General features: G+C 59.2%; 47 protein-coding genes and 2 tRNA genes (1 of these 49 cut by a window edge). 13 read left to right on the top strand and 36 right to left on the bottom strand.

All coding sequences use genetic code 11. The features are described from left to right. Positions 1-194 precede the first annotated feature (194 nt). A complete protein-coding gene (locus tag ACZ48V_RS06040; protein WP_464542562.1) occupies positions 195-1,877 on the bottom strand; it encodes a DEDD exonuclease domain-containing protein in 1,683 nt (560 codons plus the stop codon). A 249-nt stretch (positions 1,878-2,126) separates the two neighbouring features. On the opposite strand from ACZ48V_RS06040, the gene mdh reads away from it, so the two are divergent. Further along, positions 2,127-3,071 (top strand): malate dehydrogenase, encoded by a 945-nt coding sequence (mdh, locus tag ACZ48V_RS06035; RefSeq protein ID WP_464542560.1) that lies wholly within the window; start codon positions 2,127-2,129, stop codon positions 3,069-3,071. Between the two features lie 134 nt (positions 3,072-3,205). On the opposite strand, the gene ACZ48V_RS06030 is transcribed toward mdh, so the two are convergent. The 11 genes from ACZ48V_RS06030 to ACZ48V_RS05980 all read right to left on the bottom strand — a co-directional run bounded on the left by ACZ48V_RS06030 (position 3,206) and on the right by ACZ48V_RS05980 (position 14,506). Then, positions 3,206-4,198 (bottom strand): NAD(P)H-quinone oxidoreductase, encoded by a 993-nt coding sequence (locus ACZ48V_RS06030; protein ID WP_464542558.1) that lies wholly within the window; start codon positions 4,196-4,198, stop codon positions 3,206-3,208. A 40-nt stretch (positions 4,199-4,238) separates the two neighbouring features. Continuing rightward, the gene (locus ACZ48V_RS06025) at positions 4,239-5,051 is read right to left on the bottom strand and encodes an NRDE family protein (protein ID WP_464542557.1); all 813 of its coding nucleotides are present in this window, start codon (positions 5,049-5,051) and stop codon (positions 4,239-4,241) included. Between the two features lie 42 nt (positions 5,052-5,093). After that, a complete protein-coding gene (gene mnmM / locus ACZ48V_RS06020) occupies positions 5,094-5,666 on the bottom strand; it encodes a tRNA 5-(aminomethyl)-2-thiouridylate-methyltransferase MnmM (protein ID WP_464542555.1) in 573 nt (190 codons plus the stop codon). A gap of 210 nt (positions 5,667-5,876) precedes the next feature. Then, positions 5,877-6,185: a hypothetical protein gene (locus ACZ48V_RS06015; protein ID WP_464542553.1), complete on the bottom strand. Its 309-nt coding sequence runs from the start codon at positions 6,183-6,185 to the stop codon at positions 5,877-5,879. 196 nt (positions 6,186-6,381) lie between these two features. Next, positions 6,382-7,644, bottom strand: a complete 1,263-nt coding sequence (gene rodA, locus ACZ48V_RS06010) for a rod shape-determining protein RodA (protein WP_464542551.1) — start codon at positions 7,642-7,644, stop codon at positions 6,382-6,384. Between the two features lie 43 nt (positions 7,645-7,687). Then, the gene (mrdA, locus tag ACZ48V_RS06005; protein WP_464542549.1) at positions 7,688-9,586 is read right to left on the bottom strand and encodes a penicillin-binding protein 2; all 1,899 of its coding nucleotides are present in this window, start codon (positions 9,584-9,586) and stop codon (positions 7,688-7,690) included. Positions 9,587-9,946: 360 nt separating this feature from the next. Next, positions 9,947-10,861: a hypothetical protein gene (locus tag ACZ48V_RS06000; protein ID WP_464542547.1), complete on the bottom strand. Its 915-nt coding sequence runs from the start codon at positions 10,859-10,861 to the stop codon at positions 9,947-9,949. A 71-nt stretch (positions 10,862-10,932) separates the two neighbouring features. Next, positions 10,933-12,090: a glycogen-binding domain-containing protein gene (locus ACZ48V_RS05995; RefSeq protein ID WP_464542545.1), complete on the bottom strand. Its 1,158-nt coding sequence runs from the start codon at positions 12,088-12,090 to the stop codon at positions 10,933-10,935. A 275-nt stretch (positions 12,091-12,365) separates the two neighbouring features. Beyond that, positions 12,366-13,133 carry an isoamylase early set domain-containing protein gene (locus tag ACZ48V_RS05990; RefSeq protein WP_464542543.1) on the bottom strand — a complete coding sequence of 256 codons (768 nt, stop codon included), beginning with the start codon at positions 13,131-13,133 and terminating at the stop codon, positions 12,366-12,368. Further along, positions 13,111-13,677 (bottom strand): RNA polymerase sigma factor, encoded by a 567-nt coding sequence (locus ACZ48V_RS05985; protein WP_464542542.1) that lies wholly within the window; start codon positions 13,675-13,677, stop codon positions 13,111-13,113. The genes ACZ48V_RS05990 and ACZ48V_RS05985 overlap by 23 nt, the downstream gene beginning before the upstream one ends. 154 nt (positions 13,678-13,831) lie before the next feature. Further along, positions 13,832-14,506 (bottom strand): DUF4382 domain-containing protein, encoded by a 675-nt coding sequence (locus ACZ48V_RS05980; RefSeq protein WP_464542540.1) that lies wholly within the window; start codon positions 14,504-14,506, stop codon positions 13,832-13,834. Positions 14,507-15,207: 701 nt separating this feature from the next. Here ACZ48V_RS05980 and ACZ48V_RS05975 point away from each other — a divergent pair. Then, entirely contained in the window at positions 15,208-18,552 is a 3,345-nt protein-coding gene (locus tag ACZ48V_RS05975; RefSeq protein ID WP_464542538.1) for a peptidase S9, read from the top strand. Here the strand turns inward: ACZ48V_RS05975 and ACZ48V_RS05970 are convergent. Then, the gene (locus ACZ48V_RS05970) at positions 18,509-19,369 is read right to left on the bottom strand and encodes a PhzF family phenazine biosynthesis protein (RefSeq protein ID WP_464542536.1); all 861 of its coding nucleotides are present in this window, start codon (positions 19,367-19,369) and stop codon (positions 18,509-18,511) included. The genes ACZ48V_RS05975 and ACZ48V_RS05970 overlap by 44 nt on opposite strands. A gap of 75 nt (positions 19,370-19,444) precedes the next feature. Here ACZ48V_RS05970 and ACZ48V_RS05965 point away from each other — a divergent pair, with 75 nt between their 5' ends. The 4 genes from ACZ48V_RS05965 to ACZ48V_RS05950 all read left to right on the top strand — a co-directional run bounded on the left by ACZ48V_RS05965 (position 19,445) and on the right by ACZ48V_RS05950 (position 24,213). Next, positions 19,445-20,563 carry a quinone-dependent dihydroorotate dehydrogenase gene (locus ACZ48V_RS05965; RefSeq protein ID WP_464542534.1) on the top strand — a complete coding sequence of 373 codons (1,119 nt, stop codon included), beginning with the start codon at positions 19,445-19,447 and terminating at the stop codon, positions 20,561-20,563. A gap of 363 nt (positions 20,564-20,926) precedes the next feature. Continuing rightward, positions 20,927-22,825, top strand: a complete 1,899-nt coding sequence (locus ACZ48V_RS05960; protein ID WP_464542532.1) for an AMP-dependent synthetase/ligase — start codon at positions 20,927-20,929, stop codon at positions 22,823-22,825. Positions 22,826-22,956: 131 nt separating this feature from the next. Further along, a tRNA-Pro gene (locus ACZ48V_RS05955) sits at positions 22,957-23,030 on the top strand. Positions 23,031-23,448: 418 nt separating this feature from the next. Continuing rightward, positions 23,449-24,213: a class I SAM-dependent methyltransferase gene (locus ACZ48V_RS05950; RefSeq protein WP_464542531.1), complete on the top strand. Its 765-nt coding sequence runs from the start codon at positions 23,449-23,451 to the stop codon at positions 24,211-24,213. A 40-nt stretch (positions 24,214-24,253) separates the two neighbouring features. On the opposite strand, the gene ACZ48V_RS05945 is transcribed toward ACZ48V_RS05950, so the two are convergent. Further along, a complete protein-coding gene (locus ACZ48V_RS05945) occupies positions 24,254-24,751 on the bottom strand; it encodes a dihydrofolate reductase (protein ID WP_464542529.1) in 498 nt (165 codons plus the stop codon). Between the two features lie 487 nt (positions 24,752-25,238). On the opposite strand from ACZ48V_RS05945, the gene ACZ48V_RS05940 reads away from it, so the two are divergent. Further along, the gene (locus ACZ48V_RS05940) at positions 25,239-26,522 is read left to right on the top strand and encodes a putative sugar nucleotidyl transferase (RefSeq protein ID WP_464542527.1); all 1,284 of its coding nucleotides are present in this window, start codon (positions 25,239-25,241) and stop codon (positions 26,520-26,522) included. On the opposite strand, the gene ACZ48V_RS05935 is transcribed toward ACZ48V_RS05940, so the two are convergent. Next, positions 26,464-26,994, bottom strand: a complete 531-nt coding sequence (locus ACZ48V_RS05935) for a metallophosphoesterase family protein (RefSeq protein ID WP_464542525.1) — start codon at positions 26,992-26,994, stop codon at positions 26,464-26,466. The genes ACZ48V_RS05940 and ACZ48V_RS05935 overlap by 59 nt on opposite strands. Before the next feature lie 194 nt (positions 26,995-27,188). Further along, on the bottom strand, positions 27,189-27,872 hold the full coding sequence (locus ACZ48V_RS05930) for a metal-dependent hydrolase (RefSeq protein ID WP_464542523.1): 684 nt from the start codon (positions 27,870-27,872) through the stop codon (positions 27,189-27,191). Positions 27,873-28,155: 283 nt separating this feature from the next. Between ACZ48V_RS05930 and ACZ48V_RS05925 the strand changes: the two genes are divergently transcribed. After that, on the top strand, positions 28,156-31,119 hold the full coding sequence (locus ACZ48V_RS05925; RefSeq protein WP_464542521.1) for an FAD-binding and (Fe-S)-binding domain-containing protein: 2,964 nt from the start codon (positions 28,156-28,158) through the stop codon (positions 31,117-31,119). 142 nt (positions 31,120-31,261) lie between these two features. Here ACZ48V_RS05925 and ACZ48V_RS05920 read toward each other — a convergent pair whose 3' ends face one another. From ACZ48V_RS05920 to ACZ48V_RS05890, 7 genes are all read right to left on the bottom strand, one after another. Then, positions 31,262-33,310 carry a S9 family peptidase gene (locus tag ACZ48V_RS05920; protein ID WP_464542519.1) on the bottom strand — a complete coding sequence of 683 codons (2,049 nt, stop codon included), beginning with the start codon at positions 33,308-33,310 and terminating at the stop codon, positions 31,262-31,264. 161 nt (positions 33,311-33,471) lie between these two features. Beyond that, on the bottom strand, positions 33,472-33,681 hold the full coding sequence (locus tag ACZ48V_RS05915) for a hypothetical protein (protein WP_464542518.1): 210 nt from the start codon (positions 33,679-33,681) through the stop codon (positions 33,472-33,474). Positions 33,682-33,787: 106 nt separating this feature from the next. Beyond that, positions 33,788-34,846 carry a dual-specificity RNA methyltransferase RlmN gene (rlmN, locus tag ACZ48V_RS05910; protein ID WP_464542516.1) on the bottom strand — a complete coding sequence of 353 codons (1,059 nt, stop codon included), beginning with the start codon at positions 34,844-34,846 and terminating at the stop codon, positions 33,788-33,790. A gap of 164 nt (positions 34,847-35,010) precedes the next feature. Then, entirely contained in the window at positions 35,011-35,796 is a 786-nt protein-coding gene (locus ACZ48V_RS05905; protein WP_464542515.1) for an ABC transporter permease, read from the bottom strand. Between the two features lie 20 nt (positions 35,797-35,816). Further along, on the bottom strand, positions 35,817-36,776 hold the full coding sequence (locus ACZ48V_RS05900) for an ABC transporter ATP-binding protein (protein ID WP_464542514.1): 960 nt from the start codon (positions 36,774-36,776) through the stop codon (positions 35,817-35,819). 18 nt (positions 36,777-36,794) lie between these two features. After that, positions 36,795-37,751, bottom strand: a complete 957-nt coding sequence (cyoE, locus tag ACZ48V_RS05895) for a heme o synthase (protein ID WP_464542512.1) — start codon at positions 37,749-37,751, stop codon at positions 36,795-36,797. 62 nt (positions 37,752-37,813) lie between these two features. Next, positions 37,814-38,851, bottom strand: coding sequence for a COX15/CtaA family protein (locus ACZ48V_RS05890; RefSeq protein ID WP_464542510.1), 1,038 nt, complete (start codon positions 38,849-38,851; stop codon positions 37,814-37,816). A 235-nt stretch (positions 38,852-39,086) separates the two neighbouring features. Between ACZ48V_RS05890 and glmM the strand changes: the two genes are divergently transcribed. Beyond that, positions 39,087-40,475 (top strand): phosphoglucosamine mutase, encoded by a 1,389-nt coding sequence (glmM, locus tag ACZ48V_RS05885; protein ID WP_464542508.1) that lies wholly within the window; start codon positions 39,087-39,089, stop codon positions 40,473-40,475. A 211-nt stretch (positions 40,476-40,686) separates the two neighbouring features. Here glmM and ACZ48V_RS05880 read toward each other — a convergent pair whose 3' ends face one another. The 8 genes from ACZ48V_RS05880 to ACZ48V_RS05845 all read right to left on the bottom strand — a co-directional run bounded on the left by ACZ48V_RS05880 (position 40,687) and on the right by ACZ48V_RS05845 (position 49,199). Further along, entirely contained in the window at positions 40,687-42,303 is a 1,617-nt protein-coding gene (locus tag ACZ48V_RS05880) for an alpha-amylase family glycosyl hydrolase (protein WP_464542506.1), read from the bottom strand. Between the two features lie 62 nt (positions 42,304-42,365). After that, positions 42,366-43,895, bottom strand: a complete 1,530-nt coding sequence (locus tag ACZ48V_RS05875) for a hypothetical protein (protein WP_464542504.1) — start codon at positions 43,893-43,895, stop codon at positions 42,366-42,368. 359 nt (positions 43,896-44,254) lie between these two features. Further along, positions 44,255-44,983 carry a type 1 glutamine amidotransferase gene (locus ACZ48V_RS05870; RefSeq protein ID WP_464542502.1) on the bottom strand — a complete coding sequence of 243 codons (729 nt, stop codon included), beginning with the start codon at positions 44,981-44,983 and terminating at the stop codon, positions 44,255-44,257. Between the two features lie 48 nt (positions 44,984-45,031). Further along, positions 45,032-45,604 (bottom strand): Uma2 family endonuclease, encoded by a 573-nt coding sequence (locus ACZ48V_RS05865; protein ID WP_464542500.1) that lies wholly within the window; start codon positions 45,602-45,604, stop codon positions 45,032-45,034. Positions 45,605-45,753: 149 nt separating this feature from the next. Beyond that, positions 45,754-46,953 (bottom strand): bifunctional diaminohydroxyphosphoribosylaminopyrimidine deaminase/5-amino-6-(5-phosphoribosylamino)uracil reductase RibD, encoded by a 1,200-nt coding sequence (ribD, locus tag ACZ48V_RS05860; protein ID WP_464542498.1) that lies wholly within the window; start codon positions 46,951-46,953, stop codon positions 45,754-45,756. Next, entirely contained in the window at positions 46,905-47,603 is a 699-nt protein-coding gene (locus ACZ48V_RS05855; RefSeq protein WP_464542496.1) for a hypothetical protein, read from the bottom strand. Before ACZ48V_RS05855 ends, ribD begins: the two co-directional genes overlap by 49 nt. Positions 47,604-47,658: 55 nt before the next feature. Continuing rightward, positions 47,659-48,783, bottom strand: coding sequence for a hypothetical protein (locus ACZ48V_RS05850; protein ID WP_464542495.1), 1,125 nt, complete (start codon positions 48,781-48,783; stop codon positions 47,659-47,661). Positions 48,784-48,821: 38 nt separating this feature from the next. Then, positions 48,822-49,199, bottom strand: coding sequence for a DoxX family protein (locus tag ACZ48V_RS05845; RefSeq protein ID WP_464542493.1), 378 nt, complete (start codon positions 49,197-49,199; stop codon positions 48,822-48,824). Positions 49,200-49,841: 642 nt separating this feature from the next. On the opposite strand from ACZ48V_RS05845, the gene ACZ48V_RS05840 reads away from it, so the two are divergent. Genes ACZ48V_RS05840 through ACZ48V_RS05825 form a run of 4 tightly spaced genes read left to right on the top strand, consistent with a single transcriptional unit; the run spans position 49,842 to position 51,784 of the window. Further along, entirely contained in the window at positions 49,842-50,624 is a 783-nt protein-coding gene (locus ACZ48V_RS05840; RefSeq protein WP_464542491.1) for a lysophospholipid acyltransferase family protein, read from the top strand. 27 nt (positions 50,625-50,651) lie between these two features. Then, entirely contained in the window at positions 50,652-51,077 is a 426-nt protein-coding gene (locus ACZ48V_RS05835) for a BamA/TamA family outer membrane protein (RefSeq protein ID WP_464543103.1), read from the top strand. Next, positions 50,971-51,378, top strand: coding sequence for a hypothetical protein (locus tag ACZ48V_RS05830; RefSeq protein WP_464542490.1), 408 nt, complete (start codon positions 50,971-50,973; stop codon positions 51,376-51,378). The genes ACZ48V_RS05835 and ACZ48V_RS05830 overlap by 107 nt, the downstream gene beginning before the upstream one ends. Beyond that, positions 51,347-51,784, top strand: coding sequence for a hypothetical protein (locus ACZ48V_RS05825; RefSeq protein ID WP_464542488.1), 438 nt, complete (start codon positions 51,347-51,349; stop codon positions 51,782-51,784). The genes ACZ48V_RS05830 and ACZ48V_RS05825 overlap by 32 nt, the downstream gene beginning before the upstream one ends. Before the next feature lie 230 nt (positions 51,785-52,014). Here the strand turns inward: ACZ48V_RS05825 and ACZ48V_RS05820 are convergent, their stop codons facing one another. From ACZ48V_RS05820 to atpA, 5 genes are all read right to left on the bottom strand, one after another. Continuing rightward, positions 52,015-53,262, bottom strand: coding sequence for an ATP-dependent DNA helicase (locus ACZ48V_RS05820; RefSeq protein WP_464542487.1), 1,248 nt, complete (start codon positions 53,260-53,262; stop codon positions 52,015-52,017). A gap of 19 nt (positions 53,263-53,281) precedes the next feature. After that, positions 53,282-54,763, bottom strand: coding sequence for an NAD(P)H-binding protein (locus ACZ48V_RS05815; RefSeq protein ID WP_464542485.1), 1,482 nt, complete (start codon positions 54,761-54,763; stop codon positions 53,282-53,284). Positions 54,764-54,832: 69 nt separating this feature from the next. Beyond that, positions 54,833-54,922, bottom strand: a tRNA-Ser gene (locus ACZ48V_RS05810). Positions 54,923-55,101: 179 nt separating this feature from the next. Beyond that, entirely contained in the window at positions 55,102-56,013 is a 912-nt protein-coding gene (gene atpG / locus ACZ48V_RS05805; RefSeq protein ID WP_464542483.1) for an ATP synthase F1 subunit gamma, read from the bottom strand. Between the two features lie 115 nt (positions 56,014-56,128). Further along, positions 56,129-57,671, bottom strand: partial view of a F0F1 ATP synthase subunit alpha gene (gene atpA / locus ACZ48V_RS05800; RefSeq protein WP_464542481.1) — the 3' portion only. 89 nt of this gene lie beyond the right edge of the window; 1,543 of the gene's 1,632 nt are visible here — the last part of the coding sequence; its start codon lies off the right edge, out of view — the gene reads right to left on this strand; the stop codon is at positions 56,129-56,131.

Genomic DNA, 57,671 nt, shown 5'->3' with positions numbered 1-57,671 from the left:
AAAACCGTTGCCGAGTCCGGCAGGGCTCGACGCAATGTGGAAGGTCAGGGCAGGACTCCCCGACCATTTAACCAAGCGCACTACGCCTGCCCAACCGGACACGCAGTCCAGAAAAGTTTTTTCAGCCCCCATAGAGCACCGGATATATGGATATATCCAGCCTGAGGGCGCCACAAGTTACCATCTCAGTCAGTCTACAGCGCCGTCCAGGCGCGTTGCACACGCCTGTAGAACCTGTCTCTATCGCCATCCCACGTTACAACCTGAACGCGATCGCGCTTTCGGTAGAGCCAGTGCATGCACAGCCGGATCTCGTCGATGGCCCGCTTCGAAAATACGTCGCCGTTTGCCGATGTAGCCAGCCACTTTGATATCGGCTCGTCCAGGTCGAGACGTGTTTCCTGGTCTCGGTGGGATGCAACCGTATCCGCCTCGTAGGTTGTAGTGCCACGCAGACGCCCATGATGCACCCAGAGCCCGTGCACGCGGCCCGACACGTCGTCGACATACCAGATGACGCCCTGACGCTCGCGGATAGGCGCCTGCCAGAGACGCTGCCGGCGCACGAACCGCTCGACCGCTTCGTGGCCATCGCGAAACTGAGCCGCCCGCTCAAAATCAAGTCGCTCCGAGGCCTCTTGCATCCGCGTGTGCAGATAGTCGAGCAGCTCGGTAGAGCGCCCCTGCAGGAACGTTTCGAGCGCGTCGACCGACTCGGTGTAGGCCGTATCTACATCGTCTTCGCAGGGCGCCAGGCAGCGATCCATGTCAGCATAGAGGCAGCGCTGCCCGAGGCGGAGCGTGTCGTCGTCGCACTCGCGTAGCGGATACAGCCGCGCAGCCATATCGATGATAAGCTCGGCCTGGTCGGCGTTACGCACCGGTCCGTAGTAGGCTGCCTCCGGCTCCTGCATCCGGTACGACCAGCCCAGTTGCGGGTAGTCGTCGGTGCGGTTGAGCATGAGAAAGGGGCGGCGACGGTAGCGCCGCTGTGCCCGGTTGTACGTAGGCTTCTCCTCTTTTATAAGACGTGACTCCAACAGGAGCGCCTCCAGTTCAGTGTCGGTCGTCTGCCACGTGATCGTACGCGCTTTCTTGACCAGCTTGCGCGTGCGCGCCGGCTTCGATTCGATTCCGGTAAAGTAGTTGCGCACCCGGTTCGACAGCTGCTTGGCTTTGCCGATGTACAGCGTGGTGCCGTTGCTCGCCTTAAAGAAGTAGACCCCGGGCGCGTCGGGAATATCGGGCAGCACCTCGTTGCGCAGCCGCTCCACATGTGCCGGTGGCTTGCGGACGTTACGGTATGAGCGCCCTTGAAAGCGCATAAGCTCGTCGAGCGTGTCGATGCCATGCTCAAAGGCGCATTGGTTCAGGAAGCGCAGCAAGATACGTCCGGTAGCCTCCGCATCCCCCAGGGCCCGGTGGCGCCCGTTTACACGCACGTTGTAAAAGGTCGAGAGTGCCGAGAGCCCGCGCGACTTGAGCCCGGGTAGCAGGCGACGGGCCAGGCGCAGCGAGCAAAGCGTCTGGTTACCAATCGATTTACGCCCGAGCCGGCCCAGTTCAGCATTCAGAAAACGCTCATCAAACGACAGGTTGTGCGCGACCAGCACGCCCTCCCCCAGAAAGTCGAGGTAGGCAGGCATCACATCAGCCATAGGAGGCGCATCCATCACCATCGCGGTGCTGATGCCTGTGAGCCGCTGAATGTTTTTGGGCACGGTGCGGTCGGGGTTGACCAGCGACTGAAAGCGCTCGACGACCTCGCCGTGCTGTACCTTCACCGCACCAATCTCGATAACCCGATCCCGCTCTTTTTTAGGGCCGGTCGTCTCGGTATCGGTGACGATAAAGCAGGTCTGGTCGAGGGTGGACATGGCGGTGCGCTAACAGCAAACAACAACGGCGGCGGTTGGGGGGGCTGGCATTGAGCCTCGGGAGAGGCATAACGCTTCCAGAACATCGAGAAGGTAACATACCAAATGCTTACAGGGTCTACAACCGACAGGCGGCTGCGCGTTGCCATATTGCTCCTTCTTTTTGCGAAATATTGGCTACAATAGCAAGATAGCCCTGCTATACTTAAGCGTCTGTATCCCCTTTCTTTTCAGAGACTCCCCAGTGTTATGAAAGTCACAGTTATTGGCGCTGGCAACGTAGGCGCAACCGTCGCCGAATGCGTTGCTCGCAAAGACATGGTCCAAGAAGTAGTTACGGTAGACATCAAAGACGGCGTGCCGCAGGGCAAAGCGCTCGACATGGTCGAGTCGTCTCCCATCCACGGCTTTGATACGTACATCACGGGTACGACCGACTACGAAGACACCGCCGATTCCGAGGTCTGCATCATCACCGCTGGCCTGCCACGTAAGCCGGGCATGAGCCGCGACGACCTGCTGGCCAAAAACGCAAACATTGTAAAGAGCGTAACGGAGCAGTTCGTAGCACATAGCCCCGATGCCACGATCATTGTGGTGTCGAACCCGCTCGACGTAATGACCTACGTCGCGTATGAAGCCAGTGGATTCCCCGCAGAGCGCGTTATGGGTATGGCCGGTGTGCTCGACACCGCGCGCTACCGCGCATTCATTGCCAACGAGCTTGGCGTATCGGTGCGTGACATTCAAGCGCTTCTCATGGGCGGCCACGGCGATACGATGGTGCCCCTGCCCCGGTATACCACGATTGGCGGCATCCCTCTTCCCCAGTGGCTCGACGACGAAACCATCGATGCCATTGTGGAACGCACCAAAGGCGGCGGTGGCGAGATCGTTGACCTTATGGGAACGTCTGCCTGGTACGCACCCGGCGCAGCCGCTGCGGAAATGACCGAGGCTATCATCAAAGACAATGGCCGCGTGCTGCCCGCCGCCGCGTACGTAGACGGCGAGTACGACCTGGAAGGGTTCTTCATCGGCGTGCCCATCGTGCTGGGAGCCGGGGGCGTTGAGGAGATCATCGAAGTCGAGCTCAACGACGACGAGCGCGCCCTGCTCGACACCTCGGCCGAGCATGTGCAGGCTAACCTCGACACGCTACAGCGCCTCATCGACGAGGGCGAGGTCAAGTAACGAAGTAGCGTAGCCTGTCCTCTATGCGATCCGGCTGGCTACTGAGCTGCACGCCCCCGCATCTGTCTGCTTCTACTGCAGGAGGATGCGGGGGCGTTTCTGTTAGACGGCGAGCTGTCACGGGGCTCCGAGCGCTACGCATCCACCTGAAGCACGATCTTACCCGCGTTGGCATTCTCTTCCATACGGCGGTGTGCCTCTACGACATCGGCCCAATCCATGACCGAGTCGATGACCGGCGCCACCGTGCCGCCGCTCCAGTGCGGGTAGACGTCGGCCATAAAGTCGCGGATGAGTTGGGCTTTGTACGCATCAGACCGGCGGCGCAGAGTCGAGGCGTAAACGTGAACGCGCTTGGCCATGAGCGCCCGTAGCGACATTTCTTTGACCGTACTACCGCCCATAGTCGCCAGTTGCACGAGGCGCCCATCGGTCGCCATCACGTCGATGTTGCGGTTGAAGTACGGCGCGCCCACGAAGTCGATCACGACGTTGACCCCTTGCTGCTGCGTGATAGCGGGCACCCGCTCAACAAAGTCGTCTTCGGTGTAATCGATGGCATGGTCTGCGCCCACCCCGTGGCAGGTTGGATGTTTCGCCCTCGAAGCGGTAACGATGATGGTGGCATCCTGCAGCCGTGCCAGCTGTGTAGCTGCAGTACCTACGCCGCTGGCCCCTGCGTGAATGAGTACGGTTTCGCCTTGCTGCAGGTCGGCCAGCCAGTGGAGCGCCTGGTAGGCAGTCAGGAACACCTCAGGCATTGCAGCGGCCTGGGTCATGTCGACCGCATCGGGCACCGGGATGAGGTGATCGGCCCGCACGACTGCGTACTCGGCATATCCGCCTCCTGCAAGCAGCGCACACACCCGGTCGCCCGGTACCCAGTCGGCAACAGCCTCGCCGACGGCATCGACAACGCCTGCCGCCTCCAGCCCGAGCGTGTCGGGCGCTCCTTCTGGCGGTGGGTAGTGCCCACGCCGCTGGTAGGTGTCGGCCCGGTTCAGCGCAGTCGCCTGCACACGAATGCGCACCTCATGAGGCCCCGGTTCTGGACGCTCAACAGAGCCGATAGTCATCTCGTCGGGATCGCCAGGGGTTTCGACAACAACAGCACGCATGGTAGCCATAGGTCATGTAGCACGTTGTGAGAGGATCGCGATACCATTGCTACGCAGGCTGAAGTATGTCGTTTGGTGCGCTTCGGGCTGTCTCGGCAGGCTCCGACGCAGACGGATCGCACGTAAAGGTGCGTGTGGTGGCTTCTCGCCCGTACACGTAGAGCCGCTCCGCAAACAGGAAACGTCCGCTCCGATGCTGCAGCATGACGGTGGAGGCGCGGGTGCCGTACGCCTCCCCTGAAATAAACATCGACGAGACCTGGCGCTCCTTTTCGGGAGGAAGTCCGGTGTCGGGGAGGAGCGAGTCTGGAGCCGGCACATGGTCATAGAGCGCATCGAGCAGGTGCTCAGGATGTACGGTGTCGCCGAGCGCGTCGATGATACGCTGCTTGCCCCGGTTAACCTTGTGCCACGGCGTATCGAGATGGGCATTGCTTAGCCCGTGCCAGCCGGGCTCTACAACCTGCGGGGCACGATCGGGGTGAGCCATGTAGTAGGCCGTACTTCCGCGCCCGAAAAGCAGGTTGAACGGGGCACGTGGTGTAAGCTGGCGCAAGGCCGACAGGTAGTGCTCGGGCGCCGTGTCGTCGCGCAGGTAATCTGTGACAACCGTGCCACGCGTAGGGCCGTCTGGAAACGTGCGGTGCAGGTCGCGGATGTTAGTCAGCGCGGCCCACCGCCCGTCGCATGTGAGCCCGCACCAGGTACCGCCTGCTTTCAGGTCGCGCCCGGCACAGATGTGAGGCGCACTTGGCCACCACTGGGCCGGACGGGTCGGTCGCGCATAGAACTCATCGCGGTTACTCGCCATGATGAGCGGATAATCGGGATGGGCTTCCAGACCCAGAATGATCAGGCACATAGGCAGATTTTTACTCGCTACGCGGGTTACGGAAGTGAGGAACTAACGGTCTGAGGCGGGAGGAACGGAAATGCCCCATAGCAGCGGAGCATCTGGGCCTGCGCTGTACATACGGCTCTGCAGAATGCGGAGGGAATCGCGCCGTGCATCAAGCCAGGTACGTACACGCTCGGCCTCTTCTGGCCCGCCGTCGTGGCCCCGGTATGCGACTACGGTGATAAGCCCGCCCTCTGTCATGAGCGCCTGTGCTGCATCGAGCGCGGCATAGGTCGTATCGGGGCGTGTGATGCGGGTGTGGTCATGCCCTGGCAGGTATCCCAGGTTAAACATGATGGCATGTACGGGGCCTGAGACGTGTGCCCGCATGGTTTCGTGCCCGGCCTGCACGATTGTTACGCGGTCGGATACCTTTTCCTGTGCGCATCGCCGCCGGGTGGAGGCGCACGCAGCCTCTTGCACGTCAAAAGCAGTTACGTGTCCGGAGTCCCCAACGTGCTTCGCCAGAAACACCGTGTCGTGTCCGTTGCCGGCTGTTGCGTCAACGGCGAGGTGGCCAGGTTTGAGATGGGTGGCCATCCACTGGTGGGCGATGGTAGTGAGTGCGGGAAGAGCCATGCATAGAGCGCCTCGTGCAGCGCTTGCGATTAGGGGAAAAGCTGTCACATAGCGTTCGCCTCTCTGGCTGTGCATGTTCCGGTTAGACAGCTTACGTGAGGCTGCAGTGCTTCATCCCCGTCCAGAATTGCCCTTCATGCCTCCCCCCTGTGGCCATCCGACGTGCCTTGCGATATGGCCTGTACGGTACGGCAGGCCACGTTCAGTCACTTACTGTGCCGGCTCCACTTCCACGATTTGTCCGTTGGGAAGGATACGCTCATTGGGACCGGGACGCACGGTGGGGAAGTCGCTCAGGCGCATGTCAGGATTCCGGTCTTTGGGTACGTAGTGTACATGGTCGCCATGCGGCACTTCCAGATAGGGTTGATCGGGGAAGGGATCGATCATCTCATACACCACAAACGCGAAGAAAAGAGCCGCGAAACCGATTACAATCCAGCGGCGCACCGACCAGCCCGAGGTGCTTTTCTTGTTGGCTTGCGTCGAATCTTTTGCCGAGGGAGAGGATGCAGCCATAGCGTTACGTTACCGCGATTGCCAGACAGGTTGAGTGTGTATTACATGCGTAGTTACGATACCGGGGGGTCTTCGTTTCTGGATGATATGCAGATATTGCGTTTGTTCTTCCGAAAACGGGTTTATGGTCTTGCAGGGTGGTATCGGGTCGTCTTGCGGTTTGTATCCATATTTGCCTCCGTATTCGCATCCATAGTTAATAGCCATAGATAGACAGCGAATCACGTCGCATATGGATGCTCACCACGATTGCCAAGAGCAGCGTATATGACACAAGTGCTGAGCCTCCGTACGAAAGAAACGGAAGCGGGAGGCCCACAACGGGCATCAGGCCCATGACCATCCCAAGGTTGATAACCGTATGGATGAGGTACACCCCAACGGCTCCTGCTGCCACGAGGCTTCCGAACGGATGCTTTGAATCGGCCCCCAGCTTAATGAGACGCAGCAGGAAAAAGCCCATCACGATTAAGACCAGTCCGCCCCCGACCAGACCAAACTCCTCGGCGATTACGCTAAACACGAAGTCAGTCGACTGCTCCGGGATATAGGCCCCCTGCGTCTGCGTGCCTTCCATGAAGCCCTTGCCCCAGATCCCTCCGGATCCAATTGCTGCCTTTGATTGCACGAGATGGAAGCCGACGCCCTGTCTGAATTCCTCTGCCTCGGGGTTCGTAAACGATATGATGCGAGCCACCTGGTGAGGGCGCAGCACGTGTACCAGTGCGAACGAAGCAATTGCTCCTGCAGCAGCGGTTAGCCCCCCTGCGAGAAGGGTCAGCATGCGATGGTGCGTACCGATCCACATTCCGGTTGTAAAGATCACGACGACGGCCACGGCGGCCCATACGCTGAGCAGGCCCGCGTACAGGGCAAGTCCGGGCACGATCATCAGCAGAATCAGCGAGATGGGAAGCCCTCCCCAGAAGAGCACAATCGGGATGAGTCCGATAAACACCAGCGCGGTGCCGGTATCGTTCTGAAGCAGCACGAGCACTGCAGGCACGGCTACCAGCGCAGCGGCGCGGAGCACGTATCCGAGATGCTGAGCCGATACAGCACGCCGATCGGAGAGCAGCCGGGCTACGGCCAGGACCGTACCGACCTTAGCAAGCTCTGAGGCCTGCAACCGAATCGGGCCGAGGGCAAGCCAGCGCGTGCCGCCTCCCACCTCACGCCCCATGAAGATGGTCGCAATCAGAAGAACCAGCGTGAGTCCATACAGAGGGTAGGCTCCCAGCATGAGCGTGCGCGGTGTAAGCAGCATAATCCCGGCAAGCACCCCGGCTGCTACGACGAGCCAGGCAAGCTGCCGGTAGAAATTCTGCTGCACCGACGCATGCAGATGCTCGGATCCGGGTCCGTGCGTGCTGCTGTAAATGGCAACCAGCCCCATCCCGACCAGCACAAGCCAGGACAGTACAGTTAGCCAGTCAATGTTGCGGTACCAGGCGTTCATGTGTTAGCGGGGTGACGTAGAAATATGGGGTACAGCGGAGGGGTTACGGATGAGACACCGGCACAGCCCCGGGTGCACCTTCGGGCTGTCGACCTTCCGGGCTGGTTTCGTCGGGCACCTCAGGCTGCTCAAGCGGTTCACTGCGCTCTTCATTGATCACGCGGTCCATCCAGTAGCGCCGCTCCCACGTATCGGCAATGGTGCCCGTCAGGTACTGCTCGGCCATAAAGCTTGCGATAGGGCCTGCGACCGATCCGCCATACCCAGCATTTTCCACAGCAACAGCAATAGCAATCTCAGGATCGTCGTACGGCGCAAACATGATAAACACCGAATGATTTTCGCCGTGTGGGTTCTGCGAGGTTCCTGTTTTTCCTGCGCTTTCGATACCTGGTATGTTGAGCCACTGCCCGGTTCCGCTCTCCATCACACGTCGCATCCCTTCGCGCACCCGATCCATGTACGCCGGTGAGACGCCAATCGAGGAAGACGAGGGCGGCTCAGCCATAATTCGCTCGCCTGTGGATGGATGCTCCGCGTATCGCACAAAGTGCGGCGAGGGCAAGGAACCGCCGTTCGCCAGCGCAGCAGTGTACCGCGCCATCTGAAGCGGCGTTACGCTCATATCTCCCTGTCCGATACCCAGGTTCACCGTATATCCGGCGGTCCATCGCCCGTACGTGCGGTTGAAGTACGAGGAATCTGGGATCAGGCCTGGCAGTTGGTTGCCGATGTCGAAGGGAGCATGCTCTCCAAACCCAAACTTGCGGGCCCAGTCGGCCCACGTATTCACATCGAGTTTCATCATCACGTCGTAATACAACGTGTTACACGACACCTCTATCGCCTTTTCGAGTGAGATGCGTCCGTGGTTCTTGCTCTGGTGATTCCGAAAGACACGATTCCCGACGCGGTATCCGGCTGGACAGTTTACGAGCTGATTTTCGGGGATGATGCCTTCTTCGAGTCCGACAAGCGTCATGAACGGCTTCCAGGTAGACCCTGGCGGGAATCCGCTCATCGTAGCCCGGTTGTAGAGCGGGTCTTCGGGAGCAGACCGCAGGCTATCCCATACAGCTCCAGACACTGCACTGGCAAACATGCTCAGGTCATAGTCGGGATGACTCACAAACGAGATAATCTCTCCCGATGAGGGGTCGAGCGCTACGGCGGCCCCGCGCTTATTTACGAAGAGCGACTCGGCCAGCGTCTGTACTTCGTGGTCAATGGTAAGATGCAGGTCGTAGCCGCTCTGAGGGGTGCGGTCTTCCTCTCCGCCCCGGTATGACTGCACCTCCATCCCTCGCACATCAACCACGACAAACTCGCTTCCATAACGGCCGCGCAGCTCCGATTCAAAGGCCGCTTCTATGCCTGTGATTCCGATGCGGTCGCCCGGACGGTAGCCATCGGGGCGCAGTTGGGCCAGGCGCGTCTGGTCGATCTCACGCACGTACCCCAGCGCATGGGTTGCTTTCATCGGGGTATGGTAGCGGCGCCGAGCGCCAACGTCAAAAGACACTCCAGGAAGCCGATACAGGTTTTCCTGGATGCGGCTATATGTCTCAAAGTCCAGGTCCGAGAAGACACGACTCGGGCGAAGCGACGACCAGTCGCGTGCCTCCTCCAATCGCGCCGTAACGACAGAGTCCGGAACGCCGAGTAGCTCAGCCAGCTCCGGGAGTGTCTGCTCGTCCACATAGCGCGGCGTTAGCATCAGGGTATAGTTGGGGGCATTGTCGACCAGCAGCGTGCCGCCCCGGTCATATAGCGCCCCACGGGCCGGCATCACTGGACGTTCACGTACTGCGTTGCTTTGGGAGGTACCCCAGTAGGTTTCGCTATCGAAGACCTGCAGATAGACGAGCCGCCCTGCAAGAACGAAGAAGACGGTAAGCACAGCTATCGCAAAAAGCCGGACACGAAGGCGATATGATTCCATTACGTCGGGGTGGGGGAGACGTGTTGAACGAAAAGATAGGCATTGGAGACACGTGTCGTACGTTCATGCACTAAACAGTTCCCTTTTCAGGGCTTCTGTAGAGGCTTCTGTACACCGGAAAGTCTCCTTCAAAAGAACCCGCTGTGTCTCTACTATACCTCCACATGTACATCCACAACCTGTCGCTTTTCCTCTATGCGGCCTGGCGTACATCAGGAGATCTATTCTCATTACCTCCAAAACTATGCCATCAGCAATACACGTCGTCCAAAAACGGATGTAGTGGGGTGTCTCCTTTGGGGGATGCTTTACGCAATGCCTTACCCGATACATGGAACAGCAACATTGATCCACATCGGTTTAGGATCCGTTGCCGCCGGGGGGAGGATCGGGACGTTCGGGCGGGCTTCCAGGCGAATTCCCGGGGGGATCGTTAGGTAGCGCATCGGGTGGTCCTCTTCGCGGATCGTCGGGAGGCCCTGCATGCTCAGGGGGATCTCCTCCGGGAATCTCACCACGAAAAAGCGTTCCGAGGACATCGGGGGCAGGCTGGCCTCTGCCGATGGCACCCGTTGCATGATGAGCGAGCGTACGCATCGGCTGTTCGTTTTGCCGGCGCGCCTGCTCAAGAGCATGGGGCAGTTGGCGGATAGCAGAGGGGGCGTACTCCGCCTCTACTGCTGCATATGCGAGGCGGTGCCCAGCGCTTGCAGGCTGATCGGCATCGGGGAGTTGAGGGAGCACCCGAATGGCGGACTCAATCTGCGGTACGGCGACGGGACGTGCCGACACGGCCTCTGGAAGCGCCGTCAACCATGCTTCGGCAACATCAAGCGAGAGATTTTGCTGACGCGCAGCGGTTACGCCTCGAATGAGCGCGGTGCGGTCTTCGGAACCCCGACGCGATGCAGACGAACCCAGCACATCGGCCGCTCCCTCACTGGCCAGCCAAGTATCTACTACGCGCCCGGCCTCTTCGGTGTGCGTACGAAACGTTTGCAGCACGGGCCGCATGCGAGCAAGCGGTACATTTTTCGCAATCCCCTCTAATGTTTTCGTGAGCAGCGGTGCTCCCGGAAGATCGTTCTCGGCAAGCTCAATCGCAGGGGTTATCACACCACGAATCGCATCTTCCGATAGCCCGCGCCGTTCGCCACGCTCAACAACCGACTCAAGCAAACCAGCGCTGAGCCCTGCAGCTCTTCCCCGGTCAACAAGCGCATCCAGGTCAGATGCTTGCCCTGCAGCGGCCGACGGCCCTATCGCACACGCCATCAGCAATACGCATAGCATCGTCTGCAGCGCTCGTCTTACATGTCTGCCACAAAGTATATCTGACATTATGCTCACGGATCTATCGTAATTATCCCATTGGTGCCCCCAAACGAATCGTCTTCCGTTTCTGCATAGCCGGGCAGTTCAACCCACTCCGGCGTATCTTCTACCGGATCGAAGTGGTCTTCGACAGCATGGACACGGAACGCGTAGCGTCCGGGTGTTAGGTAGAGTACAGCCTCATAGTGCCCGTCTCTTGTTGGGGTGAGCGGAATACCCGGAAGCGCCCACGCGTTGAAATCGCCGATGAGATAGAGAGAAGCTGCGTCTGGTGGGGCTGGGATGGATACACGAACGGCGCCTCCCTCAACATGCCATAGCTGCTGGCGCGTTGCTGACGGAGTGGCTCGCTGTGATAGAACGGCTGACGTGCGCATCCGTAGGCCCGCTCCTATGTGTAAGGTAGATGCGCCCGCATCCTGCCCAGCATAGGTCGCATGTGCATGTGTGAATATGTCGAGCGAGCGCGTGGGCTGCCACGTCGCTTCAATCCCGGAGCGGCCACGGCGCGTTGTCTGCGCCGTGGTGCTTTGCTGGCTTGTAGGTGCTGTGCGGTTTTCTGTAAGCACGTAGCGGCTTTGCTCACCTGCTACGTTGGCCGTGATTGACCATGCCGGGTGCGGCCACCAGGTAGCTGCCACGCGTGCCCCTGCGCCGTCGCTCTGCCCGATCGCCTCCGCAGACATGCTTTGGCTTCTGTATCCTGCTGTGGTTACTCGCAGATTGTCTTGAACCCACCAGTGTATGGCAGCCTGCCCAACAAGAGTTGCTCGCCAGTCGCCAAACTGAGCTGTGCCACTTGTATCGCCTCGCTTGATTCGGCGCGTAGACCCACCTGCGAGCACATCGAGGTGCACCCGTTCGGTAAGTTGCCCCCGAACAGTAGGAAGGGCCCACAGTCCTTGCTGCTCAGTCTGCAGTTGATAGCGGCGCATTCCTGTGGTCAGCCCGACCTCGATACGCTCTGAGATGTCATATAGCGTGCGCACATCGGCCTGTACAAGAGGCCATTCTACCGACTCTGCGCGTTCCGGATCGCCCCCTCGCAGGTCGCTGCGCATGCGGATCTGTGCATATGCCTGAAACTGCGTGTCTGTCCACGACAGGGCCGCCGTAGGCGAGACTCCAAGAAACACGGGCTGAATGTTAGGGTCCCAGATACGAAGCATTGGGTCGCTATATGGGTTCGTTTGATATCCGGCCGTTACCGCTACCTGGGCTGCTCCATGCAGCGTCTGAGCAGTTACCGAAAGCGGGAATGCCCAGCATGCAAACAACAGAGCCCATCCTGCTATACGCGCCACATACTTTGTGGTGCGTTCCGGTCCACCGACGAACGACTCAGATATATTCAACAGGCTGCATGCAATTCGGTTAGCAGTGCTTCGCATCAGTAGCTACATTCGCCAGCTACTGGGGGGTACTTCCAACCGAATAAATGCACCTATAGGTTCAGCACAGCATTCTGAGCTCCGAATCCGTCGTCTCGCTGCTCTACCGCGTATGGATCCGTTACCCACTCTTCGTCATCGATGAGATACATGTACTCATGTTCACCACGATCCATCGAAACCAGACCTGTCCATACCATGCGGCCGTCTGCGAGTGTGCGCGGCACGAGTGGCTGGGGCTCCCAGTCGTTGAAGTCACCAGCTACGGCGACGGAGGTGGCCTGTTCGTCTGAGTAAACGAACCGCGTCCAAACCTGTGGTGCACCTTGCTGTGTTGCACCAACCGGATGCGTCGCTGCTTCTGTGGATGCATACGTCGGCGCCTCGTCTCCGGTAGCCATCCACGTGCTGTGGCTGTACAGGCCAGCTACGAAGGTAGCTGCACACAGCAGCAGCACTGCGAGTCCACGAGCCCGTTGAGCGCTCGGCAGTCGCGATCCTGTAAGCCACTCGTTGATCCATACGCCGACTGACCGGCGGAGCGATTTGGCTTTCGCTGGCTGCGCTTCGTGGTGCTCCTGTGTTTGTAGCGCCTCTGTTTGTAGCGCCTCTATAGTGCGCTCTGCAAACGCCTCTGGGATAGCAGGTGCTTGCATCTGGTCGAGGGCATTTCGCATCCGATGTTCGCGCACGAGCAGGCGGCGCGCCTCCGGTGCATCAGCAATGCAGTGCAGCGCATCAGCAGCCTCGTCTTCACGCAAGTCGCCATCAATAAGACGCTGCACCAAACGGTCGGGGTCATTCGTCATCGGTTCTTCCAAGGTGCGTTTGAAGCTTTTTACGGGCGCGGTGTACACGTACTTTCAGTGCGCTAACAGACACATCCATGCGTTCAGACATGGCCTGGTACGTGAGTCCATCGCGGTATTTGAGAAGGAATGGGACTGCATAGGTTGGCGAGAGCGCTTGAATCGCTTTCCACATGCGTTCGGACTCTTCCGATTGCATCAGCGCGGTGTCGCTCTCTGTCTGATTTCGGGCTGGCAGGCGACCGGCCTCCGTTTCTTGGTCAGTGAACGCGTACGTGTCGCGGCGGCGGTTCTTTGCGTAATCGCGACACCGGTTCAGGGCAATGCCGTATAGCCAGGAAGCAAATCGACCGGGCGTGTCAATGCGATTAATGTGCTGAAACGCCCGCAGAAATACGTCTTGTGCCAGATCGTCGGCATCGCTCGAAACCGCTGCGTACTGGGTTGTCAGCTCAAAGACCATGCGCTGATAGCGCTTAATCAGCCGCTCGAACGCCTCACGGTCTCCAGCCTGTACCTGGTCCACTAAGGTAGCATCAGAACGCGAATCTGGCATGTACGGTATCATTTGATATGCCGGCGCGCCCCCTGGCCGATATACGACCAGGGGGCCTCTGCGCACGGCACTGACAGGGAGAGGAGATTATAGCAGAATCAAGCAGCCGGTCCCAGCAGTCTGTTAAGACTCCGCCTGCTTGGTGTGTGTACTGCTATGAGTCCTCCCCGTTGTCAGAATCGGTATCGTCATCATTGTCTTCGTCATTTCCATCTCCATCAAGATCTTCTTCCTCACCATTAAGAACCATGGCCTCGGCCTTGACGACAGGCTTGAAGATGAACGACCCGCTTTCCCCTGCTTTGACGAACGACTCTTCAATATCGAAGTCGAGCGTCAACTCAATGCGGTCGCGTTCGCTCTCAACCGTAAACGGCGGGAAGTTAACTTTTACACCTGTTTCAGCTGCACTGGGGAGCCGTAGGTTGGCTTCCTGCGCATTGCCTTCTTCATCTTCATAAAGCACATCGGCCTCGCGCGCTGTTACCAGTCGGATCTGACTGTATGTACCTTCTGGCAGGGTAGTCGACGCCATGAGCGTATCCACGCCATCTTGCAACTCTGTGAGGTCGACCGTGAACGCATCGACATCCAGTACTGAGATCCCTCCCTCGCGGGCCTCCCCCTCAGCAGCCTCATCCGCCGGAACGACCGCCACCTTCTCAATCGTAACGAAAGCCTCAATGATGTCGCCTGGTGCATCCGTCAGGTAGATATCTATCTGTCCTCCCTCATCTGCATCTGACCCAAACAGGTCGCACCCGGTGTAAGCAACCAGTCCGGCAGCCAGAATTAAGACCAAACCCAATTGCGAGATAAATCGACGCATAGTATACAAGTCTTCTTGTGTGTAGAGAAAAAATGTACGCGATTGTCTCCCTGCCTCAGCAAAATCCGTCAACAGCACTTGACCAGAGTGGCTGGTTCGCTCTGACGCAACTGCTTTCGGAATGCTGCTACTGAAACCTTTCGACAATGCGCACAATGGAAGAGCAGGCAGCCCCATGGTTACAAGATATAATGTAACGAAAAAGCAACACCCGGAAGGTCAATGTGTGCGTAGCAGCGGTGCATGCCGGCCCAAAAGAGGCAACAGCGCTATCTTAACAGCACCATCCGTGCTCTTTCGTCAGCTGGCTCTATGTTCATGTTGTGCCGATATGTGATGTGGCAATAGCACGTAGTTGGGACAATAACTGCACCTTCCAAAACGATCTGTCATACCCGTGTTGTGTAGCGCGGTGTATGTCTGCTGTATTTCAATTCGGTGCCAGCATTAGCAGGCATGGCATCAATAGAACCAGCACGTGATAGGCTGCCAGGCACCTAACGCTTTATTCCCACCTGCTTACCGCAGTGTGAAGTTAGCCCGGCCTGAGGAATCTACAACTGGATTCCGCACGAACTCTGTAACCGTCTACCGCAGCAGGCTACAACATAGTCAAGAGCTACAACCGTGAAGGAAGAATCAAGCGACCGATGAGGTCGTTGTAGTATCAGCTTAGTTTTCAACTTGTACCCTGCACCCCCATGTTGCGCTCATTTCGCACAGTCGGCATCCTTGTACTGCTGGCCCTTTTTGTAGCCGTTGAGCCCGTTGTAGCTCAGTACTTTGGGCGCAATAAGGTGCAGTATGACACGTTTGACTTTCGACAGTTCGACACCGAACACTTCCAGATTTTCTTCTACCCTGAGAAGCGCGAGGCCGCCATTGACGCGTCGCGCATGGCCGAACGCTGGTATCGGCGGCACTCGCGGAGCTTCCTGCGCGAGTTCGACGACCGCAAGCCGCTGATCTTCTATGCAAATGATACTGATTTTCAGCAGACCAATGTTATCGGAGGCAACATTGGCCAGGGGACCGGCGGCGTTACGGAAGCGCTGAAGGAACGCGTCATCATGCCCCTGACTGGCTCGTACCAGGAAACAGACCACGTGCTTGGTCATGAACTGGTTCATTCTTTTCAGTTCGATATCGCCCTCCGGGGGGATACGCAGGGCTTTGCCATTCAGCGCCTTCCCCTCTGGCTCGTAGAGGGGATGGCCGAGTATCTCTCGCTTGGCCGCGAGCATCCGCATACGACCATGTGGCTGCGCGACGCAGCGCTGAATGACGACCTGCCAACGGTCGATCAGATGACGCGCGATATGTTTTCGTACTTCCCGTATCGCTTCGGGCAGGCGTACATGGCATACATCGGCGGCAAATACGGCGACTCGGCCGTGACGAATCTCTTCAAACTGAGCGGACGCGTCGGCGTCGAAACAGCTTTCACCTATGCGCTGGGGACGACAACCGACTCGCTCTCTACAGAGTGGCAGCAGGCTGTCAAAGATGCCTATATGCCGCTTATGGAAGGACGTACAGACCCTGCCGATGTTGGCGAACCGGTCCTCGGCGAAATTGGAGCCGAAAACCAGTTTTTCGTGTCTCCCTCTATCAGCCCTGATGGACGGTACGTGGCGTACATCTCGCGGCGCAATCTCTTCACGACCAATCTTTTCGTTGCCGATGCCCGCACAGGCGAAGTCGTGCAGCAACTGCGCAGTACCCGGTCGAACCCCCACTTCGACGCCCTTCGATTTATCAACTCGGCGGGCTCCTGGTCGCCTGATGGACGCAGGTTTGCGTTCGTGACATTCACGCAAGGACGCAACGAAATTAACATCTTAGATGTCGAATCCGGACAGATTGATCGACGCATTCGAGTCGGTGAGGTGGGCGCGATCCAGAACCTTGCGTGGGCGCCCCGAGGCGATGAAGTTGCCTTTACCGGTATCGAAGGAGGGCTGAGCAACCTTTATACCGTAGATATCAATACGAATGAGGCTCGCCAGCTCACCAACGACCGGTTTGCCTATCTTCAGCCCACCTGGTCGCCCGATGGACAGACCCTTGCGTTTACCACCGATCGTGGCGTAGACGGCACCAACTTTGAAACGCTGCAGTTCGGAGACTACCGCATCGGGTTTATCGATATCGAAACGCGCGAAATTAGCAGCCTACGCCCCTTCCAGCGCGGCATGCACCACAACCCGCAGTATGCCCCTGATGGACGCAGTATATACTTCGTTTCTGACCAGGACGGCTTCAAGGATATTTACCGCTATGCCCTTGATGAGGAGGAGGTCTACCGTGTAACGGATGTCAAAACAGGCGTGAGCGGCATTACCGCGCTGTCTCCCTCAATGTCGGTCGCGCAGCAGAGCGGACGCATGGTGTTTTCGGTCTTTGCCAACGGAGGGTACTCGATTGTGGGCCTCGATGGCGATGACCTGGTTGGAACGCCGATGGGCACCACGCCTGTGGCTGCCCAGGGCATGCTGCCTACGTTCGACGGCATGACCGTGGAGCGCCTCGACGTAGCTCCACCGCTCATCGAGGATCCTGCTCCAGCTCCCCCAGCCCCGCTGTTTGGCGTGATGCCTGAAGCGCTCCGTGCAGCCATTCATGGGAGCGCGGCTGATACCACGCTGGCAGACACAGCTGTTACGCCCTCGGCTGTTGCGCCCTCGGCCGATACCACCGAAGCCCCCATGCGCCCGGCTCAACCGCTGGCCTCATCCTCGGCTGTACCAGCTCCAGCCCGTATCTTGCCCCCTTCTGCAGCGCTCAACGACGGACTCGTTGCCGGCTACCTCGACGACCCGCTTACAGGACTCCCTGAACCCGGACCGATTGATGAACAGAGCTATAGCCGCCGCCTCCAGCTCGATTACATTGCGCCCCCTCAGGTGGGCGCTCAGGTGGGGGGGCGCTTCGGATCCCAGTTTGTTGGCGGTGTCGGGTTCTTCTTCAGCGACATGCTCGGCGACCAGTCAATGAGCGTGTTCGTGCAAGCCAATGGCACGTTCAAAGATATTGGCGGTGGTCTCTTCTACCAGAACCAGCGCACGCGGCTCAACTATGGCGGCGGAATCTCGCATACGCCATCGCTGTTCGGCCAGGTAGCTTTCGACCAGCAGACGGGCGAGTTTATTCAGATTCTGCAGCGCATCTTTCGCACGCAGGCATTCGGGCAACTGACCTATCCGGTTTCGCAGACGCGGCGATTTGAGCTCATTGGAGGAGCCACCCGTTTCGGATTCGACATTGAAGCACTGGGTATCAACCAGTTTGGCCAGGTGCGCGAACGCGACCTGAGCGGACAGGAGCCTGACACTATCTATCTTGCCCAGATTGGACTCGCATACGTCGGCGACTTCTCGAACTTTGGCTTTACCTCGCCACTCGACGGCGGACGCTATCGTTTTCAGGTAACGCCCCAGGGCGGGTCGCGCAACTTTGTTTCTCTCCTCGCCGACTACCGGCGCTACCACTTTGTGGAGCCGGTCACGTTTGCCGGACGCATTCTGCACCAGGGTAACTACGGGGCCCGGTCGCGCCTTACCGGACAGATCGAAGATGGCTTCATTCGTGAAACGCTTGGCGATCCGTACCAGCTTGGCTTCGTGCGCGGGTACGCCTTCAGCTCTATCTTCAGCGATGACATCTGCCGTATCAACCCGAACCGCGAGGGGTGCAATATCGACCGCCTTATCGGCACACGCGTGGGACTGGCCAGCGCTGAGATTCGCCTTCCATTCCTTGGAACCGACCAGCTGGGCTTGATCAACTTTCCGTATCTGCCTACCGAGTTGGTGGCGTTTGGCGATGCCGGCATTACCTGGACCAACGAAGACCTGACGAGCTTCGAGTTCTCAACTACGACCGCAACCCCTGAAGGCACCACTCCAGCACGCCCGGTGTTCAGCACCGGTGTGTCGGCCCGTGTTAACCTCCTGGGAGCTCTCATTTTCGAGATGTTCTACGCCCGCACGTACCAACGCGCTACCGACTGGAACTTTGGGGTGGTGTTGCGCCCTGGGTGGTAGGCCCTGCAGCCCATTGCCCGCGCACGATCGTGGCGCACGCACCGGTAAGCATCACGCGTTCGCCATCGGGCCCTTCCGGTAGGTGGATGCGCACGGTACCGCCCCGTGCTGAAATCTGGTGTCCAACCAGTTGTGTCGTGCTCAACTCCCGGCCCCAGTACGGACCCAGTGCACAATGGGCAGACCCGGTCACCGGATCTTCGGGTACGCCAACGCGCGGCGCAAAGAATCGCGACACGAAGTCGTGCGTGCCGTTGCCCGCGGCCTGTGCCGTTAGGATGACGCCACGTGCTTCGGCCCGCGCCAGCACCTCCATGTCCGGGTGAGCTGCCTGCACATCGCCAGGTGTGTCAAGCCGGATCAGCCAGTCGCGCGCTGACCGTCCGGTATAGGTCGGAGCAGGTACGCCACATGCCTCGACCAGTCCATCCGGGAGCGGTGTTTCAGTAGGAGGGTCTGCCGGAAAGTTGAGCGTGATGCGACCTGCTGCCGTGTAGCCTGCCGTTAGCGTTCCGCTTGCCGTGCTGAACGAAACTGACTGGCGCGCATCCGACTGGGCGTGTTCGCGGAGCGCGTGCGCTGCAGCGAGCGTAGCATGCCCGCATAGATCGACTTCGTCGGTGGGCGTGAACCAGCGTAGACGGGGCTGCTCGGCCTCGCATCCAATAACAAAAGCGGTTTCGGAAGCCCCCACCTCGTGGGCCACCTTCTGCATCCACGATGCCGGAGCGGGGGCGTCCAGCAAGCAGACGCCCGCCGGATTGCCCGCAAAAGGTTGATCGGTGAATGCATCTATGAGGAAGAAAGAAATTGACATACGGTCGGGGTTGGGAACCAATAGGACGGTGCGTTAGATTGCATACTGACCTTCCTCTTTAGTTGTCCCGGTTTCATGTATCGACTTATCCGACCGCTACTTTTTCGGCTCGATGCCGAACGCGCCCATACGTGGAGCCTACGTGCCGCTCGCCTGCTGCAGCACGCCGACCAGTCGCTGCTGGCTCCGCTGTACGGCTACGAGCATGAGCGCCTGCGACAGACGCTGTGGGGACTGGACTGGAAGAATCCGGTCGGTCTTGCGGCGGGTGCCGACAAAAACGGGGTGGCGATGCGCTATTGGCATAGCATCGGACTCGGACACGTTGAGGTAGGTTCGGTGAGTGCCCAGCCCTGTTCGGGCAATGCGCGTCCGCGTGCCTTTCGGGTGCCTGAAGACGAGGCGCTCATCAACCGCATGGGCCTCAACAACGACGGTGCTGATGCAGTGGCCGAGCGCTTGCAGGCATACAACGACCCGCAGGGGATTATCGGCGTAAACCTTGCGAAAACCCACGATCCGGATATTATGGAAGATGCGGCACGCGACGATTTCTGCACCAGCTTTCGCGCGCTCGCTCCGCATGTCGATTACGTAACCCTGAACGTTTCGTGCCCGAACACCCGATCTGGGAAAACCTTCGAGGCGCCCGATGCGCTTGATGCCCTGCTTACCGACGTGCTCAGCGTACGCGGCGAGCTTGGCCTGGCCGTACCCGTGCTTGTGAAGCTGAGTCCGCCCGTGAGCGACCGGGTTGTTTACGACTCGGCGCTGGAACGCGTTATCCGCGTCGCCCAGGCGCATGGCGTGGATGGCTACATTGCGACGAACACAGCCCCGGATCGGAGGGGCATGCGTGCATCGGACGAGCAGTTGGAGGCCATCGGAGGCGGCGGGCTCAGCGGCCAGCCCCTTGCCGCGCGGAGCACCCAACTGGTGCGCTACCTCTACCAGGCAACAGGCGGCTCGGTACCTATTGTTGGCGTGGGCGGAATCGCCTCGGCCGAAGACGCCTTTGCTAAGATTTGCGCTGGAGCCTCACTTGTTCAACTCTATACCGGCCTCGTCTACCACGGACCGGCACTCATCAAATCGATCAACCAGGGTCTTGTGCGCCTGTTGGATGCGCATGACCTGCCCACTATCGGGGATGCCGTCGGCACCGACATCGAACGGTTGTCTTCAAGCATCTGACACCAGGGCGCAGCACCTGGCGCTTGAGACATGATGGTTTGCTATGCACCACCAGCCTACAGGCCATCCGGGCGAAACAGTACAGAGCAGCCAATAGTTGTCCAATGTTACCGTTTTGTATCAGGCTTTGTGCGTCTATCTGTACAGAGTCTGGTACGGCACATTACGTCTTTACTGTGTCTTTTCAGGCAGGCAAGCGCCCATAAGGTACCCACCGGGTCATCGATCGCTATCCGCCAATACTGGTTGTTTTCTGTCTGTCTGATACGTACGGCTCTGCCCTCTATCTTGAGTGGCTTCGTGCCGGTCGTTTGCGCCCCTACGTGCTAAAATCGTATATCTGTAAGTAGTCCCCACTTTTATATGCCTGCCCAGGTCGAATTCGAAACGATCCCCCAGCTATTCACCCGTCTGGTAGACCACTACCGCGGTGACGAGCGCACGGTGCTTCGGCACAAGCCTGATGGCACCTGGCTCGACATTTCGTGGGAGGAACTGGAGAAGCGCGTACAATCCATGGCAGGATTTCTGCATAAGCAGGGTATACGCCCCGGCGATCGGGTAGCAATCCTTTCCGAGAACCGTCCGGAATGGGCCATTACCGACCTGGCTACTCAGATTCTTGGCGGCATCAACGTGTCGATCTACAACACGCTACCCGCATCCAAGGTGGCCTATATCCTGAACGACTCCGGGGCAAAGTGGGTGATCGTGTCGGTTCCTGTGCAGCGCAAGAAGGTCGAAGCGGTTCTTGATGAGTGCCCCGCCCTGGAGGGGATCGTTGTAATGAGCCCCCTTCCCGACGATCCGCCCGATGCGATGGTGCACTGGGAAGAGGCATTGCAGGCCGGCCACTCGTACTGGAAGAGCCATACAGAAACGCTTCAGAAACTGGGCCGCGACGTACGCCCATCCGATACCAGCGCCCTGATCTACACGAGTGGTACCACCGGCGACCCGAAGGGCGTGATGCTCTCACACCGCAACTTCTGCGTGAATGCCAAGGGAGCGCTTGACCGCGTTTCGTTCCACAGCACCGATCACCACCTATCGTTTCTTCCGCTGTGTCATGCGTTTGAGCGCACAGCCGGGTATACTGCAGTGCTTGCTGCAGGTGCAAAGATAAGTTACGCGGAGAGCATAGAAGCGCTTACACAAAACCTAACCGAGGTGAAGCCCACGGTACTGATCTCAGTACCGCGCGTCTTTGAGAAGGTTTACAGCCGTGTTCGTGAGAAGGCCGAGCAAGGATCTGCAATCAAACAAGGCGTCTTCAACTGGGCGGTAGGCGTGGGCGAGCGCTATGCCGAAGCCGAGCAGGGCGGCGGCGCCGGACCGTTGCTTTACATGCAGCAGAAGCTGGCCCACAAGCTCGTGTTTTCAGAACTGCATAAGAAGCTCGGTGGCAACCTCCGGTTTGCAGCGTCGGGAGGCGCTGCACTCCCTAAGGAGATCGGACGTTTTTTCCAGGCTGCGGGTATTGTTATTGCGGAAGGATACGGCCTGACAGAAACGGCGCCGGTGCTCTCCGTCAATCCGCTGGAGGCCCCTCGGTTTGGAACGGTTGGCCATATCGTGCCTGACGTTACGGTCGCGATCAAAGACCTGAGCGACGACAGCCCCATTGGCACGCTGAGCGGAAACGACTATCCGTCATCGCTCACCACCGAGGAAGGCGAGATTGTTGTAAAAGGCCCAAATGTGATGGAAGCCTACTGGCAACGTCCAGAGGAAACGCGGGGTGCGTTCGACACCGATGGCTGGTACCATACTGGCGATGTGGGCCGCTTTGTGGACGGCTACCTGCAGGTTACCGATCGCATCAAGCACATGCTGGTGTCGCAGGGAGGCAAGAACATCTACCCCGGACCAGTTGAAGAGCACTTTAAGACCAAGGCGCCGTTCGACCAGGTGGTTGTGCTTGGAGATGACCGCCCGTTTCTCACGGCCCTCATCGTGCCGGACTTCGACGCGGTGCGGCTGCAGGCGCGCGACTCGGGCGAGCCGGAGCGTCGAGATGACAACGAGGCCCTCGTTGCAGAACGCTGGGTCGATCGGCTCTTCAGCAAGCATATTAGTGCGTACAACAAGCAAGCGCCTGCACACGAGAAAATTCGGGCCTTCCACCTCGTTGCTGAACCGTTCACGGTAGAGAACGGCATGCTTACCCCAACGCTTAAGAACAAGCGCCGTATCATTGAAGACGAGTACGCCGAAGAGATCGACGCGATGTATGAGCGCTTTGCCCGGCGCAGTTCGTAGCATGCTCCCCTCACAAAGCCACCAATATGGATTCACATTGAAAGTACCCCCATTTTGTGGATTGACCCACGATTCGGAGTGTCGCTTGCGGATCCATGTTATAGTCGTCTGGTATGCAGTGTATAGTTACTCGGGGCGTGGCGCAGCCAGGTAGCGCGCTTCGTTCGGGACGAAGAGGTCCCCGGTTCAAATCCGGGCGCCCCGACATTGCAGTACATTGCAAGACAAACTTATGAGAGCACCACGGCTTGAGCGCCCTGTTCTTCAGTGAACAGGGCGCTTTTTTGTTGCATGCGTGCCTTTTATTTTTTGTTACGCATACCAGAATCGTACTGCCTGAAAGCCTGCATTGTGGGTATATTTTCCTATAACTTATAGGTTAATGTTTTATACTGTAATATATCCTTAGGCATATCGCATCTCATCCAAAAGCACATGTTGCCGTGACCACCAAAAGTCACATTATATGCGTGCAGCGAAGCTTTGGTACAATCCAACACAAAGCAGGCTCAGTGTCTGGTCTACTTTTGACTCCAAGTCTCTGTTTTGGACCTCGCTTCCTCGCATCGTCCCCATCTTCCCTCCTATAGCTTCTTCTATCATACATTTTGCACAGATAAAACATGCCTACTAAATCAGATATTTCTTCTGTAGACACGCAGGTCGTTGCTTTCTGGGATGATCTATTTTCGCAAGGTGAAGCATGCGATTACACTCGGGTCGAAATTCCCGACACGCAGGATCCCAAGCTTCTCCGTGCCAGAGAACACTTCGGTTCTCTAAAGGGCAAAACCGTTCTCGATATTGGATGCGGAAGCGGTGCCACGTCACTTTTTTTCGCGCACTGCGGAGCACAGGTCATTAGCATTGACATCAGTGCTATTGCTATTGATAACCTGAGGCGCTACTGTGCCGAGCACCACATCTCCAACATTACAGCTATCCAGATGCCTGCTCAGGCTATCGATGAACTGGCGCCGGTCGACTTCGTGTTTGGCGCGATGATTCTCCACCACATTGAGCCGTTTGACGCCTTCGTCACAACGCTCCGCAACGCACTCAAACCGGGCGGAAAAGCCTTCTTTTGGGAGAACAGCGCTGGTAGCCCACTCATGATGTGGTGCCGTAAGCATATCACCGGACGGTTTGGCGTCCCGAAGCATGGCGACCCCGAGGAGCAGCCGCTCACTCCTCACGAAATCGACCTTCTATCTGAAGAGATGAAGGTAGAAGTCGAATATCCTGAACTACTCTACTTTCGAATGTGCTCCACCTACCTCTTCCGTGGTTACCTGGAAGCACCGTTCAAGGCACTCGACGACTTCTTCTATCGTTATCCGTCCTTCCGCAAGCGAAGCTACCGGCAGTATCTGCTTTGCACGCGGTAGTTACGCTGCGGGGTGCAGCCCCAACGTCGCCAGATTTGGATTACACGCTCATGCGCTCGTACGTCACAAACGCAAACCCGTCGCGTTCGTCACGCTGCACCTCGGCAAAGGTATCCCCAACCAGATGCTTGTATGGCGGGAAGAACGTGTCGCCCTCGTAGTCACCCTCGACCTCGGTAAGTTCGAGCCGGTCGGCGCGCGAAAGAAACTGCTCGTAGATCTGTTGTCCGCCCCCCACGTAGAGCGTAGCGTCGTCGGCGACCGCACTGAGCGCATCTGGAATTGACGAATACGACTCAACATCGTCGTATTCGTCAAACGTCCTGGTCCTCGTCAGAATCAACTGGCGGCGGTCCGGGAGCGGTCCGCCAAACGTTTCAGCAATGGATTCGAAGGTGCGCCGCCCCATGAGCAGCGGGTGCCCTGTTGTCAGACGCTTAAAGCGCTTCAGGTCATCGGGGAGGTGCCAGGGCAGGTCGCCGTCTTTGCCGATCACACGATTTTCGCACGCTACGGCAGCAATGAGTACGATAGTCACGAGACACAGAAGTCCTTATTTGTGGAGTGGTTATTTAGCTTCTGTACGTACGCCACGACGCCCTCGCTCCGTGAAGAACGAAGATGCTAAATTCCGCTGTACACAACTCTTAATGGACGTTGATTCAGCCTATCCTGGCGTCGTTCGTGTCAACTCCTTCTATTGAACGCCCAGTCATTGTCGGTAGCGTTCGTAACACAGGAAACTTGACTCCGGCAGATCTACACCGTTCCTTGAGACCGTTCCTTGAGACTGCCTTAGAGCCTGTTTGGGTTTTGGTTTGCAGGCGAGAGCGAGCGCCGCTAAGGCGAAAATTGGACCACGATGGAGGTTCGTAGCCGGGGCTACGGGGCGACATCGGGGGCAATTTGCACCAGGGGCATGACCTTCGGCCCCAGTCCAGCGCCGCCGCTCGGAGCCCAAATTAAGAAATCAAAACAGGCTCTTACGCCGATGCCTTCCCCACACGAATCGACGTCCCGTTTGCATGACGCTCTGCCTCTTCGAAGATAAGACAGCCGCTCACCTCGCTCCACTCACTCACACCCGGGCCGTGCACGAACTCCGCTGCGGGATGCACACGCTGGGGGCCACGCTGCAACAGACCTTTCCGCACGCGTCTCTCGCGCTGCATACGCGCCAGCACCTTGAAGCAGTCGTGGCCGCGCGTGCGCCTCATGATGCCACCGTTAACCGACTGCCTGCTAACGAAGGCGTCCTGTTTGTCCATGGCGGCGCGCTGCCCGCATCTGGCTGGGTCGACGTGGTAACGGCCTCTGTGAACGAAGCGACCCCGCGCGTCTTTACATCAGGCTCAGCGCTCATCGCAGCCTGGTGGCCCGATCCACACGCGCTACCGGCCGACCTGCTTTCGAACGACGCGTTGCGCGCAGAAGCCTTCAGTGCTGCCCCCGTAACTGAGCTCGGCGCTGTGCCCCGCATCACTCGCACCTGGCACCTTATGGATGCGCTGCGCGACCGCCTCCATCAAGAGCTTGGGGCAGCACTCAACGCGTCGCCGTCTGACGCGCCTTTACACGGGGTCCATGCGTCGGCGGTCGTTGATGCGCCCGAGCAGGTCTACCTTGCTCCCGGCGCCTCTGTAGGGGCCGGTGCCATTCTGAACGCCGAAAATGGACCGATCTATATCGACTCGGAGGCAGCCGTACTGGAGCAGGCCGTCGTGCGCGGCCCCATCTACATCGGCCCCCAATCTCAGATCAAGCGAGGCGCAGATGTCGAGGGCTCCTCATTCGGTACGTACAGCAAGATAGGCGGCGAGGTGCATAACTGCATTGTGCAAGGCTATTCCAATAAAGGCCATGCAGGCTTTTTAGGGCATAGCATCCTGGGGGAGTGGTGCAATCTTGGCGCTGACACCAACACCTCGAATCTCAAGAACGACTATGGCACCGTAAGTATCTACGATGCTGCCGCTGCCGGCTTTGTCGACACCGGACGTCAGTTCATGGGGCTGGTCATGGGTGATCACTCAAAATGCGGCATCAACACGATGTTTAACACCGGCACGGTTGTAGGCACCGGATGCAACGTGTACGACAGCGGGTTTCCCCCTCGTCATCTGCCCAGCTTTTCGTGGGGCAGCCCGCACAGCGGGTTTGTCGACTACCGGTTGACCAAAGCGCTCAGTGTCGCCGCTCGCGTTATGGCCCGGCGCGACAAGACGTTAACAGCTGCTCAGGAACGGCTCCTTACGCATCTGTTTGAGAAGACGGCTCCGCAGCGCGCGGCGATGCGTCAAGATGGATAACATCGACGTTCGAGGCCTTCCCATCTTTTACTTTCAGGCGCAAGCAGGTTTTCTTCTGATGAAACCCCTGTCGCCCGGCAGCTCCCGGATTCACGAACAGCATGTTGTCCAGTTCGGCAACACGCTCGATGCGCAGAATGTGGCTATGTCCGCAGATGAATATGTCGGGCGGGTCTTCGGCAAGCCGCTTGTCCATGTTGGCCTGCCAGCGCCCCGGCCGCCCGGCGATGTGCTCGATCCACACCGAGAGTCCGCCAAACGTGAAGCGCTCCCGCTCCGGCAGGCGCCGCCGCGTATCCGCATCATCGACGTTACCATACACTGCGTGTACCGGCGCCAGCGTGGCCAGTCCATCAAGAATTGTGAGATCACCAACATCACCGGCATGCACGATGGCATCCACCCCCTCTAACACGTCGACCAGGTCGGGGTGAAAGTATCCGTGCGTATCCGATAAAATACCGAGTTCCATAGACAAAAGGTATCAGCAAAGAATCGCGAAGGTTCGCTGCACCGTGCCGCCACCAGCGTGCGCAGTGGGTGGGTGCAGTGGGTGGGTGCAGTGGGTGGGTGCAGTGGGTGGGTGCAGAGCAAAAACGCACACAGCAGTAGAGGCGGCTCGCTGTGAGCCGCCCCTATGCACCGATGCGCACCAAACACGTTTCGCTACAGTTCAACGGTCTCATCAAAGTCGAGGATGAGCGGCTCAAACCCGGCTTCTTCAGCGGCCGCCTCGAAGTCGGACAGGTCTACCTCGATGAACGGGAACGTGTCGTAGTGTAGCGGCACGATCGTGTCGGCATCCACCATCGTAGCGGTATGGATCGTGCCGGGAATGCCCATCGTGACCACGTCGCCAATCGGGGCCAGCAGCACATCGATGTCGTACTGCTCTCCAATCCACTCCATCTCAACGAAGGGCGCCGTGTCGCCGGTGTAGTAGACCGTCAGGTCGCCGAAGTCAAGCACAAACCCGATAGGCACGCCGCCGTAGCTCCCATCCGGAAAGGATGCGGTGTGGCGCGCATGAACGGCCTCTACATGCCCCCACGGAAAATCAAGCGAACCGCCTTCGTTCAGCGGATGCACCGACTCGTGCCCGAACTCTTGCTGCACGTGCGTAATCACCTCGAACGTTCCGATTACAAGCGGGTCGCCCTGCTTCGTGAGCGCCTCCGTATCGACAAAATGGTCGGCATGCGGGTGCGAAACAAAAATTACGTCTGGATCCACATCGGATGGCGTTGTCTTTGTGTGCGGGTTGTTATCCGCCAGGAATGGATCGAAGAGAAACGTGTTTGTGTCCGACTCCAGCTGAAAAGTAGCGTGCCCGAAATACGTTAAATCCATAATAGACCGTTCGTTGGATGCAAGCGTCTTGCGAATAACTGTACATCGGATACAACGGCACAAAAGCGACATGCGGTTCACACATATTGCAGTACCGTATGCCATAATAATGTAACGGGCCCCGTAGCATTCTGCTTGGCTTTTGGGATGCGGGCGCCGTGCACATCGCGCATTTGTTACGCGACCCGTACTATTGTGCCCCACATCATATTGAATCCATATAAGCTGGGCCCCGTCCAATACAATGTCCATCGCTGATTCATTTGCGCTTCCCCGCCCTCACATGGCTACTCCGTCTGTCAGCACGCTTCCATCGTCTACCTCTGCGACCAAACGTCCAATTACCGACCACCTGCGAGCCACGCTCGCCGACCGCCTGCGTCCGCGTCTGCAGGGAGAGCTACGCGTCGACGCGATGACCCGCGCGCTCTATGCGACCGATGCGAGCATGTACCAGATGGAACCGGTTGCGCTCTGCATCCCCAAAACCCCAGAAGACGTACAGGCAACTATCGAGGAGGCGAATGCGCTCGAAATACCGGTACTGCCCCGTGGCGGCGGATCCTCGCTTGCCGGGCAGGGCGTCAACACGGCCGTAGTCATCGACTTTACGCGCCATCTCGACGCCATCCTTGACATTGACGTGGCGGCGCAGCAGGTTACCGTGCAGCCCGGCATCACGCTTGATGCTCTGAACGAGGCGCTTGCCCCACACGGACTCATGGTAGGCCCCGACCCGGCCAGTAGCAGCCGGGCTACGCTGGGCGGCATGGTTGCCAACAACTCGACTGGCACCCACTCCATCCGGTACGGCAACATGATCCACCATGTGCACGCCGTACAGGGCGTTCTCCCCGATGGCACCCCTGTCCGTTTTGGACCGCTCTCGCATCGGGGATGGCAGCAGAAGATGCGTGGCGACGGACGCGAAGGCGTGATCTACCGGAGTCTCGATGCGCTGCTCAGCGCCCACCGCGACGTCATCGAGCGCGACACCACCGACCATTGGCGACGCAACAACGGCTACCGGCTGGAACATCTGTTGGAAGCGGGCAACCGCAACCTCGCGCAGCTCATGGCTGGCAGCGAGGGCACACTCGCCGTTCTCACGGAGATGACGATCGATCTGGTCAAGAAGCCCGCGACGACGGTGCTTGGCATTGCCGCCTACGACACCCGCGACGAGGCACTCGAAGCAGTAACCACCCTTCTCGACACCGATCCCGACGCTGTCGAGCTTTTCGACGGCGTGGCCATCGAGCGCATCCGTAACACGCCGGGCTATGCCGAGCGGCTCACGTTCATCGACGGCACGCCCGGCGGCGTGCTTATCGTCGAGTACGCCGGCAACTCAAAAGAGGCACTCAGTGCAAAGCTGGATGCGCTCGACGGCGTGCTGCCCGGCACCGATGCCCGCGGTCCGGCACGGCGCGTTGTTGACGATGCCGCTATCAAAAACGTATGGGGCATCCGCAAAGAGGGACTCGGCCTGGTGATGGGCGTGGAGGGCGACTACAAGCCGTGGGCGGTCATCGAAGATGCCTCGGTTCCCGTCGAGCACTTGCCCGACTATATCGATGAACTGAGCACGCTAATCGACTCGATGGGGGTGCGGGCTGCCTACTACGCCCACGCCTCAGCCGGCTGCTTACACGTTCGCCCCTTCGTGAACACAAAAACGCAGGAGGGCGTCGAGCAGCTCGATGCCATTGCCAGAGGCTCTCTGAAGCTCGTAAAGCGCTACGGGGGTGCTATCTCCTCGGAGCACGGCGACGGGATTGTGCGCGGCGCGCTCAACCGCGAGATGCTTGGCGACGAACTCTATGCCGTCAATAAAAAAACCAAGGCAATCTTTGACCCCGACAACCTGCTGAATCCGGGCAAGATCGTGGACGTGCCCCCGCTGACCGAGAACCTGCGCATGGGTCCCAACTACGACACGCGTCCGCTTGCCACGTCGATGAGCTTCGATGCCGAGGGGGGCTTTGCACATCTCCTCGAAAAGTGCAATGGCAACGGCGCCTGCCGCAAGCGCGACACAGGCACCATGTGCCCCAGCTTCATGGCTACACGCGACGAGGAAGACTCTACACGTGGCCGGGCCAACGCGCTGCGTTCTGCTCTCGCTGGCGACCTGCCCGAAGATGCGTTTACCAGCGATCGCATGTACGAGGTGATGGATCTCTGCATCCAGTGCAAGGCCTGTAAGACGGAGTGTCCTTCAAACGTTGACATGGCCAAGATCAAAACGGAGTGGCTGCACCAGTACTGGCAGGAGCACCGCATGCCGTGGCGCACCTGGCTGTTTGCCCATCAGCCCCAGTTTGTTCGCAAGCTGGCGGGTACGCCCCTTGCTTCGCTGGTCAACTGGTCGTCGCGCCAGGGCTGGATGCGCCGCATCGGAGAGTGGATGATGGGCGTTAGCGCCGAGCGCGACCTGCCGCCCTTTGCGCGCGAAACGGCATTCCAGATGGACCTGGAGGCCGCAAACCCTTCGGATGGGCCAGAAGTCGTGTTCTTCGCCGATACGTTCAACGCATACCACACACCCGAGGTGGTGCGTGCAGCCGTGCAGTTCTTGCAGCGTACCGGCCATCGCGTTACGCTGGCCCCTGAGGGCCTCTGTTGCGGACGCACGTTTCTCTCGAAGGGACTTGTCACGAAGGCGCAGCATACGGCACTGCGTACGCTTGAGGGGCTCTATCCGTATGTAAAGAAAGGGCTTCCGATTGTGGGCCTTGAGCCAAGCTGTATTCATGCGCTCGACGATGAGTTTCTGTCGCTGCTTCCGGGGGAGCTGCGTGCTCAGGAGCTGGCCGAGCAGGTGCACGGATTTGAGGAGTTCGTAGCGCAACGCCTTGCAGAAGGCGCTCTTGACACCGCCGAATGGGCGTCGTCGATGTCAACCAACGGATCGAAGAATGAGCTTCTCTTGCATGGGCACTGCCACCAGAAGGCGCTTGTTGGCACAGAGGCTACAGAGCGCATCTTGCAGGCAGCAGGCTACGACGTAACTTCCCTGGATGCCGGCTGCTGCGGAATGGCTGGCGCGTTTGGCTACGAAGCTGAGCACGTCGACATCTCCAAGCAGATGGCCGAGCTCCGCCTTGCTCCAGCCGTGCGCCAGACCCCGGAGCAGACAACCGTTTCTGCACCCGGCTTCTCGTGCCGCTCGCAGATCAAGGACGTAACAACACGCACCGCTCAACACCCTGCGGTGCTTCTCAACGAAGCGCTGCGGGGCTGATCTGCGCGGGATGCCCCCCTGTCCTCGCCACCAATTACAAAACCCGCCGGGCCCTTGCGGCACCCGGCGGGTTTTTTGTATGGCCGTAAGATAGCGCGCTTTCACGCTATGCGTTGCCGTAGCTTCGCATTAGCGGGGAGCGCTACTCTGCACCCTCAAGTGAAACAGCACCCTGAGGAACCGGAGCGTCCGCATCGCCATGCAGGTACGTGTTGAACCAGCGCATCATGCGCAGGGTGTAGTCCATGCGCGCAGCAGAGCGACCGTAGCCGTGTCCTTCCTCCGGATACAGCGCCAGGCGCAACGGTACGTCAGGGCGACGCACCTTGATGTGGCGGTACAGCTCCAGCGACTGGCCCGGATGGACGCGGGTATCTTCCTCGCCATGGGCAATCAGCAGCGGCGTGTTAGCCTGCTCCACATAGTAGATGGGGCTTCGCTTCAGCATGTCCATCCACGAGTTCCACAGACGTGTGCGCGAGTGCACCAGGTACAGCTCTTCGGGGATATCGCTGGTGCCCCACTTCGAGATATTGTTGCTGATGCCTACATTCATCACGCCGGCAGCAAAGCGCTCGGAGTAGTACGTGCTCATCCAGGCTGTTGCGTAGCCACCGTACGAGCCGCCGGTTACCCCGACGCGGTCCGGATCCGCAATGCCTTCGTCGATCAAGAAGTCGACGCCGTCTACAACGTCGTCAAACTCGCGTCCGGCCAGATCGCCCTGGCTGCTATAGACGAAGTCGATGCCGCGTCCGGTACTGCCCCGGTAGTTCGGATAGAAAACAGCAAAATCCTGTGCCGCCCCCATCTGTCCGGGATCGGAGTAGCGGGTCAGCCATCCGTTATCGTAGTGCGCTTCGGGGCCGCCATGCACAACCGTAATCAGCGGCACGCGGGTGCCTTCCTGATAGTCGACCGGCAGGATCAGCAGCCCGTCGATCTCGAACTGGCCGTCGCGCGCCGTGTAGCTGACGACACGCTGCTCTCCCATCGTCACGTCATCAAGATCAGGATTGGAGTTGGTCATCCGCTCAGGCTGGTCGTTGCCATCGGCAAGCCAGTACACCTCAGGAGGATGCGCCGGCGTGTGCGCTGTAAACGCAATTTCGCCCTGTGCTGTCGGCGAGAAGCCCGTCATGATTGGCCCGTCGAGATCAACAACGCGTGTAAACTGCGTACCGTCGGGACGAATCGTACCGAAGGAGCGCTCTACGCTCTCGCTGGCGATGAAGTGAATGGTCTCGTCACCCGTCCAGGCAATCTGTTCGAACTTGCCTTCAAACTCGGGGAAGATGTTCTCGGGGGTGGCATTGTCAGCCGCATCCACTACCATAATGCGCCCGTCGATAGGGTCGTGAATGTCGTGGCCCGCACGCAGCGCCAACTGCTCCTCGTTCGGACTCCACTCGATCTGAGCGATCTTGCCTTCGTTGTTGATGTCGGCGGTTACATTGCCCGACGAGGGATCTACGATGACCACACTCTGAAACATGTAGAAGTCGTCGACCTCGGGCGAGGGCGCCACGGTCAGCGCCAGCTGCTCACCGCTCGGGCTCCAGGTCATGATGTATGCCGTTCCATCGATTTCCAGAGGCTCCGCAGCAGCATCGCTCGTTACATCAACCGTGTAAGCGAGGCGGTTCGGGCGATTTTCTTCGAAGAGGTTCGGCTCGTAAGGAAGCTCCGCTTCGGGCACGTCCAGCTCCTCGCTGGCGGTGAACACGATGCGGTTTCCATCAGGCGCCCACTCGTAGGTAGCAATCGAGCGCTCGAACGCATAGATGCGCTCCATGTCTCCCGTCGCCGGGTCCATTTCGTAGAGAGCACGGCCGTTTTCATCGTCGTCGCGCGCTGTCAGAAAGGTGAGCGTTCCATGCTCCGGACGAAACGTCATTCCTCCTATCGCGCTCTCGCTGTAGAGAGCCTCTTCTTCACCTGTTTCGGTATCAATCACGAACAGGTGGCGCGCTGCAGGAGCGTTCTCCTCGCGCGGGTCCGCAGGCTGTGAGCGCATGAACGCAATAAAGTTGCCGTCGGCGTCAACGGTGGTTCCGCTTACCGACTGCAGCATCGCTTCTTGCATGGGCGTAAGCCCCTGCGCGGTGCTTACAGTGGGCAGGCTAAGGAGCCCCATCACAACCAGCGCCAGCATCAGGCGCATGGGCGTGCGCAAGTTCTTCAGTATCATAGTGACGTATGTAACGTGAGAAAAGGAATGCGGTACAAGCATCGCATCGTATCTGCAAAGCGCTTATTTGCGAAGCGCTTACACGATGCCGTGTTGGTTCGTATCAGCGGCTTACGCCCCCGTTCCCCCTGCTGTGTGCGTTTGAGTCCAATCTGTGCCTGTTACGACTCCGACGATGTGGCGGACTTCGAGGCAGACGTACGCTGTCCGCGCAGCCAGATCGTGAGGGTATTGATCAGAATATCGGTAAGCAGCAGTGGCACCAGACGCTTGATCCAGGTGCCTAAGCGGCGCGGCATCCACCGCGTGAAGAGCCATAGCCCAAGTGCGCTCAGCACAACCTGTATCAGACGCTGTATCCAAGAAGTCATAATCTTATAGGCAGTCGGTTAAGAGGGATGCGAAGCGAAAGGATGCTGCTTGCAGTGTTCTAAGGCGGGCTTGCCGGCGCGCAGCTTCGGTGAGACGTGCGTTCGCTCAGGCGTTGGCCAGCTGCCCGCATGCGGCGTCGATGTCTTGCCCGCGGCTGCGGCGCACTGTAACCGTTACGCCTTCCTGCACGAGCGCCTGCACGAACCGGTTGAGTTGTGCCTCAGAGGTGCGCTCGAATGAGAGCGTAGGCACCGGGTTATACATCAGGATATTGACTTTCGAGGGGGCCCAGCGTGTAATCTTGGCAAGGTTCTTTGCATCCTGCACCGAGTCGTTCACGTCTTTAAACAGGCAATACTCGTACGTAATCGGGCGTCCGGTCGTATCTGCATAGTACCGAATTGCCTGTTCGAGCGCGTCGAGGCTGGTTTTTTCGGACTGGTTGACGGGCATGATGGCGCTGCGCTGCTCATCGGTGGGTGCATGCAGCGATACGGCCAGGTTGGTGCGCGGATCGTCGTCGGCGAGGTCGCGAATGCGGCGGGCCAGCCCCACCGTCGAAATGGTGATGCGCCGCGGCGACATGTTGAGCGTGTCTTCGTCGGTAAGCAGCGCGACGCTCTGCAGCACCGCATCGTAGTTCAGAAGCGGTTCGCCCATCCCCATAAACACGACGTTCGACACAGCCCGCCCGTAGTGTTCTTGGGCAGCTTCGTTCATGAACCAGACCTGGTCGTAGATGGCCCCGGGCGTCAGGTTTTCCTTGAAGCCCATCAGCCCCGTGGCACAGAACGCACAGCCCATGGCGCAGCCGACCTGGCTCGACACGCACACTGTAAGGCGTTGGGCATCGCCCAGGGCGTCGAAGCTCGGGATGAGCACCGTTTCGGCTTCGCGCCCCGAGGGAAGCGCAAACAGCCCTTTGAGGGTGCCATCTTCGCTTCTCTGAACGCGCTGCATGTCGATGCTTGAAACGGTGGCCTCCTCGTTGAGGCGGGCACGAAACGCCTTCGGGAGGCTCGTCATCGCCGCAAAGTCTGTCTCGCCACGCGCATAGATCCAGTTGTAAAGCTGGCGACCGCGGTAGGCTGGCTCGCCCAGTGTGTCGACGAACGCTTCGAGGTTATCGCGTCCCATCGTTTTGAGATCGACGGTATCGGCCATGTAGGGGCAGGGTCACAGGAAAGAAGTATGTGCACAGGAGATACAAACGGGGCCGCATGCACATGCGTTTCCCTCCGGCTCCATCAGCGCCTGTCGGCTCTTTCGGCCTTTCTCGTGTGTTTCCGCACTACGGCCCCTGGCTGAAGAAATCTCTTACTTCGATGTTAAGCCGTCTGGAAGAGCGGGCGATGCACGCTCCATACGGCAGCGCCTACCATGAGTGCGGCGAAGCCCCAGGTTACTGCCAGACAGGTGATCGGATCGGCCAGCACCGCAGGGGCTTCAACATAGAGCCCATGGCGAAGGCCGCTCACCGCATAAGAGACAGGGTTTACCAGCATCAGTTCGCGCAGCCCGGTGGCGGCGCTGTCAAGCGGAAACATGGCGCTCGACAGAAACCAGAGGGGCAGCAAGAAAAGGTTCATGATCGCGTGGAATCCGCGCGTGGTATCGGTACGCCAGGCAATCGCACAGCCCAGCGCCGTAAACCCGATGCCCATACCCAGGCAGATCGCCGTGATGTACGCCACCCCGCCGATGGTGAGCCCCGGCCCGACCCAGGGCCACACGACAACGAACAGGAGCGCCTGTACCGATGCGAGGAGCGTACCCCCGAGCGCGTTGCCGAGTACGATTGCGGTGCGCGAAGTAGGCGCAATGAGCACCGTCTGCAGAAAGCCTGAAGCGCGCTCCTCAACGATAGATATCGTCGAGAAGATCGCCGTGAAAAGCAGGACCAGCGCCAGCACGCCTGGAAAGAGAAATTCGACGTATCCAACTGCACCGATCGGCGAATCTGGCATCTGGAAGGCGCCCTGAAAGCCGAGCCCCAGCAGCAACCAGAATGCAAGCGGCTGGACGAGTGCACCAGCTACCCGGCTGCGGTCGCGCACAAACTTGAGAATTTCGCGACGGCACAGGGCCGTAACGGTGAGGAGCGCAGTCGACATGAAAGTACGGCAGAGCCGTGTTAAGCAGAGTACATAGGAGAGAGGGTGTTCACCGACGCGTCGAGCTGGGCGCCTGCATGCGCCATAAAAACGTCTTCGAGGGTCGGTGGACGTACGGTGGCGCTCTGGATGCGGTCACCAAAGGCCTCGTAGATGGGGGCGACCAGCTGCGCGGCGTTGTCGTGTAGCAGCTGAATGCCTTGTTCAAAGGGATGCGCCTCGCACCCGAACTGTGCGGTGAGATCGCGTGCCAGCTCGTACGGTTCATCGGTTGTGAGCCAGAGCATCTCGTCGCCCAATGCGGCACGCAGCAGGGCGGGCTTTCCTTCGACCACGAGCTCGCCCTGTGCAAGGATCCCAACCGCGTCGCAGCGTTCGGCTTCATCCATCAGGTGGGTGGCTACAACCATCGTGGTGCCCTCGCTTTGCTGAAGCGCCGCAATGGTTTCCCAGAAGGAACGACGAGCCATCGGGTCGAGCCCGGCAGTTGGTTCGTCGAGCAGCAACAGGTCGGGGCGATGCAGTAGACCGCGTGCTAAGTCGGCCCGTCGGGCAAGTCCGCCCGAAAGCGTATCAACCGCGTCGTCGGCGCGGTCGTGCAGGTCCACGTAACCAAGCACCGTGCTGATGCGGTCGCGCAGCGATGCGCCGTGAAGGCCGTAGAGGGCGCCCTGAAACGCGAGATTCTCGCGAACGGTGAGCGTATCGTCGAGAGCAGGCGACTGAAACACGACACCGAGGCGTTGGCGTACGGCGGCAGCGTCATCACGAGTCGAGGCACCAAAGACCTCCGCATCCCCCTGTGTTGGCGTAACCAGCGTTGCCAGTACGCGAAAGAGTGAGGTCTTCCCGCTTCCATTGGGTCCTAATATGCCAAAAAGCGCCCCCTGCGGGATCGTGAGGTCTACGTCATTCAGGGCTTGCTGGTCGCCATCGTAGCGAAGCGACACGCGTTGTACGTGGATAGCAGGTGCGGGCATGCTGAGAGCGGCGAAAGACTACAGGAACCAGTCAATTGTCAATAGAGCGACAAGTGCTGGTACATAAACAATGGATGCTTTTAGTACATGACGCGCACGTATGCCGGTGCGTTCGCGGTTGAACTGGAGAGCCGTGTAAAGAAACCAGCCCCCGAGAGGAAGAACGCCAAGCAGATAGATCCATCCAACCGGTCCTACAGCTGCCGGGAAGACGCTGGCGACAAGCAGCAATAGCGTGAAGCCGATCATCTGGTAGGCGGTGGAGTCGCCCGAAGGTTCTTTGACAGGCAGCATGGCATAGTTGCCGCGTGCGTAGTCTTTGCGGTACATCCATGCCAGCGAGAGGAAGTGCGGCATCTGCCAGAGCGCGAGCACGGCGAAGATGGCCCACCCGGCGGCGCCGAATGTACCGGTGGCCGCCACGTAGCCCCCCAGTGCCGGAAGCGCGCCGGGAATGGTACCAATCAGCGTGTTGTACGTGGTGTAGCGCTTCAGCGGTGTATACACGTATAGGTAGAGAATGGCCGTTAGCGCTGCAAGTACGGCCGCAGGCGGATTGACGAGCGGACAGAGGAGCCCCACTCCAGCCAGCACCATCCCCGTACCGATCCACTCGGCCTGTTGCACCGGAATGCGCCCAGATGGAAGCGGACGGGCCGCCGTGCGCTTCATCGTCGCATCCAAGTCATGCTCCATGCAGTGATTGAGCATACCAACGCCCCCTGCACACAAGCCCACGCCGACCAGTGTATAGAGCAATACGGGTAGGTCGAGCGCAGCCGGACTCCCCAGCAGGAAGCCCGCAAATGCCGACACCGTCACGAGAAACGAGATCTCGGGCTTGGTGAGCGTAAGGTAGTCGCGTAGCAGCCCCCTCAGCGAACGGTCTGTCCCTGTATGCTCAGACGCTTCGGTAGCAAGAGCTACCGATCGCATATGCGACGAAGAATTTGACGAAGAGTCGGTACGAGCCATGTGTAGCGGAAGGCGATAGAAAGACAGGTCCGTCGTACATCCAGCACGCTGCGTACAGCATGCTACGATGACGACTGCGACGCAGGGGGCTTAGCAGAAAGTAGCGGTTCACTGTGGGGCGCACCTGTGTCGCCGGCAAACGCCGGCTGGACTTCGTTTGCAGTTGGCACAAGCCGGTGCGACCAGAGCGCCAGCGCGATGGTGGACACAAAGAGGATGGCTCCGACCACAAGATGGCTTACGGTGAGCAGCACCTGTGCCGTACTGCGCACCTGCAGCGCCGTTTCGTGGATCAGCACCAGATAGGCGGCAAGCCCAAGGGCAAACTGGACACCAACAGCTACAAGCACAGCCCAGGCACTCAGGCGCACGGGCTGACTATCAGACCAGTATTTTTGAACGTAGACGAAAGCCGCAAAGATAAGCCCCGTAACGACAAAAGCGCCTGCAATGTGCAGGATGGCAAAGCTTCCGGAGAGCGTCTGCGTAGAGTGGCGTAGCATAGCGCCCACCACAATCTGAACGTATACGCCGATGGCTGCTGCCCATGCCAGTGCACGCATGGTGCGTCCGCGCCCGGTATTCGGGAGCAGTCCGCGCCGGTTCCGCCACGTGTCGGTGGTAAAGATGGCCATGCTTACCAGCAGCGCAAAGAAGAGCTGCGCTGTGCAGGCATGTACAGCAGCAAGCACCGATGAGAGCTCCGTGACCCGCAGGCCTCCGAGGATGCCCTGAGTGGTAACGAGAAATAGCGCAAAAAGACCGAGCTTTCGCATCCAGCTGCGCGAATCCGCCCACCACGTCCAGCCCGCAAGCACCATCGTAAGCATGCCTACCAGGGCCCCAAGCAGCCGGTGTCCGTGTTCAGCCAACACCGGTATGTTGAGCCACCAGCGCACGCTCGGATCGCTCGGATCGTACATTCCCGTTCGGAAAGGATCGTACGACCCAAAGGTAGCCGGCCAATCGGGCACAGCAAGGCCAGCCTCAATACTGGTTACCCAGCCGCCCCACGAAATGAGCGTTGCGGTAACTGCAATGGTTAGATATGTAAGGCGGCGGCGCCATGTCCAGCGCCAGCGGGCCGTTTGCTCACTCATAATGCGTTTTTGCAGCGGACGGGAAACGGGGGTTCAGGCGTGTTAAGGTACCCTTCACAGGAATGTGACGTTCCGTTAAGAGCGGTCGAACGAGATCCTCTTTGCACGCTTGCGAACAAGGACGCCTGCTGCGGCTACGCAATGACGCGCCGTACTTTGAACGGTTGCTGTTTCGCCTTTGTATGCCTCTTGTTTGTGTGCCGCTCATTCTACTCTAACTACATTACAGCAGCGTATGTCTTCTTCCGTCCTTATCGAATCGGTATCGGGTATTCGCGGCATCATCGGTCGCGGATTTGGCCCGCATGTGGTCTTGCGCTATGGAACGGCGTTTGGGCGCTGGTGCCGCGCACGTGCTGATGCGCTCGACCGCAGACCGCTCGTCGTTGTGGGACGCGATGCACGCCCGAGTGGCGATGCGTTTCAGCGCATCCTCATGGGCACGCTGCAGAGCATGGGCTGCGACGTACTCGATACCGGACTCGCTCCCACACCTACCGTCGAAATGGGGGTGCTACAGCACGAAGCGGTTGGCGGCGTAATTCTCTCCGCATCGCACAATCCGCTCGACTGGAACGCGCTCAAGCTCCTCGATCATAACGGTGAGTTTCTGGATGCGGAAGCCGGACGTGCGCTGCAAGAGGCCGATCCTTCTAACACCTCGTCGGTGCCCCACAACGAGATGGGCAGCTACACGATGGCCAATCTCGTACCCGCTCATGTTGATGCGATTCGCGATCTGCCCTACATCGACCCGGATGCGATTGCCGCGCAGGACTTCACCGTCGTCGTAGATGGCTGCAACTCGGTGGGCGGCCTTGCGCTTCCGTTGCTCCTCAACGAACTCGGGCTGCGCGACGCCAACATCGTCCGCCTCTACTGCGAACCGAACGGACAGTTTGAGCGCACCCCAGAGCCACGCCCCGAACACCTGACCGATCTTGCCGAGGTCGTTCGCAACCGCAATGCCAACCTGGGGCTGGCGGTCGATCCTGATGCGGACCGCCTCGCGCTTGTCGACAACGAAGGACGCATCATTCTCGAAGAGCTTACGCAGGTGCTTGCGGCTGACTTTCTCTGGAATCGACGCGATGGTGCGTTTGTTACCAACCTCTCGTCTTCGCGCGCCATCGACGACGTAGCTGCGCGCCACGGACAGCCGGTGCATCGCTCTGCCGTCGGTGAGATTAACGTGGTCCAGAAGATGAAGGCGGTAGATGCCGTTCTCGGAGGCGAGGGCAACGGCGGTGTTATCTTGCCCGACCTGCACTACGGGCGCGATGCCCTTGCAGGCACGGCCCTCCTGCTGCAACACCTGGCCGACACCGGGGCTACGCTCGCCGAGCTCCACGATGCCATGCCGCACTATGCCATGGCAAAGGATAAGCTGCCTCTTGACGGACTCGACGTGGACGCGCTCCTTGCGCAAATGCAGGATACGTACGCTGATACGCCGCATGCTACCATTGACGGACTCAAAATCGACCTACCGGAAGGATGGGTACATCTGCGTGCGTCAAACACAGAGCCCATCTTGCGGGTCTACACGGAAGCGCCTACCCAAGAAGAGGCTCAGGCGCTCGCCGACCGCTTTAAAGACGAGCTCCAGGCGCTTGCTGCGTAAATCTACTGCTCTGTCGCACCTGGGTAGAGCGCAGACCACAGACGAATGAGGCTGGCTCACAACGTGGTCTTTGTTTGCTAAGGATAGGAGGAGGTGTAAGAGCAAGAAGACCTCGACTCGGGGGCCGGGGTGACTAAGCGCCAGACCCTTTTGTGGTAGAGCGGGTAATCGTCCGCCTGAGTGGTCCCAAACATTGTCCGTTGCCGCAGCGCTACGCATCCGCCTGCAGCAGAACCCCTTCGTTTGGGCGCAGGCGCACGAACGCCCCCTCTACCGAACCGGTGTTGTCCAGACCCGCATCATCCATGTACGTGGATGCGACACGCTGAGCTTGCACTGCGGACTCGGGTAACGGCACTGTTTTTTCTGCTCCAGCAAAGTTAATCGCAATCCAGAAGCGGTGGTCTTCGCCAGCACGCTCGTAGAGAAGCACCCCGTCGGGCGCATCGAGGGTGCGGCACGTTCCCCGCCGCAGCGCACGATGCGTTGCGCGTAGCTGGATCAGGCGGCGCACAAAATGGAGCATCGAGGTGTTGTCCTCGCGCTGCACGTCTACATTCCTTGTCGAACTGGATGGGCTTACAGGCAGCCAGGGTGCTACGTCGTCGGGGCAGAACCCGGCGTGGGCACCTGCATCCCACTGCATAGGCGTGCGCACCGGATCACGCCCCAGCTCGAGACCTGGCGAGAGCAGCTCCCACGGATCTTGCACCTGTTCAGGAGGGATGTCGACATTTTCCATCCCAATCTCATCGCCGTAATACACTGTGGGGGTGCCCCGTACGGTGAGCAGAAAGAGATAGCCACAGCGCGCCTGCTCGCGCCCGGCCCGCGTGGCGAAACGGGGCTGGTCGTGGTTGCTGAGCACCCAGTTTGGCCACCCATGGTCCGGAATTTCGTGCTCGTACTCGTCCACAAGCGCCCGTACGTTGTCGGCTGCCCATGGCGTAAACACCAGGCGGAAGTTGAACGGAAGATGGAACTCCGGCTGCTCGGGCGTACCGTAGTGCTCGACTAACTCGGGAATCTTAAGGTTCATCTCTCCAATCAGCACCCGGTCGTCGTACTCATCGACCACGCTGCGAATCCACCGGTTGAATTGGTGCACATCCGGCACGTTCTTCGTGTGCTGCTCCACTACCCGAAACGACGGGTCCATATCGGGCGTCCAGTCGGGGTTGACCGGGTTATCGCGAAAGTCCGGATCCTTCATAACGCGGTACGACACGTCGACGCGGAATCCATCGACGCCCCGGTCGAACCAGAAGCGCAGCACGTCTTGCATGGCGGCACGCACCTCCGGATTACGCCAATTCAGGTCGGGCTGTTTTTTCAGAAAGGTATGCAGATAGTACTGCCCGGTCGCCTCGTTCCACTCCCAGGCCGACTCGCCGTCGAAGCGGCTGAGCCAGTTGTTTGGAGGGCCGCCATCAGGACCAGGGTCTTTCCAGTAGTACCAATCACGCTTGGGGTCGTCGCGGCTGCTCTTCGACGCCTGAAACCACGAATGCTCGTCGGAGGTGTGGTTCGGCACAAAGTCCATAATGACCCGCAGATCTTTGCTGTGGGCGCGTGCGATCAGCGCCTCCATATCCACAAGCGTACCAAACATCGGATCGATGTCGCAATGGTCCGATACGTCGTACCCGAAATCTGCCATGGGCGACGGGTAGACCGGAGAAAGCCAGATCGCGTCAACACCCAGCCATTCCAGGTAGTCGAGCCGCTGTGTGATGCCGACCAGATCGCCGATGCCGTCGGCGTTTGCATCCTGAAAGCTGCGCGGATAGATGTGGTACACGACGGCGTCTTTCCACCAGGTGCTCATAGGGTTATGTAGTAGTCGTTGGGGTCGCAGGGATACGGGTGGGATACGCCCGTTTTCAGCGTTCAGCAGGCACGCACGTCAAACCCTTCGGCGAAGCGCTCCGCCACGTTGCGCAGGCGCTCCATACGCGTGGTATCTGACACGAGTGCATCGTGAAGCCTGCGGCTCCGATCAGCCACGGACGCTTCCTGGTAAGAGTAAGCAATATTCCGGACCTGGTTCGTCCGCGCTTTGGCTTGGTCGCTGCCGTATTCATCATTCTGAAGCGGACGGGCAGCCCCCCAGTCGATATGTATGAGTCCGGGCGCGTTGTTGCCATAGTCGTGCTTAAGGGGATGCGGACGCTCCGGGTCAACCATGAAGTTGTCTGCGTGCCAGTCGCCATTTTCTACCCCAACGCACTCGCACACCAGCTGATGAAACAGCACCAGCTCGTAAACATCGGGCGTGAGGCGGTCAGGGTCCTCCAGTACATGTTCGCGCAGCGTTGGCCCGTCTACGTAGGGCTCGTTGATGTACCCGAGACTCGACACCAGTACCACGTCGTGCCCGAACAGCTGATTGAGCGGCTCGACCAGTCCCTCCTCCAGAATCAAACGCAGGCGCCCGGCAGCGGTTACCAGCGCGCCATCACGCGTGAGAACAGGGCGGTTTTCGGCGCGTCCGTTGTACGTAGACGCCCCCAGCTCAATCTCGTGGAAGGGTTCTGGGCCCGGCTGCTTTGCCACCAGGTCAAGCTCGGGCGCAATGAGTACCGTGCTACACCGATGCCGCCCCATGATGTACTCGCCCTTCAGAATAAGCATGAGTCCGGTATCGGATTCGACGCGCTGCTGCCACCCTGCCAGTACGTCGGCTTCTGCGGATTTTCCATCGGCGACCGCCGTACGACGGCGCATCTCAATGCGCACCATCTGCCCGAGCAGTTCGTCGATAAGCACCGCCCGCGGGACCGCCGGGGTCGTCCCGTCGGGATGCGTGAGCGGCCCCTGTGTGGTGATCTCTTCGTAAAGGGCCTCAGCGTAGGCAGTCATACCGGTTGCTGCTCCGTTGAAGTCGTGCCCTGTGCGCCAGTCATGCAGCCGCACGATCCCCGCCGTCGCTTCGCTCGGCGATTCCGTACCGAGTTCCGTAGCCAACCGTGCCCTAACCTGCTCAGGGTCGGCCCCAGAGTAGTGCAGTTCATCGCCGTATTCTGTGAGCGCATCGGCTTCTTCCAGCAGCGGGTCATCTGCCGGTGCGTTCCATGCGGCCCGCATCACCCCAAACCAGACCGGACTCCACCCGCCCATGTTGCGCGTGAGGTAAGCCGGGTCGTCGTGCAAAAACTCGGTTGGCACCAGCCGGTCGGTCGTCGTCTCATGCAGATGGCTCGCCGGGTCGTCTCGACCGAGCAGACTGTCGATCCCGGGTGCGCGTCGCATCTGGTCGACCCACTTTCGTTCAGCGGACACGGTCGGACGCGTTGCAAGCACCTGCACGGAAGCGCCTTTACGCGCAGACTCAGGGGGCATCAGGAAGGTCACAACAGCTTCGCGGTTGAGGGGAATACGAACCACGCGAAACGGCGCCAATCCAGAATCAGAAGGCATGTAGGGTGGGGATTATGGCGTAAGGTTGCAATGCAGTCAGTGCCGTACGCACTGGTTGCTGTGTATTCGCATACAGAGTAGCAAGCACAACGATTGCACGCAAGCCACGTGCTGCTGTACGCATGCTACTACCCCTCTGCTGCGCCTGCCTCGTTATCCCTCATCCCTTTATGGTAGTGGTTCAATGATAAGTGATTGTGATGTCGGCTACATCATCGTCGTCCACTCAACCCCCTCTGTCTGTCGACATCTCCCCCTTGGAAAAGGGGGAGACACCCGCAGGGAGAGGGGGTTCGAACAAAAAGAGGGTGCGATGCCCCTTAGTTTTACCACTTAGCGTCTATCCACTACCTCCTTTATTATGCCTCATCCCGTTTTGCACGTAGCATTGCCGCCGTACGCAGGAAGTTGTTCAAGATCTGCTTGGTAGACTGAGCAGCGCGCACCTGCTCTTCGGTGACCGTGTCGAGCGCTGCCTTTAGCTCATGCATGGGGAGCTCCTTACGCTGAATCATGTCGCGCGCAGTGCGCATGTCGTACTCCGGATGGAACTGCACGCCGTACGCGTGTCCCTTGCGAAGCGCCTGGATGCCCGCCTCGTTGCGGGCAACTACGCTTACTTCATCAGGAAGTGAAGTGACTTCATCGGAGTGCGTAGCGAACGCAACGAATGGATTGGAGAGTCCGGTAAGCAAAGCCTCAGATTTTATGCGCTCTATTTCAACGTAGCCTAACTCATACGCGCCCCGGTCTTCAACCGTCCCCCCCATCATCTGAGCCAGAAGCTGATGTCCCCAGCACACCCCCAAGACCGGGAGGTCGGCGTTAAGCACGCGGCGCGTCCAGGACGCCAGCCGGGCAATCCATGGCCGGTCGTCGTAGACCGAGGACTGCGACCCGGAGATGACGACTGCATCGAAAGGGAGCGAAGGTGTTGCATTTCCGTTAGTGGCAAGCCTCGGGAGCGAATCGCCCTGCGATACGCGCACAATGGTCAGGTCGGCATCCAACTCACGTTTAAAGTTGCGCTGCACATGCGTATCGCCCAGCGACGCGTCAATAAGCACAACGTGGAGCGAATCGGGCATAGTACACAGCCAATAGATCAGGCGATAGGCGAATGCGAAAGTGTGATGCTACGACGCAAAGAGGGATTTCAACTTGACCGTCAAGCCATCCAGCAGGGCCGAAGCTGCCGTACCGGACTCCACCTGCCGCACATGTTGGATAAAGCCCGCGTCTGTGTTCGCATGGATCTCCACGGTCCGCGACGTTGGATCCACGACCCAGTACTCCTGCACGCCATGCATTTCATACAGCCGCTTCTTTGTCGTGAGGTCGTGATGGGCAGTCGACGGTGAAAGCACCTCCATCACCAGGTCGGGGGCGCCGTCGATGAGCTGCTCTCCGATAATGTTTGCACGCTCATGTGCAACAAACACCAGATCCGGCTGCAGCACATCCGTATCCGATAGCTTCACATCGATGGGTGCGAACAACACCTCACCCTGATTCGACGCATGCGCATCCAGCTTACGAAATAGGTGTCGGAGAATGCGTTGGTGATACGGCGTAGGCGCGGGCGACATGACAAGCGATCCGTTGATGAGCTGGCAAGGCGTACCCTCAGGCAACTGCTGGTAATCGGCGTAGCTATACTGCTCTTTGTCGGGCAGCGTCTCGGGCAACGGCAGCGTCGTGGATTCCATGACTCTGTCAACCTGTGGTGAAGAAAAGGTGCAACCATCTATACGCTGCGTATCCGCGATGTATCCCTGCACCACGCTGGATCCTGGATCTGCACTTCGCTCCGTGGGAGATGACTTAGCGGGAGAATAAACAAACTCGCAGCCCCCAATCACACCGATCGCATGTAGCCTTTGAACAGCAGATCATCGCCTACAGTCATCCAATGCTGCTCGGCGAAGGTGCGTGCGTTATCCATTCGTTCGATGCCAAGATCGCGCAGACTTGGCATGCCGGTGCCCACCACTTTGGGCGCTATGAAGCAGAAGAAGCGATCCACCAGGTCTTGCTGAAACAGTGCCGTAGCAAGCCCCGGCCCCGCCTCTACAAGTAGCGATTGCAGCGGGCGAGCGGTAGGGCCGTCGGGAGCCCCGAGGTAAGTAAGTAGAGCCTGCAGGTCGAGATGATCGTCGGGTGTTTCGGGGATGCGCACGACCCGTCCACCCTGCGCAGTGAGGGACTCGGCATAAGCAGGCGCTGCCCGCTCTGCACCGACGACGGCCATTGTGGAGGCCGTCTGGGCATCGGTAAAGAGGTTCAGCTTCGGCGAAAGCGCGCCGGTGCGGTCAAGCACGATGCGATGCGGCTGGGGGCCATTGACGTGACGCACGGTGAGGCGCGGGTCGTCGGCCGCTGCGGTGCCGCTTCCTACGAGCACCCCGTCGAGATCAGCGCGCCACCGATGCACCTGCGTGCGCGACTCCGTACCCGAGATCCACTGGCTGTGTCCGGTGGTTGTAGCAATGCGTCCGTCGAGCGTCTGCGCAATCTTGAGCGTGACGAGCGGGCGTCCGGTGGTTACGTGATGAAAGAAAGCCTCGTTGAGCCGCTTGCATGCATCTTGCGCTACGCCAACTGTTACGTCGATGCCGTGGGCACGCATCCGCTTGATGCCACGCCCGGCCACTTCCGGGTATGGATCGACGGTGCCCACCACTACGCGCGGAATGCCTACATCGACGATTAGATTGCTGCACGGGGGGGTTTTGCCGTGGTGACTGCATGGCTCCAGGTTTACGTAGAGCGTCGCGTCGCGCAGGGCATCGGGGCCGTGGGTGTCTATCGCCGTGTGGATGGCCCGCGCCTCGGCGTGCGCCTCCCCGTATTTCGCGTGCCAGCCCTCTGCCAGCACCTCACCGTCCGCATCCACCAAGACAGCCCCTACCATCGGGTTGGGACTTACGTGTCCGGCGCCCCGTCGTGCCAGAGCGATGCAGCGACGCATCCACCTGGATGCCCCGGATGCCCCGTCGGAGGGGGGGGCTACACTTCCTGGATGTAGTTCGGCAGCGAGGCCTGGGTCAGTTGCCATTGCTCAAAGTAGAATTTGGATTCGGAGCGCGCCTTCTGAAACGGAAGCACGAAGCACCGCGTGGATTCGGTGGAAACGTTCGTTTGGAGCGCATTGGTAAGGGCCTTGCGTACGGGTGCCGGGCTGAAGAAGCTCCAATCGAAGCCGTCGTGGGCAGGCTCCGACGAGAACACGGTAGCGCCCGATTCGAGGAGATCATGCAGCGCGCTGCTGGCCTGCCGTCGGCCCGACGCGGCCACAGTGCGAAGGGGAGCGGGCTCTATAGGATGCGCAGATACAACAACCACACGCTCGCCTTTCGGCTGCATCCATCGGCGGCGCACGGCCTGCATGTCGAGATCGGCTTCGAGCGTGCCTTCCGGATCGACGCCCAGACCGTGCGGATGCGAGAACACTTCGGCCAGCGCATGAACGATCGCATCCATGACAGAAAGCGCGGTGAGTCCGATGCGGTCTGTATCCAGATCGGTCCCCGCAAGGTAGCCACGGTACGCAGTCGGCGGATCGAGGAGGGCACGCAGCGTAGCAGGATCGGGCTGCGTGGCGGTGTCGGCAGAGCGCTGGGCCTGCTTCCGGGCGTCAGGATCGGCGTTTTCCGTGACTGCCTCGAGCAGTGCGGGTTCTTCAAAGAAGTACTTAACGATGGGCATGGGACTACAAGGGGAGCACGCAACGAGTGTGGGTCGGGGGTACGGCACGCACGGGCTATGGGTTTTCAGCGGGATGCGTGACGGGGTCACCGGCGGTGACGGCCGGTTCTGAGCCTGGATCGATTGCCTCCAGCTGCTCGCGGTACCCTTCGTACGAGGCGTCGGAGCCGCCTGCGGCGTGGCGGACCTGCGCGCGCTGGCGGGGCAGCAGCATGTCGACCCGGTCTACGGTGCCCATCCAGATCTTCAGCGCTTTTCCGGCGCGGCGCGCACGGGCATGCACAGCCGGCGGCAGTGCGAGCGCAATAGACGCGCCCGGAGGAAGCACCACATCCACTGGGTGACGCCAGTCGCGCTGCTCCAGCCGGTCGATGTAAAACATGCGCGTACCGTTGTTGGTAACGCCTACCCGTCCATTGGTGAGAGCAATTTCTTGATGCGGAAGCCGCTCATCCCCCACGTGATAGGCCTCCAGGTCGAGCGGTTCGGCGCGCGAGGTGTTGGCGTACGCATCCAGAATCTCAATGAAGTCGCTCGTGTAGTCTTTCAGCCAGCCGCAGTAGCTACGCACCTCCCCACTGGCCACGGTCACCTCGACAACGACCTGCGAGAACAGGTGCCGCTCCAGTAGCGGGTCAAACGCATTGCCGGTGTGCTGCACCACCTCGGTCGATATAGACTGCACCTGTGCGTCGTGCCGCCCGATGAGTCCGCCCGCTGGCGCCTTTGCTTTCGCCACGCCGATGATCATGCCGATGGACTGCAGCAGCGCATCGCGCACCATGCCCATCCAGTTGCGAACCCACCGCCCCAGCCGCCGGAGCAAGCCCGGATTCCGCGTCTGCTCGATGAGCGTTCCGCGACGCTCCCGGTTCTTTTCAGTGAGCCCTTCCGGACACCGGTAGAGCGCATGCAAGGAAGCATACTGCTCCTTGTACAGGATGGTCGACCGCTCCAGATGTCCCTCACGGGCCACTACCGGTTCGGGATACGTGAGCTCCAGCCCGGTCGAGCGGATATCGGCGGTGCCCCAGGTAGCTTCGTTTGCCTGCGTCACGAGCGTAATCGGGAAGCCGTCGAACGACTTCAGGCAGCGGTCGCGCCGGCGCGTGCGCAGGAGCGCCAGCACCGTAGCGACCAGCAAGATGACGAGAATGGTAAGAAGCGTAGAGCCATCCACGGGCTATTGTATGCAAGTGCTATGTGCAAGTGCGGCAGTTATTGGTCGTTTGCAGGCTCCGCTTGGCGCTGCTGATAGGTGACGTATGACACAGCCAGAACTCCGAGTACGATGACTGGAGGCAGAATGTCACCGATTGGGTCGCCTACCGCCGTATGCGCAATGAACGCGGATACAAACGAGGTGATGAACCCGAAGTACGTCCACTCTTTCAGGAAACGCGGAAGCGGAGCCAAAAGGGCTATACTCCCTACGATCTTAGCGAGGCCCAGTTGCACCCGGAAATAGTCCGGAAACCCCAGATGCCGAAACGCCTCAGCCATGTCCTCTACCAGCAAGTAGAGCGTTCCCGATACCAGCTGCGCGAGCGCGAGGAGCCCGGTAGCTCCCCAGTAGATATAGTCTCGTTTCGTCATTTTAGATTTTATTTGTTACAACACATAAATTGTGATAAAGGATAATTCTAAACAGGTGCGTGGCTGCACAGTTCGGTTCTTCCCTGCTCATTTTTTTCTACGGGGCGCCTGAAGCACTTTCTTGCATAAACGGTACAATCGAACGAAGCGGACCCCTGCCAAGTACGTAGTGCCTAAGAACCTGTTGGGGTTTTGGTTTGACGGCGCGAGCGAGCGCCGCTGCGTCGAAAATTGGACCTCGATGGAGGTTCGTAGCCGGGGGTACGGGCCGACACGAGGGCGCAGCCCGACTGACACAAGTATATCGGGGGCAATTTGCACCACGGTCATGCCCTTTAGCCCCAGTCCAGCGCCGCCGCTCGGAGCCCAAAGTAAGAAATCAAAACAGGCCCTAAGTAGACACACAAGAGAATCCTCTCACCGTGTCATTGCGAGGACGAAGGGCAAAGCAATCTTATACGGTTCTGGTTGAGGCGGATTGCTTTTGTAAGACCCCCAGACCGCCCTGAACGCAGAGGTTTATTTTTGCTGGCCTACCAGATTTGCGTCTACGAGATGCGTACATCTCTTTTCTCGCTGCTGGGCTTTCTCGGCGCGACTTCATGGCTCTGACTTTCCTTACGTTACAAACAGCCTGTATAGATGCGCGACATTTTGCTTTCAGCCTGGGTCTGGACCTCCACGGCTCTTCTTCTCATTGCTTGGGTGCCAATCATTGCGATGGTGCGCCTCACCGACCGCGACCCGGCTCTCTACCGTAGTGGCTATACCCTACGGCTTCTGGGACGCAGCATGACCTACCTGAATCCGTTCTGGGATGTAAAGGTTGAGGGCACGCCTCCCGATAATCTGCGCAACCCGTACGTAGTTGTCGGGAATCACCTCTCTCAGGGCGACCCGCCCGTGGTGTCGCGGCTTCCCTGGGAGATGAAGTGGGTCGCCAAGAAAGAGCTGTTCGACCTGCCCGTAGCCGGGTGGCTCTTACGCCTCTCCGGAGATATCTGTGTCGACCGCAAGGACCCGGCAAGCCGCAGCCGCGTCATCGACAAGGCACGACACTACATCGATCATAAGTGCAGCGTCATGTTCTTTCCTGAAGGCACGCGCTCACGCGACGGACGCGTGCACCAGTTTGCCAACGGTGCCTTTCGGTTGGCGCTGGATGCGGGAGTCCCTGTTCTCCCGATCGTCATCGACGGCACCCAGGAGGCCCTTCCGAAGCATAGCCTCCGCTTCCGTACAAATCCGGAAACCATGCGCGTGAAGGTGCTCCCCCCCGTAGATCCCCATGCTGAAGGCCTCACCGAAGTAGATGCCCTTCGCACCCATGTCCGCCAGCAGATTGTCGCTCAGCTTGCCGAGTGGCGCGGCACCTCTCCCGATGCCGTCGATGCGTTGACGTCTCGCTCAGCGCCTTCGTCGTAGCCTGCGCATCCCCCACCGGTTTACCGCCTGCCGCAGCTTAAAGCGCACCGCTTTTACGACACCGCCGACCGCTCCCTCTCGTTCTACGAGCTGCCTGCGCTCGGGGGCAGCTACACGCTGCGCGGCTTTCGCGACTTCCAGTTTCGCGGGCGGCATGCACTGCTGTTCAATGCCGAATATCGCTGGCGGACCTGGCACTTTGCAGATCTCGTGCTCTTTACCGATGCCGGCAAGTCCTTCGATACGGTCGACCGCTGGGGGCTAACCGACCTCAACGTGTCGTACGGCATCGGGAGCCGCCTCAACAGCAACGGCTCCATACTCGGGCGAATCGGGCGGCGCGGCGATGAATGTCAATACGCTCGGCGAAGTACCACGCTCCAGCTGGTACGTGTCGCGCCATTATTACGACCGCCTGTCGCCGGAAGAGCTGACGCGCGGGGCGCTGACTGAAGACGATCTCGATCGCTCTGAGCCGTGGCGTATAGCTGATGGCGACCAGGCCGGAACGACCCCCAGCTTCTGGGTGGATGCAGGGGAGCATCGCCATCTGTTTAAGTTCGACGCTCCCGGTTATCTGGAGCTTTCAGCGGGGTCGGAGGCCGCCGCAACGCGCTTCTTCCACGCCTTCGGCTATCACACGCCCGAGAACTACCTCGTGCACTTCGAGCGTGACCAGCTCACCGTCAGCGATGGGGCCACGTTCACGGACGATCTGGGCCGTGAACGTCCCAATGACGGAAGACGACCTTGACGACATTCTGGATGCGGTGCCGCAGTACGACGACGGACGCTACCGGGCCGTAGCCAGCCGGTTTATTCCGGGAAGCGTAATCGGGCCATTCAAATATCACGGCACTCGCCCCGACGACGCCTTCTGGGCCGCCAAGCAGGTCGCGCATTTCAGCGAAGCCGACATCCGTGCGCTCCTCGCTGCTGCCGAATACTCCGACCCGGCTGTTGAAGAGGAACTCACAAGCGCACTGCTGATTCGCCGCGATAAGATTGCACGTGCCTATCTCCCGCACGGAGGAGGCATCGACCGATTTCATATCGAGCAAGATACCCTGCACTTCGCCGACCTGCTCGATCATCCGGCCTTCGCCGAGCCCTCTGCGCCGGTATGGACTACCCTTCCTGAGAAGCCGCCCACCGAGTGACTGCTGCCTGCCGTACGCACTATCCGGCATCTACCTGTCTGCACACACATGCCTTCACGCTGTCCCTTGCAACGTTGGCCTGAATGACTTCTCTGCTTCGCTACATTGCTGATGTACGTCCACACGAAGCCGCGCTCACGCTGCTGACGACGGCGTACTTCTTCGTGTTGCGGTAACGTACTGCCCGCTGAGAGGACATCTGCGCATAGCACGTGTTACACGCAACGGCATTACACCAGCATCGCCAGGCGGCGCGACGGGCGGGTTACCGCCACATAGAGCAGCGCTTGTTGCTCAGCGCCTCTGCAGACCTGCAGGTCACGGTAGTCAATAAAGACCGTGTCGAACGTTGACCCCTGCGCTTTATGAACCGTGGATGCGTAGGCGTAGTCGACCTTTGCGAACTGCTCACGCAGGCTGTAGTAGCGATCCCACTTTTTCGCATCGTCTTTTGCATCTTCGCGGCGACGGCGAAGAGCATCCTGGTAGCGCTCCTCTTCTTCATCATGAAGCACAGCAATCTCTCGTCGCATGCCGTCGTAGACCCCGCGCACCTTCAGCATCCAGACCTTCCAGGAGCTTAAGTCATCCCCCTCTATCCGCTTTTCAGTGATTGACTCCACGCGCACCTCTTCGCTATTCTTGATCAGCGGCCGCTGGTCATGGTACCATGTTTCGCGGGCTACAATCCACTCGCCCACCTCAAAACGAGGGGCCTCGGAACCGTATCGCTCGGCGCGCACCCGACGGTTGTAGGCTCGCACCGTCTTGTTTCGGTAGGCCAGGATGCGCGCATGTTCGGGGTTTTCCCGAAAGGTATCGCTCGCAAACGTACGCACCAGGCTTCCAAAGAACTGATCATCGTTATGGGTAATCGCCACCCCTTGCCCATCTTCATACTTGCTCCGAAAGCCGTGCCACGACTGGTTGCGCACCTTCGTAGCTAATTCCAGTACAGGATTATCTGTTGCCTGCCGGTGGACTTTTTCCAATGTGGCGCCGGGTACCTGTAGGGCCGGGGAGTCTTCCTCGTTGACCGGCGGGAGCTGTGCCGGGTCTCCCACGAAGAGCCACTGCACGCGGTCGGGGGTCGCTTTTATGTACTGCCATTCGTCGCGTCCAACCATGGAGGCTTCGTCAACAACCACGATGCTTGCCTCCATGTCACGCTCTTTGTCATCAGGCACCAGCTCGTAATCCCCTTTACCGTCTGGCTTTAGGCGCAGTCCGAGAAACGAGTGCAGCGTCTGCGTGGGTACCCCGACCTGGAGGTGGTTGCGTAAGACCTGCACTGCCTTATGTGTTGGCGCACAGACGTAGACTGCGCAGTCTTCATTGTCGAGCTTCTCAACGAGCGTGCTCACCACGTATGTTTTGCCTGTTCCGGCATAGCCGCGCAATCCAGTAAACCGTTCGCCCTGGGCCAGGCGCTCATAGACGGCATCGAAGGCCGCCTGTTGATCAGCGGAGAGGGTCATAGAGGGAGGGCAAAAAGGCTTACGACGAAGGAGACGATGGCGCAGGCGACGACAGTTTGGTGTTTCTGCGCAGCGTGGCCAGATGGTTGAGATGGCGTCCGAATCCGTTCATAACGAGCAGATGTGCGACAGCCTGTGTGGCGTTGTAGACGGACCACGGTAGCATCGGCGAAAAATCATGGATAGCTGCCAGAATGTGCTTCCCGTCGGCGGTACGCCGAAATTCAAGGCGTCCGGCATTATGGGCATCCGGTGCTTTGCTGGCCAGCAGCCCGCCTGTTACGTAGAACAGCTGGCGCCCGCGCGGACTGCGGTTGGGGGCATAGCTGAGCTCCAATAACGTAATGCCCAGGGGCTTAAACCGAACCCGGCATACCCGCTGGTCGGCTACGGTGCACTGCAAGAGCGGTCCGCCAATGCGCGGAAGCCACCGCATGTACTGGTTGGCCACGTCGCGTGCCGTGTATCCCGGCGGAAGCGGAAGGCGCTGCACCGACCGCACCACGCTTTGCTCACGCATAATGGCCTGGTCTTCGTTTTGCAGCTCCGATCGCGGGTTGGGATACGGGAGCCCCTGCTTGTTGACCGATGCACGAAGCCCATCTTCAAACGACTTCATGCCTGAACGCAGCTTTTCCTGTAGCGGATTCGTGTCTACAACAACCTGGTAGCGCAGGCTATCTACAAACGGGCTAACGAGGGCCCAGGGAGCTCCGCTGAAGAGCCAGACCCAGAGCTTAGAGAGGCGGGGCGAGGTAACAGGAACGGTCCCCATCGGTCGCGACAGTCCAAGCACCCGTGCCGTACGTTTCAGCATCTCGCGATACGACATAACATCGGGTCCGCCCAGGTCGTACGTTTTGCCGTAGTGAGTCGGCTCTCCCAGCACGGTCTCGAACGCGCGCACGACGTCATCAATAACGATCGGCTGTGTTTTTGCTGATGTCCATGCGGGTAAGATCATCACGGGCACGCGCCGCACAAGATGTACAAGCATGCTTAGCCATGTACCGCCACGCCCTACGATGAGCCCGGCACGAAGTGCCGTGAGGGGGGTGCTGCAGGAGGCAAGTGCTTGTTCGACTTCTTTGCGGCTGCGCAGGCGATCTGGCAGAATGCCCTGTGCGGGCACAAGCCCTCCAAGCGTTATAATCTGACGTACGCCTTCCTCATCGGCAGCGCGCGCTACATTGTCGGCCAAGAGAAGATCCAGGTCGGGCGCACGGGCCTGCGTGAGCCGCGCTGAGGCGTGCAGGGAGTGCACCAGATAGAGAATGTAATCGACTCCTTCTAAGGCTTGCTTTACTTCATAGGGGTCGAAGAGGTCGCAGTGAACCCATTCAATATTGGTATCCTGGACCTGGTTGGCGGATGCTCGTGCGGGCGACCGCGTGAGAGCACGGATGCGATAATGTGGGGCCAACGCCCCTCGAAGGGCAGTCCCTACGAATCCGGTAGCTCCAGCAATAGCTACGAGGGGGCGTTTAGACGAGCCTGCCATGAGCATTCTGCAATCGATTGGGCGGAAATGCAAAAAGCCGATCTCGGAGGTCCGAGACCGGCTTTGCTGCGGAGAGGGAGGGATTCGAACCCTCGAAACGGCTATAAACCGTTTACTCCCTTAGCAGGGGAGCGCCTTCAGCCACTCGGCCACCTCTCCGTCTACTTGTCCGTTCGCGTGCGTGTTAAGCAGCGTACGGTAGACAGCATGTACACGCAGCGACGTGTCGATATGACGTGTCGATATGAGGCTGTGTGCACTGGTCTATATATCGGATACTACATACGAGATACATGCAGCCAGAAGTTCCGATCTATGCTGCCACAGATTACGTCAATTTACGATGAGAGCGCTTCAGCTCCACTCGAGATGTCGAGGATCTCCATCGTAATCGCATTCTGGCGTGCCCGGTTGTACTTGAGCTGTAGTTCGTCGCGCAGCTCTTCAGCATTGCTGGTTGCGTTATCCATTGCTACCATTCGAGCCCCTTGCTCCGCGGCATTTGACTCAAGCAGAGCGCGCCACACCTGGTAGTTCAGGAATCGCGGCACCAGTACGTCCATAATGTCTCGTGCGCCGGGCTCGAAGATATAGTCGACTTCGTGGTCGCTTGCGTGCTCTGGAGGGGCATCTTCTTCCATAACAGGGGTAAGAAACTGCTCTTCAGGAAGCGGGAGCAGGGGCTCCACGATTCGGTTCTGGCTGATCGTGTTCTTAAACTCGTTGTACACGACCTGCACTTCAGACCAGATTTCGCGCTCGAATCCTTCGCGTGCCGCCTCAACAATTTTTTGAGGGAGCTGAAACGTGAGATTATCAAACACGCCACGAAAATCTCCTACAAGCTGATAGTCGCGACGCTCAAAATGCTCGTGGCCTTTGCGTCCTACACAAAGCAGGTAAAGGTCGCCTTTGGCGCGCTCCTTGGCATAGTGCTTCTCTATTGTTGCTTCCGCAGTCTTAATCACGTTCGAGTTAAACGCACCTGCAAGCCCCCGGTCGGCTGTGATAACGACGAGCAACACACCGTCCGTTTCGGGTGCTACAAATAGAGGATGCCCGGCGTCTTCAAGCTCATCAGTAAGATGCGCGATGAGCTCGCTCAACTTGTATGCATATGGGCGCGCATGGAAGATACGCTCCTGAGCGCGCCGCAGCTTCGCAGCCGCAACCATTTTCATGGCCCGGGTGACCTGCTTCGTGTTTTCGATCGAGTCGATCCGGTTACGGATGTCGCGGAGGTTAGCCATAAGCAGCCAGGAATGGATACGTACAAGGTTGGGCGCGGCGTGCATTGTCACGCGGAGTAGCATCAGGCATCGCGCCGAGCAATTTTGCCAGGAGGATTATATTGAAGGGGCTCGGTTAGAGCGCCTCCAGAATCTCTTCATCGTCGTCTTCCTCGTCCTTAACGATGTACGTGGAGGCTACGTCGCTCACCACATCGCGGATGTCAGACTCAACGTCTTCACTCAGCTTGCCGGTTTCGCGGATGCTGTCAAGAATGTCTGCATGCTGTGTTCGGACACGCTCAAGCAGGTCTTGTTCAAAGTCCTGAATGTCTTCGACGGGCACATCGTCGAGTAGCCCTTCTGTAGCAGCATAGATGATGACAACCTGCTCTTGTGCAGGTAGAGGCGAAAACTCGTTCTGCTTCAGGATTTCAACCATGCGCTCGCCACGGTTCAGCTGACGCTGCGTTGAAGCATCCAGATCAGACCCGAACTTGGCAAAGGCCTCCAGCTCGCGATATTGCGACAGGTCGATGCGCAGCGTACCGGCTACGCTTTTCATCGCTTTAATCTGCGCACTTCCCCCCACACGGCTTACCGACGTCCCTACATCAATCGCGGGTCGTACACCTGAATTAAAGAGGTCGGTTTCAAGATAGATCTGACCGTCCGTAATCGAAATTACGTTAGTCGGGATATAAGCAGACACGTCGCCCGCCTGCGTTTCAATCACCGGCAGAGCCGTCAGCGACCCGCCACCCTGAACGCGGTCTTTGAGCCCTTCAGGCAGATTGTTCATATCTGCAGCCACCTCCTCGTTATCAATGATCTTCGCACCGCGTTCCAGCAGGCGGCTGTGCAGGTAGAAGACATCTCCAGGATAGGCCTCACGCCCGGGTGGACGCCGCAGAAGCAGTGAGAGCTCGCGGTAAGCAACGGCTTGCTTCGAGAGATCGTCGTATGCTACCAGCGCATGGCGCCCCGTGTCACGGAAGAACTCACCGATGCAGGCCCCTGCGAAGGGGGCGATGTACTGCAGTGGCGTCGGCATCGAAGCCGACGCGTTCACAATCACCGTATAGTCCATGGCGTCGTTGCGCTCAAGCGCACGCTGGACCTGGGCTACTGTTGAGTCTTTCTGTCCTACAGCAACGTAGATACAGTAGACCGGCTTATCGGTATCGTGAGTTTGTTTTTGATTGATGATCGTATCCACGATCACCGCTGTTTTTCCAGTCTGGCGATCGCCGATGACAAGCTCACGCTGGCCCCGCCCGATCGGGACCATCGAATCAATAGCTTTCAGCCCTGTCTGCAGCGGTTCGGTAACCGGTTCGCGGTAAATCACCCCGGGAGCTTTTCGCTCAAGCGGCATGTCAACTCCATCCTCTTCGATGGGTCCTTTCCCATCGAGCGGGCGCCCGAGCGGGTCTACCACGCGTCCGAGCATGTGCTCGCTGACCGGGACCGACGCAATTTTACCTGTGCGGCGTGCTTCATCGCCTTCACTAACAGCATCGACCTCGCCGAAGAGCACAACACCTACGTTGTCCTCTTCGAGGTTTAGCACCATGCCCTGCACACCGGAATCGGGGAACAAGACCAGTTCGCCGGCCTGAACGTTTGAGAGACCATAGAGCGTGGCAATACCGTCACCGGCTTGAAGCACAGTGCCT

It is taken from the genome of Longimonas haloalkaliphila, assembly GCF_055379825.1.
This window is presented reverse-complemented; position numbering and strand designations above follow the sequence as displayed.

Bases quoted from the DNA above. Each gene is read 5' to 3' on its own strand.
- cyoE (WP_464542512.1), bottom strand. From the start codon at position 37,751: ATGGCTCGTACCGACTCTTCGTCAAATTCTTCGTCGCATATGCGATCG.
- ACZ48V_RS05935 (WP_464542525.1), bottom strand. From the start codon at position 26,994: ATGGAACTCGGTATTTTATCGGATACGCACGGATACTTTCACCCCGAC.
- ACZ48V_RS05900 (WP_464542514.1), bottom strand. From the start codon at position 36,776: ATGCCCGCACCTGCTATCCACGTACAACGCGTGTCGCTTCGCTACGAT.
- ACZ48V_RS05970 (WP_464542536.1), bottom strand. From the start codon at position 19,369: ATGTCAATTTCTTTCTTCCTCATAGATGCATTCACCGATCAACCTTTT.
- atpG (WP_464542483.1), bottom strand. From the start codon at position 56,013: ATGGCTAACCTCCGCGACATCCGTAACCGGATCGACTCGATCGAAAAC.
- ACZ48V_RS05925 (WP_464542521.1), top strand. From the start codon at position 28,156: ATGGCTACTCCGTCTGTCAGCACGCTTCCATCGTCTACCTCTGCGACC.
- glmM (WP_464542508.1), top strand. From the start codon at position 39,087: ATGTCTTCTTCCGTCCTTATCGAATCGGTATCGGGTATTCGCGGCATC.
- mrdA (WP_464542549.1), bottom strand. From the start codon at position 9,586: ATGGAATCATATCGCCTTCGTGTCCGGCTTTTTGCGATAGCTGTGCTT.
- ACZ48V_RS05940 (WP_464542527.1), top strand. From the start codon at position 25,239: ATGACGCTCTGCCTCTTCGAAGATAAGACAGCCGCTCACCTCGCTCCA.
- ACZ48V_RS05980 (WP_464542540.1), bottom strand. From the start codon at position 14,506: ATGCGTCGATTTATCTCGCAATTGGGTTTGGTCTTAATTCTGGCTGCC.
- mdh (WP_464542560.1), top strand. From the start codon at position 2,127: ATGAAAGTCACAGTTATTGGCGCTGGCAACGTAGGCGCAACCGTCGCC.
- ACZ48V_RS05855 (WP_464542496.1), bottom strand. From the start codon at position 47,603: ATGCCCATCGTTAAGTACTTCTTTGAAGAACCCGCACTGCTCGAGGCA.
- ACZ48V_RS05995 (WP_464542545.1), bottom strand. From the start codon at position 12,090: ATGCTTCGTATCTGGGACCCTAACATTCAGCCCGTGTTTCTTGGAGTC.
- ACZ48V_RS05820 (WP_464542487.1), bottom strand. From the start codon at position 53,262: ATGACCCTCTCCGCTGATCAACAGGCGGCCTTCGATGCCGTCTATGAG.
- ACZ48V_RS05815 (WP_464542485.1), bottom strand. From the start codon at position 54,763: ATGGCAGGCTCGTCTAAACGCCCCCTCGTAGCTATTGCTGGAGCTACC.
- ACZ48V_RS06030 (WP_464542558.1), bottom strand. From the start codon at position 4,198: ATGGCTACCATGCGTGCTGTTGTTGTCGAAACCCCTGGCGATCCCGAC.
- ACZ48V_RS05950 (WP_464542531.1), top strand. From the start codon at position 23,449: ATGCCTACTAAATCAGATATTTCTTCTGTAGACACGCAGGTCGTTGCT.
- ACZ48V_RS05870 (WP_464542502.1), bottom strand. From the start codon at position 44,983: ATGCCCGATTCGCTCCACGTTGTGCTTATTGACGCGTCGCTGGGCGAT.
- mnmM (WP_464542555.1), bottom strand. From the start codon at position 5,666: ATGGCTCTTCCCGCACTCACTACCATCGCCCACCAGTGGATGGCCACC.
- ACZ48V_RS06000 (WP_464542547.1), bottom strand. From the start codon at position 10,861: ATGGCGTGTGCGATAGGGCCGTCGGCCGCTGCAGGGCAAGCATCTGAC.
- ACZ48V_RS05915 (WP_464542518.1), bottom strand. From the start codon at position 33,681: ATGACTTCTTGGATACAGCGTCTGATACAGGTTGTGCTGAGCGCACTT.
- ACZ48V_RS05905 (WP_464542515.1), bottom strand. From the start codon at position 35,796: ATGTCGACTGCGCTCCTCACCGTTACGGCCCTGTGCCGTCGCGAAATT.
- ACZ48V_RS05830 (WP_464542490.1), top strand. From the start codon at position 50,971: ATGAATGTCAATACGCTCGGCGAAGTACCACGCTCCAGCTGGTACGTG.
- ACZ48V_RS05985 (WP_464542542.1), bottom strand. From the start codon at position 13,677: ATGCCAGATTCGCGTTCTGATGCTACCTTAGTGGACCAGGTACAGGCT.
- ACZ48V_RS05920 (WP_464542519.1), bottom strand. From the start codon at position 33,310: ATGATACTGAAGAACTTGCGCACGCCCATGCGCCTGATGCTGGCGCTG.
- rlmN (WP_464542516.1), bottom strand. From the start codon at position 34,846: ATGGCCGATACCGTCGATCTCAAAACGATGGGACGCGATAACCTCGAA.
- ribD (WP_464542498.1), bottom strand. From the start codon at position 46,953: ATGGCAACTGACCCAGGCCTCGCTGCCGAACTACATCCAGGAAGTGTA.
- ACZ48V_RS05865 (WP_464542500.1), bottom strand. From the start codon at position 45,604: ATGGAATCCACGACGCTGCCGTTGCCCGAGACGCTGCCCGACAAAGAG.
- rodA (WP_464542551.1), bottom strand. From the start codon at position 7,644: ATGAACGCCTGGTACCGCAACATTGACTGGCTAACTGTACTGTCCTGG.
- ACZ48V_RS05880 (WP_464542506.1), bottom strand. From the start codon at position 42,303: ATGAGCACCTGGTGGAAAGACGCCGTCGTGTACCACATCTATCCGCGC.
- ACZ48V_RS05960 (WP_464542532.1), top strand. From the start codon at position 20,927: ATGCCTGCCCAGGTCGAATTCGAAACGATCCCCCAGCTATTCACCCGT.
- ACZ48V_RS05840 (WP_464542491.1), top strand. From the start codon at position 49,842: ATGCGCGACATTTTGCTTTCAGCCTGGGTCTGGACCTCCACGGCTCTT.
- ACZ48V_RS05975 (WP_464542538.1), top strand. From the start codon at position 15,208: ATGTTGCGCTCATTTCGCACAGTCGGCATCCTTGTACTGCTGGCCCTT.
- ACZ48V_RS06025 (WP_464542557.1), bottom strand. From the start codon at position 5,051: ATGTGCCTGATCATTCTGGGTCTGGAAGCCCATCCCGATTATCCGCTC.
- ACZ48V_RS05875 (WP_464542504.1), bottom strand. From the start codon at position 43,895: ATGCCTTCTGATTCTGGATTGGCGCCGTTTCGCGTGGTTCGTATTCCC.
- ACZ48V_RS05845 (WP_464542493.1), bottom strand. From the start codon at position 49,199: ATGACGAAACGAGACTATATCTACTGGGGAGCTACCGGGCTCCTCGCG.
- ACZ48V_RS06040 (WP_464542562.1), bottom strand. From the start codon at position 1,877: ATGTCCACCCTCGACCAGACCTGCTTTATCGTCACCGATACCGAGACG.
- ACZ48V_RS05965 (WP_464542534.1), top strand. From the start codon at position 19,445: ATGTATCGACTTATCCGACCGCTACTTTTTCGGCTCGATGCCGAACGC.
- ACZ48V_RS05930 (WP_464542523.1), bottom strand. From the start codon at position 27,872: ATGGATTTAACGTATTTCGGGCACGCTACTTTTCAGCTGGAGTCGGAC.
- ACZ48V_RS05890 (WP_464542510.1), bottom strand. From the start codon at position 38,851: ATGAGTGAGCAAACGGCCCGCTGGCGCTGGACATGGCGCCGCCGCCTT.
- ACZ48V_RS06015 (WP_464542553.1), bottom strand. From the start codon at position 6,185: ATGGCTGCATCCTCTCCCTCGGCAAAAGATTCGACGCAAGCCAACAAG.